At 64.3% G+C, this 55,272-nt stretch carries 56 protein-coding genes; 28 read left to right on the forward strand and 28 right to left on the reverse strand.

Annotated features, from left to right (window positions below; translation table 11 throughout):
* Positions 1 to 175 precede the first annotated feature (175 nt).
* Both JQ592_RS11390 and JQ592_RS11395 read right to left on the reverse strand, forming a co-directional pair.
* Positions 176 to 880: a hypothetical protein gene (locus tag JQ592_RS11390; RefSeq protein WP_211402952.1), complete on the reverse strand. Its 705-nt coding sequence runs from the start codon at positions 878 to 880 to the stop codon at positions 176 to 178.
* Positions 881 to 1,148: 268 nt separating this feature from the next.
* Positions 1,149 to 1,298, reverse strand: coding sequence for a hypothetical protein (locus tag JQ592_RS11395; RefSeq protein ID WP_211402953.1), 150 nt, complete (start codon positions 1,296 to 1,298; stop codon positions 1,149 to 1,151).
* Between the two features lie 97 nt (positions 1,299 to 1,395).
* Here JQ592_RS11395 and JQ592_RS11400 point away from each other — a divergent pair, with 97 nt between their 5' ends.
* Entirely contained in the window at positions 1,396 to 1,854 is a 459-nt protein-coding gene (locus JQ592_RS11400; RefSeq protein ID WP_211402954.1) for a hypothetical protein, read from the forward strand.
* Between the two features lie 46 nt (positions 1,855 to 1,900).
* Here JQ592_RS11400 and JQ592_RS11405 read toward each other — a convergent pair whose 3' ends face one another.
* The 4 genes from JQ592_RS11405 to JQ592_RS11420 all read right to left on the reverse strand — a co-directional run bounded on the left by JQ592_RS11405 (position 1,901) and on the right by JQ592_RS11420 (position 5,394).
* Positions 1,901 to 2,722, reverse strand: a complete 822-nt coding sequence (locus JQ592_RS11405; protein WP_211402955.1) for a tetratricopeptide repeat protein — start codon at positions 2,720 to 2,722, stop codon at positions 1,901 to 1,903.
* 32 nt (positions 2,723 to 2,754) lie between these two features.
* Positions 2,755 to 3,441, reverse strand: a complete 687-nt coding sequence (locus JQ592_RS11410) for a substrate-binding domain-containing protein (RefSeq protein ID WP_211402956.1) — start codon at positions 3,439 to 3,441, stop codon at positions 2,755 to 2,757.
* A gap of 20 nt (positions 3,442 to 3,461) precedes the next feature.
* Positions 3,462 to 4,163 (reverse strand): GrlR family regulatory protein, encoded by a 702-nt coding sequence (locus JQ592_RS11415; protein WP_211402957.1) that lies wholly within the window; start codon positions 4,161 to 4,163, stop codon positions 3,462 to 3,464.
* Positions 4,164 to 4,359: 196 nt separating this feature from the next.
* Positions 4,360 to 5,394, reverse strand: coding sequence for a glutamine synthetase beta-grasp domain-containing protein (locus JQ592_RS11420; RefSeq protein ID WP_211402958.1), 1,035 nt, complete (start codon positions 5,392 to 5,394; stop codon positions 4,360 to 4,362).
* A gap of 538 nt (positions 5,395 to 5,932) precedes the next feature.
* Here JQ592_RS11420 and JQ592_RS11425 point away from each other — a divergent pair.
* Positions 5,933 to 6,136 (forward strand): DUF2735 domain-containing protein, encoded by a 204-nt coding sequence (locus tag JQ592_RS11425; RefSeq protein ID WP_211402959.1) that lies wholly within the window; start codon positions 5,933 to 5,935, stop codon positions 6,134 to 6,136.
* 99 nt (positions 6,137 to 6,235) lie between these two features.
* On the opposite strand, the gene JQ592_RS11430 is transcribed toward JQ592_RS11425, so the two are convergent.
* Positions 6,236 to 6,562, reverse strand: a complete 327-nt coding sequence (locus tag JQ592_RS11430; protein WP_211402960.1) for an MliC family protein — start codon at positions 6,560 to 6,562, stop codon at positions 6,236 to 6,238.
* Positions 6,563 to 6,632: 70 nt separating this feature from the next.
* Between JQ592_RS11430 and JQ592_RS11435 the strand changes: the two genes are divergently transcribed.
* The 4 genes from JQ592_RS11435 (at position 6,633) to JQ592_RS11450 (ending at position 9,286) form a co-directional block, all read left to right on the forward strand.
* A complete protein-coding gene (locus JQ592_RS11435; RefSeq protein ID WP_211402961.1) occupies positions 6,633 to 7,391 on the forward strand; it encodes a tyrosine-protein phosphatase in 759 nt (252 codons plus the stop codon).
* 22 nt (positions 7,392 to 7,413) lie between these two features.
* Positions 7,414 to 8,094 carry an SDR family oxidoreductase gene (locus tag JQ592_RS11440; protein ID WP_211402962.1) on the forward strand — a complete coding sequence of 227 codons (681 nt, stop codon included), beginning with the start codon at positions 7,414 to 7,416 and terminating at the stop codon, positions 8,092 to 8,094.
* Between the two features lie 96 nt (positions 8,095 to 8,190).
* Positions 8,191 to 8,877 carry a DUF2161 domain-containing phosphodiesterase gene (locus JQ592_RS11445; protein WP_211402963.1) on the forward strand — a complete coding sequence of 229 codons (687 nt, stop codon included), beginning with the start codon at positions 8,191 to 8,193 and terminating at the stop codon, positions 8,875 to 8,877.
* 103 nt (positions 8,878 to 8,980) lie between these two features.
* Complete coding sequence (locus JQ592_RS11450; protein WP_063683963.1) at positions 8,981 to 9,286, forward strand: hypothetical protein; 306 nt, start codon at positions 8,981 to 8,983, stop codon at positions 9,284 to 9,286.
* Positions 9,287 to 9,363: 77 nt separating this feature from the next.
* Here JQ592_RS11450 and JQ592_RS11455 read toward each other — a convergent pair whose 3' ends face one another.
* Together JQ592_RS11455 and JQ592_RS11460 are read right to left on the reverse strand one after the other, a co-directional pair.
* Entirely contained in the window at positions 9,364 to 9,969 is a 606-nt protein-coding gene (locus JQ592_RS11455) for a GNAT family N-acetyltransferase (RefSeq protein ID WP_211402964.1), read from the reverse strand.
* Between the two features lie 152 nt (positions 9,970 to 10,121).
* Positions 10,122 to 10,520, reverse strand: a complete 399-nt coding sequence (locus JQ592_RS11460) for a PaaI family thioesterase (protein WP_211402965.1) — start codon at positions 10,518 to 10,520, stop codon at positions 10,122 to 10,124.
* A gap of 118 nt (positions 10,521 to 10,638) precedes the next feature.
* On the opposite strand from JQ592_RS11460, the gene JQ592_RS11465 reads away from it, so the two are divergent.
* From JQ592_RS11465 to JQ592_RS11475, 3 genes are all read left to right on the forward strand, one after another.
* Positions 10,639 to 11,427 (forward strand): cobalamin-binding protein, encoded by a 789-nt coding sequence (locus tag JQ592_RS11465; RefSeq protein WP_211402966.1) that lies wholly within the window; start codon positions 10,639 to 10,641, stop codon positions 11,425 to 11,427.
* A gap of 372 nt (positions 11,428 to 11,799) precedes the next feature.
* Positions 11,800 to 13,218: an NtaA/DmoA family FMN-dependent monooxygenase gene (locus tag JQ592_RS11470; protein WP_211402967.1), complete on the forward strand. Its 1,419-nt coding sequence runs from the start codon at positions 11,800 to 11,802 to the stop codon at positions 13,216 to 13,218.
* Between the two features lie 14 nt (positions 13,219 to 13,232).
* On the forward strand, positions 13,233 to 13,751 hold the full coding sequence (locus JQ592_RS11475; RefSeq protein WP_246820369.1) for a flavin reductase family protein: 519 nt from the start codon (positions 13,233 to 13,235) through the stop codon (positions 13,749 to 13,751).
* A 15-nt stretch (positions 13,752 to 13,766) separates the two neighbouring features.
* Here JQ592_RS11475 and JQ592_RS11480 read toward each other — a convergent pair whose 3' ends face one another.
* Positions 13,767 to 14,717: a helix-turn-helix domain-containing protein gene (locus JQ592_RS11480; protein ID WP_211402969.1), complete on the reverse strand. Its 951-nt coding sequence runs from the start codon at positions 14,715 to 14,717 to the stop codon at positions 13,767 to 13,769.
* A gap of 260 nt (positions 14,718 to 14,977) precedes the next feature.
* On the opposite strand from JQ592_RS11480, the gene JQ592_RS11485 reads away from it, so the two are divergent.
* Entirely contained in the window at positions 14,978 to 16,231 is a 1,254-nt protein-coding gene (locus tag JQ592_RS11485) for an acyl-CoA dehydrogenase family protein (protein WP_211402970.1), read from the forward strand.
* Between the two features lie 39 nt (positions 16,232 to 16,270).
* Here the strand turns inward: JQ592_RS11485 and kynU are convergent, their stop codons facing one another.
* The 5 genes from kynU to JQ592_RS11510 form a co-directional block, all read right to left on the reverse strand.
* Positions 16,271 to 17,473 (reverse strand): kynureninase, encoded by a 1,203-nt coding sequence (gene kynU, locus JQ592_RS11490; protein WP_211402971.1) that lies wholly within the window; start codon positions 17,471 to 17,473, stop codon positions 16,271 to 16,273.
* A 19-nt stretch (positions 17,474 to 17,492) separates the two neighbouring features.
* The gene (kynA, locus tag JQ592_RS11495) at positions 17,493 to 18,332 is read right to left on the reverse strand and encodes a tryptophan 2,3-dioxygenase (RefSeq protein ID WP_211402972.1); all 840 of its coding nucleotides are present in this window, start codon (positions 18,330 to 18,332) and stop codon (positions 17,493 to 17,495) included.
* Positions 18,333 to 18,366: 34 nt separating this feature from the next.
* Entirely contained in the window at positions 18,367 to 19,176 is an 810-nt protein-coding gene (locus JQ592_RS11500; protein WP_211402973.1) for an alpha/beta hydrolase, read from the reverse strand.
* Positions 19,177 to 19,514: 338 nt separating this feature from the next.
* Positions 19,515 to 20,792, reverse strand: a complete 1,278-nt coding sequence (locus JQ592_RS11505; RefSeq protein WP_211402974.1) for an ArgE/DapE family deacylase — start codon at positions 20,790 to 20,792, stop codon at positions 19,515 to 19,517.
* A 53-nt stretch (positions 20,793 to 20,845) separates the two neighbouring features.
* Complete coding sequence (locus tag JQ592_RS11510; RefSeq protein WP_211402975.1) at positions 20,846 to 21,571, reverse strand: pyridoxamine 5'-phosphate oxidase family protein; 726 nt, start codon at positions 21,569 to 21,571, stop codon at positions 20,846 to 20,848.
* Between the two features lie 75 nt (positions 21,572 to 21,646).
* Between JQ592_RS11510 and JQ592_RS11515 the strand changes: the two genes are divergently transcribed.
* Together JQ592_RS11515 and JQ592_RS11520 are read left to right on the forward strand one after the other, a co-directional pair.
* A complete protein-coding gene (locus tag JQ592_RS11515; protein ID WP_211402976.1) occupies positions 21,647 to 23,116 on the forward strand; it encodes a PLP-dependent aminotransferase family protein in 1,470 nt (489 codons plus the stop codon).
* 67 nt (positions 23,117 to 23,183) lie between these two features.
* Positions 23,184 to 23,429: a DUF6719 family protein gene (locus tag JQ592_RS11520; RefSeq protein ID WP_211402977.1), complete on the forward strand. Its 246-nt coding sequence runs from the start codon at positions 23,184 to 23,186 to the stop codon at positions 23,427 to 23,429.
* A gap of 12 nt (positions 23,430 to 23,441) precedes the next feature.
* Here the strand turns inward: JQ592_RS11520 and JQ592_RS11525 are convergent, their stop codons facing one another.
* Together JQ592_RS11525 and JQ592_RS11530 are read right to left on the reverse strand one after the other, a co-directional pair.
* Positions 23,442 to 23,804, reverse strand: a complete 363-nt coding sequence (locus JQ592_RS11525; protein ID WP_211402978.1) for a hypothetical protein — start codon at positions 23,802 to 23,804, stop codon at positions 23,442 to 23,444.
* A gap of 25 nt (positions 23,805 to 23,829) precedes the next feature.
* A complete protein-coding gene (locus JQ592_RS11530; protein WP_211402979.1) occupies positions 23,830 to 23,979 on the reverse strand; it encodes a hypothetical protein in 150 nt (49 codons plus the stop codon).
* 416 nt (positions 23,980 to 24,395) lie between these two features.
* On the opposite strand from JQ592_RS11530, the gene JQ592_RS11535 reads away from it, so the two are divergent.
* Entirely contained in the window at positions 24,396 to 24,605 is a 210-nt protein-coding gene (locus JQ592_RS11535) for a hypothetical protein (RefSeq protein ID WP_211402980.1), read from the forward strand.
* Here the strand turns inward: JQ592_RS11535 and JQ592_RS11540 are convergent.
* The gene (locus tag JQ592_RS11540) at positions 24,595 to 25,143 is read right to left on the reverse strand and encodes a CreA family protein (protein ID WP_211402981.1); all 549 of its coding nucleotides are present in this window, start codon (positions 25,141 to 25,143) and stop codon (positions 24,595 to 24,597) included. The two genes, JQ592_RS11535 and JQ592_RS11540, sit on opposite strands and share 11 nt — an antisense overlap.
* 208 nt (positions 25,144 to 25,351) lie before the next feature.
* Between JQ592_RS11540 and JQ592_RS11545 the strand changes: the two genes are divergently transcribed.
* The 4 genes from JQ592_RS11545 (at position 25,352) to JQ592_RS11560 (ending at position 29,344) form a co-directional block, all read left to right on the forward strand.
* Complete coding sequence (locus JQ592_RS11545; RefSeq protein ID WP_211402982.1) at positions 25,352 to 26,941, forward strand: L,D-transpeptidase family protein; 1,590 nt, start codon at positions 25,352 to 25,354, stop codon at positions 26,939 to 26,941.
* 79 nt (positions 26,942 to 27,020) lie between these two features.
* Positions 27,021 to 27,590: a glutathione peroxidase gene (locus JQ592_RS11550; protein WP_211402983.1), complete on the forward strand. Its 570-nt coding sequence runs from the start codon at positions 27,021 to 27,023 to the stop codon at positions 27,588 to 27,590.
* 166 nt (positions 27,591 to 27,756) lie between these two features.
* A complete protein-coding gene (locus tag JQ592_RS11555; RefSeq protein WP_211402984.1) occupies positions 27,757 to 28,773 on the forward strand; it encodes a polysaccharide deacetylase family protein in 1,017 nt (338 codons plus the stop codon).
* A 7-nt stretch (positions 28,774 to 28,780) separates the two neighbouring features.
* Positions 28,781 to 29,344, forward strand: a complete 564-nt coding sequence (locus tag JQ592_RS11560) for a dihydrofolate reductase (protein ID WP_211402985.1) — start codon at positions 28,781 to 28,783, stop codon at positions 29,342 to 29,344.
* A gap of 87 nt (positions 29,345 to 29,431) precedes the next feature.
* Here JQ592_RS11560 and JQ592_RS11565 read toward each other — a convergent pair whose 3' ends face one another.
* The 3 genes from JQ592_RS11565 to JQ592_RS11575 form a co-directional block, all read right to left on the reverse strand.
* The gene (locus tag JQ592_RS11565; protein WP_211402986.1) at positions 29,432 to 31,423 is read right to left on the reverse strand and encodes a tetratricopeptide repeat protein; all 1,992 of its coding nucleotides are present in this window, start codon (positions 31,421 to 31,423) and stop codon (positions 29,432 to 29,434) included.
* A gap of 222 nt (positions 31,424 to 31,645) precedes the next feature.
* A complete protein-coding gene (locus tag JQ592_RS11570; RefSeq protein ID WP_211402987.1) occupies positions 31,646 to 32,098 on the reverse strand; it encodes a DoxX family membrane protein in 453 nt (150 codons plus the stop codon).
* Between the two features lie 279 nt (positions 32,099 to 32,377).
* A complete protein-coding gene (locus tag JQ592_RS11575) occupies positions 32,378 to 34,690 on the reverse strand; it encodes an NADP-dependent malic enzyme (protein WP_211402988.1) in 2,313 nt (770 codons plus the stop codon).
* A gap of 246 nt (positions 34,691 to 34,936) precedes the next feature.
* Here JQ592_RS11575 and JQ592_RS11580 point away from each other — a divergent pair, with 246 nt between their 5' ends.
* Complete coding sequence (locus JQ592_RS11580; protein WP_211402989.1) at positions 34,937 to 36,910, forward strand: hypothetical protein; 1,974 nt, start codon at positions 34,937 to 34,939, stop codon at positions 36,908 to 36,910.
* A 250-nt stretch (positions 36,911 to 37,160) separates the two neighbouring features.
* Here JQ592_RS11580 and aspS read toward each other — a convergent pair whose 3' ends face one another.
* Complete coding sequence (aspS, locus tag JQ592_RS11585) at positions 37,161 to 38,933, reverse strand: aspartate--tRNA ligase (RefSeq protein ID WP_211402990.1); 1,773 nt, start codon at positions 38,931 to 38,933, stop codon at positions 37,161 to 37,163.
* A 210-nt stretch (positions 38,934 to 39,143) separates the two neighbouring features.
* On the opposite strand from aspS, the gene JQ592_RS11590 reads away from it, so the two are divergent.
* The 8 genes from JQ592_RS11590 to rnd all read left to right on the forward strand — a co-directional run bounded on the left by JQ592_RS11590 (position 39,144) and on the right by rnd (position 48,476).
* Complete coding sequence (locus JQ592_RS11590; protein WP_211402991.1) at positions 39,144 to 40,622, forward strand: protein adenylyltransferase SelO; 1,479 nt, start codon at positions 39,144 to 39,146, stop codon at positions 40,620 to 40,622.
* 206 nt (positions 40,623 to 40,828) lie between these two features.
* Entirely contained in the window at positions 40,829 to 41,680 is an 852-nt protein-coding gene (locus JQ592_RS11595; RefSeq protein WP_211402992.1) for a phosphodiesterase, read from the forward strand.
* 1 nt (position 41,681) lies between these two features.
* Positions 41,682 to 42,632: a carbohydrate ABC transporter permease gene (locus tag JQ592_RS11600; protein WP_211402993.1), complete on the forward strand. Its 951-nt coding sequence runs from the start codon at positions 41,682 to 41,684 to the stop codon at positions 42,630 to 42,632.
* Positions 42,629 to 43,498, forward strand: a complete 870-nt coding sequence (locus JQ592_RS11605; protein ID WP_211402994.1) for a carbohydrate ABC transporter permease — start codon at positions 42,629 to 42,631, stop codon at positions 43,496 to 43,498. Before JQ592_RS11600 ends, JQ592_RS11605 begins: the two co-directional genes overlap by 4 nt.
* Before the next feature lie 11 nt (positions 43,499 to 43,509).
* Positions 43,510 to 44,841 (forward strand): ABC transporter substrate-binding protein, encoded by a 1,332-nt coding sequence (locus JQ592_RS11610; protein WP_211402995.1) that lies wholly within the window; start codon positions 43,510 to 43,512, stop codon positions 44,839 to 44,841.
* A gap of 241 nt (positions 44,842 to 45,082) precedes the next feature.
* Complete coding sequence (locus JQ592_RS11615) at positions 45,083 to 45,388, forward strand: hypothetical protein (protein WP_211402996.1); 306 nt, start codon at positions 45,083 to 45,085, stop codon at positions 45,386 to 45,388.
* Positions 45,315 to 46,883: a hypothetical protein gene (locus JQ592_RS11620; RefSeq protein ID WP_211402997.1), complete on the forward strand. Its 1,569-nt coding sequence runs from the start codon at positions 45,315 to 45,317 to the stop codon at positions 46,881 to 46,883. The genes JQ592_RS11615 and JQ592_RS11620 overlap by 74 nt, the downstream gene beginning before the upstream one ends.
* A 444-nt stretch (positions 46,884 to 47,327) precedes the next feature.
* The gene (gene rnd, locus JQ592_RS11625) at positions 47,328 to 48,476 is read left to right on the forward strand and encodes a ribonuclease D (protein ID WP_211402998.1); all 1,149 of its coding nucleotides are present in this window, start codon (positions 47,328 to 47,330) and stop codon (positions 48,474 to 48,476) included.
* A 216-nt stretch (positions 48,477 to 48,692) separates the two neighbouring features.
* On the opposite strand, the gene JQ592_RS11630 is transcribed toward rnd, so the two are convergent.
* The 5 genes from JQ592_RS11630 to JQ592_RS11650 all read right to left on the reverse strand — a co-directional run bounded on the left by JQ592_RS11630 (position 48,693) and on the right by JQ592_RS11650 (position 52,287).
* Positions 48,693 to 50,075 (reverse strand): aspartate aminotransferase family protein, encoded by a 1,383-nt coding sequence (locus tag JQ592_RS11630; protein ID WP_211402999.1) that lies wholly within the window; start codon positions 50,073 to 50,075, stop codon positions 48,693 to 48,695.
* 203 nt (positions 50,076 to 50,278) lie between these two features.
* Positions 50,279 to 50,449, reverse strand: a complete 171-nt coding sequence (locus tag JQ592_RS11635; protein WP_211403000.1) for a hypothetical protein — start codon at positions 50,447 to 50,449, stop codon at positions 50,279 to 50,281.
* Between the two features lie 30 nt (positions 50,450 to 50,479).
* On the reverse strand, positions 50,480 to 51,043 hold the full coding sequence (locus tag JQ592_RS11640) for an isochorismatase family protein (RefSeq protein WP_211403001.1): 564 nt from the start codon (positions 51,041 to 51,043) through the stop codon (positions 50,480 to 50,482).
* 25 nt (positions 51,044 to 51,068) lie between these two features.
* Positions 51,069 to 51,689: a GNAT family N-acetyltransferase gene (locus tag JQ592_RS11645; RefSeq protein WP_211403002.1), complete on the reverse strand. Its 621-nt coding sequence runs from the start codon at positions 51,687 to 51,689 to the stop codon at positions 51,069 to 51,071.
* Positions 51,676 to 52,287, reverse strand: a complete 612-nt coding sequence (locus tag JQ592_RS11650) for a hypothetical protein (protein ID WP_211403003.1) — start codon at positions 52,285 to 52,287, stop codon at positions 51,676 to 51,678. Before JQ592_RS11650 ends, JQ592_RS11645 begins: the two co-directional genes overlap by 14 nt.
* Before the next feature lie 74 nt (positions 52,288 to 52,361).
* On the opposite strand from JQ592_RS11650, the gene JQ592_RS11655 reads away from it, so the two are divergent.
* A complete protein-coding gene (locus JQ592_RS11655; protein WP_211403004.1) occupies positions 52,362 to 53,402 on the forward strand; it encodes a LysR family transcriptional regulator in 1,041 nt (346 codons plus the stop codon).
* A 1-nt stretch (position 53,403) separates the two neighbouring features.
* Here JQ592_RS11655 and JQ592_RS11660 read toward each other — a convergent pair whose 3' ends face one another.
* Positions 53,404 to 54,651 (reverse strand): autotransporter outer membrane beta-barrel domain-containing protein, encoded by a 1,248-nt coding sequence (locus JQ592_RS11660; RefSeq protein WP_211403005.1) that lies wholly within the window; start codon positions 54,649 to 54,651, stop codon positions 53,404 to 53,406.
* Positions 54,652 to 55,019: 368 nt separating this feature from the next.
* On the opposite strand from JQ592_RS11660, the gene JQ592_RS11665 reads away from it, so the two are divergent.
* Positions 55,020 to 55,226 carry a cold-shock protein gene (locus JQ592_RS11665; RefSeq protein ID WP_008551638.1) on the forward strand — a complete coding sequence of 69 codons (207 nt, stop codon included), beginning with the start codon at positions 55,020 to 55,022 and terminating at the stop codon, positions 55,224 to 55,226.
* Positions 55,227 to 55,272: the final 46 nt, after the last annotated feature.

Raw genomic sequence — 55,272 nt, forward strand, 5'->3', positions numbered from 1 at the left:
GCTCCAATCAAAGGCCGGATACATTGATGCAAGACCGCTTACCGCCAGCTCGGCAAAACCACTTGCAACGCACGGCCGGACCATACATCGGGTCACTTGCCGAGATTGGCTTGGGCGAGGCGTGAGGCCTGCTTCAGCTCACGAAGCGGACACCCTGCGCCAACGAGTGTGCGCGCTACGCCCGCCGCATCAGCTTGAGCGAGGCCGCAAGGCGCAGGCTGCGCTTGCCAGCGAGCGCGATGCCTTCGAGCTCGCCGCTATCTTCCGTGCAGGTCCCGGAGAAGCCGATCCCGACCTCATAGCCGCCGAACACGGGGTTCTCGCCCTTCGCCGGCGTGTGCTCCTGGTTCAGCATCTCGCCCTTCCAGCGGCCGTCCGCCGAGGAATAGGAGCCGAGATAGTAAAAGAACGCATCGCCCCCGAGAATGCGGCCGTCGATCAGCAGCATCACGCCGGACAGCCCGGCATCGACCCCGTCGAGCGCACGCAGGCTCATCCCATAGAGCCCGTTGGCGATGCCGCCCTCCCCGATCGCGCCGCGCGGCGGCAGCGCCCCGTCGTCGAGCCGCGTCATGTTGGCCCAGAAATGGGCGCCCGGCATCGTGTCCGCGCCGCCCTGAAGACGGATCTCGTTGCCGTGCAGCCGGCCGCGCGCCCCGATCTTGGCGACGTCCGCCCCCATCAGCGGCTTGTAGTTGGGATCGAGGTTATGCCGCTCGGTGATGACCTCGGCGCTGATCTCGCCGTCGCGCTCGACATAGGTGCCAAGATGCGCAAAGCCCGAATTGCCGCCCAGCATCTTGCCGTCATGCAGGCACATGATGCTGCGGCCGAACGCATCGTTGACGCCGTATTCAACCTTGTAGAGTCCGTCCAGCAACGCGATAAACCCGTAAAATCAAAAAGGATCGCGGGCTACCTAGCATTGCTGCCGCACCGATGCCATCCGGCTTTTCCGCGCAGGGACCGGGCCCGAACCCTCAGTCGCCATGATGCCATCATGCCCCTGTTTTGCCCGACGGGTCAAATGGATTTCGCAAAATCAGCAATTCGGGATTTCGCTGCGATTTCAATGCCCCCGCTACTGTGCATGGGGTTGTTTTTCGACTTTTTGTTTTGCTCAGGGTCCCACCGGCCCGCATCCTGCGTCACTGGCGCTTGAAATACTGCACCTCGCGCTCGTGCTTCTCGGCCGCCGCACGGCTCCTGAACGTGCCGAGGTTGCGGCGCTTGCCGGTCTTCGGGTTCACCTTGCGTGAATAGAGGCGATATTCGCCGGATGCCAGTTTGCGGATCATGATCGGGCCTCCTGCTGACCGGGGTTCAACGACCGGTGCTGGAGCTTGTTCCTCCCCCTGCTTCGAACCGTCCGGCGCAAGCACGCGACCAAGGGGCATGAAACAGACAGAGCCATCCCCCGAAGAGCAGATCGCCGAATTCGTCGCCAGCGCAGCGAAGCAGCCGCTGCTCGATGCCGCCTTCGAACTCTGGCGCTGGCGCTACCGATTGGATTCGATCGAAGGGCGCCCGACCGCCGAAGAGGTCCGCATCAATCGCACCCTCACGCCGCAACAGATGGCCGCGAAATATCGCTACGATCGCGACCATGCCCACGAAGGGCCGATGTTCGGATACGTGAAGCGGGCCCATCCGCATGCCGACGACGATGCGATCCGGCGGGCCATCATCACCGCCGTCAAGTTCGAGGGCGCAACTGAAGCGCACTTCAAATGGGACGGCGATTTCTGGACCTGCATCGTGCGCGCCGTGGCGCAGGCCGCCGCAGAGTATCCTGACTATCTCGAGACGACCTATCGCGACGCCCGCAACAATCTCGCCTACTACATGAAGTGAGTTGAGCGAGCGGACGCTCGGCCGACCTCTCCCGAGCGGAGACGAGTCAGAAGCACAGCGTGGTGACGAGCTTGCCCTGCTTGTCCTTGATCGCATAGGGACAGCGGATGCGCTCCAGCGCCTTCTTGGCGTCCTCGTCGCCGAGCGCTGCCGCGCGCTCGTAATAGGCCTTGGCGGCGTCCTTGTCCTTCGCGCCGCCGCGGCCCTCCTGGGCGAAGGCGCCCATCCGCTCCAGCGCGCCGGGATGGTTTTGCGCCGCCGCCTTCTCGAACAGCGCGCGCGCCGCGACGTCGTCCTTCGCGCCGCCATCGCCTTCAGACAGCATCAGGCCGAGCTGGTACTGCGCCTCCGCGTTGGTCTCGGCCGCCTTGCCCAGCAGCGCACGGGCCTGCGCAGGATCGGCCGGCGCCACACCACCTGCGCTGCCGAGCGCGGCAAGGTTGCTGACGCCGCGGGGATTGCCGGCCTGCGCCGCCCTCTCGAACAACTTCCGCGCTTGCGCTTCGTCCTTGGTAACACCCGAGCCGTTGCCGTAGGCGACGCCGAGCTCGACCATCGCGGCGCTCGATCCCTTGTCGGCCGCCTTGCGCCAGGCGGCGATCGCCTCCGCCGTCTGCCGATTGGCCGCATAGGCGCGCCCCAGCGCGAACATGGCGCGGCGCGAGGAGCTTGCTGCCTGCTTGCAGAACTTGATGGCGGTCGCGACATCGGAGGCAGCAATCTCCGCAACGCCCCTCACATCGGCCGGCTTGTCGGGATCGCTGGGATCGGCCGCAACCCGGTCGCACAGGACGAGATCAGCCGATTGCGCATGCGCCGCGAGGGGCGCAGCGAGCGCGAAGGTGATGGCAAGAAGATGAGTTCGCATGGATGCCAAATTGCGTCTCCGCCCCGGCAAATTCAAGGCTCGAGTCCGGATTGGCGGAGGACAGGAACGACCTCCGGTGAGGCCAGGTAGCGCAACAGCCGATCGGCCGCGACGGCATTCCTCGCGTTCGCCATACGGCCGGCGGAAAAGACGGCCGGTGTCTGCAAATCATGCGGGACCGGACCGACCACCTCGATGCCGCCGACCTGCTTCAGCTCGCTGATCTGCTGCACGGCGAGATCAGCCTCGCCGCTGACGAGCCGTTCCGCTGTGAATCCCTGCTCCACGATGGTGGCCTTGGCGTTGATCTCGGCCGCGATCCCCATCCGCACGATCAGCTGGGCGAAGTACACGCCGCTCGCACCCAGCCGCGAATAGGCAACGGACCGCGCCGCGAGCAGCGTCTGGCGCAGCGCGGCTTCGCTGTCGATATCAGGATGCGGCTGCCCTGCCCGCACGGCAATGCCGACGAAGGAGCGCGCCAGATCGGCCGCGCTCTCCGCGACCACGCGGCCCTCGCCGATCATCTCGTCGAGCCCCTCGCGCGTGAGGATCACGAGATCGGCGGCCTCGCCGTCGCGCAGCCGTTTGAGCAGCGCCAGGGTTGGTGCAAAGTCCGCATCGACATGAACGCCGCTGGCGGTCTCGAAGGCGGAGGACAGGCTGCGCATCGCGCCCGCAAGGCCGAGCGTCGAGAGCATGCGGATGGTATTTGCCATGTGAATTCCCGGGGTAGCGTTCAGGCGCGGTGCATCAGCTTGAGCGCGGCGGTGAGGCGAAGGCTGCGCTTGCCCGCAAGCGCCGTCGCCTCCAGCACCGCCTCCTCGGCGTCATAGCTGCCGGAGAAGCCGATGCCGACCTCGTGGCCGCCGAAGATCGGATCGTCCTTGGCCGGCGTGTGCTCCTGATTGAGGATCTGGCCCTTCCAGCGGCCCTTCGCGGCGGTGTAGCTGCCGAGATAGTAGAACGCAGCATCGCCGCCGAGGATGCGGCCCTGGTTGAGCAGCATCACGCCGGTGAGGCCGCCGTCGATGCCGTCGAGCATGCGCAGATGCACCGAGTAGAGGCCATCGGCGATGCCGTCCTCGCCGACGCCGCCCGCGATCGGCACCTCGTCCTCAGTGATCGGCGTCATCACCGACTGGAACGGCACGCCGGGCAGCTCCTTCAGCTCGCCCCTGAAGCGATAGAGATCGCCGTCGGCCCAGCCCTTCGCCAGCAAGGTCGCATCATCGGTGCCGGCCATGGCGCGGTAGCTCGGATCGGGATTGTGCCGGACGGTCTTGATCACGATGTCGACGCCCTCATCGGTCTTCTCGTAGGTGCCAATATGGGCGAAGGCCGAATTGCCACCGAGCATCTTGCCATTGCCGGCATGCATGACGCTCCGGCCGACGGCGTCGCCGAGCTGAAACCGCACCTTGTAGAAACCCTCAAACACCAGCCGTGTCCCCGGCCCCAGCGCGCATCCAGGGGCACTTTATCCCGCTTTCGACCGTCGTGGACAAGTTTCACGCGGCGCAGCCCCGCCCGTCATCGGATGGCTGTCATCACAATGCAAAAATCCGCCGGAGCCTTGCAGCTCCGGCGGATTGAATGCCAACCCGGGCCAGCCCCCAGCCCGGGCCGGGAGGATCTTAGGCCGCGGCCTTCTTGTCGGTCGGCACGGACGCGATCGTCTTCAGGATCTGCGAAGCGATCTGGTAGGGGTCGCCTTGCGAGTTCGGACGGCGGTCTTCCAGATAGCCCTTGTAGCCGTTGTTGACGAAGGAGTGCGGAACGCGGATCGAAGCGCCGCGATCGGCGACGCCGTAGCTGAACTTATTCCACGGCGCGGTCTCGTGCTTGCCGGTCAGACGCTTGTCGTTGTCCGGGCCGTAGACGGCGATGTGGTCCATCAGGTTCTTCTCGAAGGCACCCATCAGCGCCTCGAAATACTCCTTGCCGCCGACTTCGCGCATATAGGCGGTCGAGAAGTTGGCGTGCATGCCCGAGCCGTTCCAGTCGGTGTCGCCGAGCGGCTTGCAGTGGAATTCGATGTCGATGCCGTACTTCTCGGTGAGGCGCAGCATCAGGTAGCGGGCCATCCACATCTGGTCGGCAGCGGTCTTGGAGCCCTTGCCGAAGATCTGGAATTCCCACTGGCCCTTGGCGACTTCCGCGTTGATGCCTTCATGGTTGATGCCGGCAGCCAAGCAGAGGTCGAGATGCTCTTCGACGATCTTGCGGGCGACGTCGCCGACGTTCGAGAAGCCGACGCCGGTGTAGTACGGGCCCTGCGGCGCCGGATAGCCGGCGGTCGGGAAGCCGAGCGGACGGCCGTCCTTGTAGAAGAAGTATTCCTGCTCGAAGCCGAACCAGGCGCCGGCGTCGTCGAGGATGGTGGCGCGCTTGTTGGAAGCGTGCGGGGTCTTGCCGTCGGGCATCATGACTTCGCACATCACCAGCACGCCGTTGGTGCGCGCTCCGTCCGGGAACACGGCGACCGGCTTCAGCACGCAATCGGAGCTGTGGCCTTCGGCCTGCTGGGTGGAGGAGCCATCGAAGCCCCAGAGCGGAAGCTGCTCGAGCGTCGGGAACGACGCGAATTCCTTGATCTGAGTTTTGCCGCGCAAGTTCGGAGTCGGCGTGTATCCGTCGAGCCAGATGTACTCGAGCTTGTACTTGGTCATTGAGCCTCTCTGTAGATGATGCGAAAGGTTGGGGGCCCTGGGGCCCCCGCACGTTTGTACCCGGCCACCATCGGCCGGCCGTTTACAAGCATTTAACGTGCCAAAAGGCCGCACTGTGGGGGGTTTTCCACGGTGGCCGGCCTCGCCTTGCCGCCACCCCGCTGTCCACAGCGGCGTGCGTCATAGCGGCGCACCTTCGCGTGAAGCTGCACCGCAAAAATCCCGCGAAAAACGCCTGATTCTGGAGCAGGCCGACCTGTGCCGGAGGTTGCCGATGAAACGCGCATCAACGTCCGGAAATTTTCGTAAAGCCCCGGGCCCCTGCCTAGCAACCTTTGGAATGGCCTAGGCGTTAGCCACTCACACGGTGCCTTTGGGGGTGCAGCCAGCTGCGTGCCCACAAATTGGGCGGAAACTGATTTCCTTTTCAGCACTTTCCAATTCGGGATGCGCAGCCGATATGGGGATTCCAGTAACCACAATCGAACGAGTCGGGCGCACCATGGAGGCCAAGGCGCTTCGACCAAGGAGAATCGCAATGATGAACAATGGTCTGAGTCACGGATCTGCGAAGATCTACCAATTCCCTGTCGGGGGCCGCGCAGCTCTCGCCGGACGCCGCTATGGCGAGACCCGCCTTCCCGCCGATCACGCTTCGCTTCCCGCGAACGTCTCGATCTGCAGCGACAGCTGGTACCACCAGGACGCGGTCGACGAAGCCAAGCCCAAATGGGAACGCTAATGCCAGCTGCTGGTTTGAAAACGCCGGGCTTTCGCAAGCGGCCGGCAGCAGTTTGAAAAGGGTCGAAACAACGGTGTTTCGGCCCTTTTTGATTCCCGGCTAGAGCCCGGGCTTTTCGATCACCGCGCAGGCCGTGACCGGCCGCTTCAGGTGCTTGACCGTGGTCGTTCCGGTCTTGCCGATAACAAGCGTGATCCCCGCCCCCGAATAGCGTGCGCCCGAGACCGACAGCCGCTTGGCGAGTGTGACGGGTTCGCCGTCGATCTGGAGGAAGGCGCGCTTGTCGTAGTCATAAAATCCCACGATGAACTGCGTACCATCGGCGCAGCGGTAGGTTCGGAAGGTCTGTGCATCCGCCTGCGGCGCGTTGAGGATTCCGACCGCCAGCATGGTGATCGCCAAAACAATGGCCTTGTGCCGGCCCATGATCGCCCCCTGTAATGGACTTGAAGGACGCCGTAGTGCGTCCAGTGGAACCATAACCCAAGCTGATCTCATGCAAGACTCTTCCCTAAAAGACTCCCCTGTCCGACATCTCGCCTTGCAAGGCGCCAGCAATTTTCGCGACCTCGGCGGCTATCGGACCGCCGACGGCCGCACCACGCGCTGGCGGCACATCTTTCGCTCCAACCATCTCGGCCAGCTCACCGCAGCCGATGTCGAGATCGTCCGCGCGCTCGGCGTCAGAAGCGCGTTCGATTTTCGCGGTGTCGAGGAGCGTGCGGCCGGCGTCTGCGTGGTCAACGAAATCACGGTGTACTCGCTGCCGATCGAGCCGACCGTCGTGGCCGCGCTGCGCGCCGAGCTCGCGGGAGGGACGCTGACCGCACCCGTCGCGCTCGAGCTGATGCGCGAATCCTATCGCAACTATGTTCGCCACAACACGCATAGCTTTCGCGCGCTGTTCAGCCATCTGCTCGAAGACCGCGCGCCGCTCGTGATCCACTGCACCGCCGGCAAGGATCGCACCGGCTTTGCCAGCGCGCTGATCCTGCATGCGCTGGGCGTCAGCGACGACGTCATTGCCGAGGATTACCTTTTGACCAACCACCACTACAAGCGCGACCCATCGAACGCCGCCGATCTTCCCGCCGACGTTCTCGACGCGATCGGCTCCGTCGAGGCCTCGTACCTGGCGGCCGCCTTCGATGCCGTCGGGCGCGACTATGGCGATCTCGAAACCTACTTGCGCGATGGGCTCAAGCTCGGCACAGCAGAGCGGACCGCACTGAAAGCGCGCTATCTGCAAGCATAGTGGCCGCGCCGGGAGAACGATGATGCAAGGCAAGGTTCTGGTCGTCACCGGCGTGCTTGGCGCGCTTGGCAAAGTGGTTGCGGACATCGCGCAATCGCGCGGCGCGCGCATCGCCGGCATCGATCATGCGCCCTCGCAACTGTCAGCGACGCCCGAGCGTATCGAGATCGGCGGCGTCGACCTGTCCGACGCGGCGCATGCGAAGACGGCGATCGATGCGGCGGCAAAGCATTTCGGCCGGCTCGACGCACTGATCAACATCGCCGGCGGCTTCGCCTTCGAGACTGTCGGCGACGGCGACATCACGACATGGCAACGCATGTATGCGCTGAACGTGCTGACGGCGCTGAACACCTCGCGCGCGGCGCTGCCGCATCTCGCCGCGTCCAGCGCCGGCCGCATCGTCAACATCGGTGCCATGGGCGCGCTCCAGGCCGGCAACGGCATGGGTCCCTATGCCGCGTCGAAAGCCGGCGTGCATCGACTCACCGAGGCACTCGCCAGCGAGTGGAAGGGCAAGGTCACCGTGAACGCGGTGCTGCCCTCGATCATCGACACCAAGGCCAACCGCGCCGACATGCCGAAGGCGGACTTTTCCAAGTGGGTGACGCCGCAGGAGCTCGCAGAGGTGATCCTGTTCCTCGCCAGCGATGCCGCGAGCGGCGTTACCGGCGCGCTGATTCCGGTCGGCGGACGGGTGTAACAGCGTTCAGATCGAAACGTCCGGCTCCGGCTCGGATTCAATCGGAGCCGAGAAGGCTCTAGACTGCACGCAACTGATTCTTCGATCGGACCACCCGTGGAAACCGCGCTCTATCTGCCCGTCAAACGCTTCCTCGAAGAGCTCGGCTTCACGGTCAAGGGCGAGATCGGCGGCTGCGATCTCGTTGGTCTGAGCGCCGGCGACCCGCCTGTCGTGGTGATCGGCGAGCTCAAGCTCGCTTTCAATCTCGAGCTGATCCTGCAGGCGGTCGACCGCGCGCCGGCGGGCGACGAGGTCTGGATCGCCGCAAAAATGTCCGCGCGTGGCAAGGGACGCGAGAGCGACGCACGCTACCGCAATCTTTGCCGCCGCCTCGGCTTCGGCATGCTCGGGGTGACCGACCGCGGCCAGGTCGAGGTGCTGGTGAAGCCGCCGACGGCGGCCCCGCGCCGCGAGCCGAAGATTCGCTCCCGACTCGTGGCCGAGCATCAACGTCGCCAGGGCGATCCGGTGCTCGGCGGCAGCACGCGCGCGCCGATCATGACGGCCTACCGGCAGCAGGCGCTGGCTTGCGCGTCCGAGCTTGCGACAGGCCCGCGGCCCGTACGCGAGCTACGTGTGCGGTGTCCCGATGCCGGCAAGATCTTGCTTAACAATGTGTATGGCTGGTTCGAACGCGCTGAACGGGGAATCTACGGGCTCACCGAGGCTGGACACGCCGCACTGAAGCGCTGGCCGCAGCAAAGGATCGAGGCCGACGCAGGTGCTCCGTCACCGCCGTGACGCCGGATCGATGCAAGCGGTGAATAGCTGAGATGCCACACCAAATTCATATTGCAATGCAACATAGGCAGCACTAGGTATCCCGGATCGAAATGAGGCTACCATGAGCGCAGACTGGAATACCAAATATGGCACGCGGCGCGTGCGTCACGATCCGCCGACCCTGGACGAGGCGATCTTCGCCGCCGTCGGAATTACCGACGACCAGGAGCAGCAGGCCGAGATCGCCGCAGCTCTGATGGGGATGCCGCTCGATGTCGTCCAGGCCGAGGTGAAGAAGCAGGCCCGCACCAATAGCCGCATCACCGCCACCCGCGTGATCGCCGGCGAACAGGGCGCGCAGCGCTCGGTGGTGGTCGAACGCCGCGTCGTTCGCCGCTTCAGCACCGCTACGCGCACCGGTACCTGAGCGTTTCTTTCTCGATCCGACATACAAAAGCGGACCGGTTTTGCCGGTCCGCTTTTTGATTCCAGTCCGCTTCTGAACTAGGCGGCGCGATTGCCGTACATGCTGGAGATGATCTGCCAGCAGGTCGAGTTGAAGCTGAGCAGCGCCCGGCCCGCCGTGAACGGCGCTGCCGCGAGATCCGCCAGTTCCGCCTCGGGCGTCTTGCCGAGATCGATCGTTCCGGTCGATTCGCCGTGACGGAAGGCCAGATGCGCGCCGAACTTCCTGGCGAGCGCCCGCATCGCGTGATTCTCGGCACCCGTGGTGATGCGCAGCTGCTTGTAGCCCTTCCAGCGCGCCTCCGCGATCAGGCGGCGGAACAGCACGGTGCCAACGCCCTGGCGGCGTGCGGAGGCTTCCACGCTGAAGGCGACCTCGGGCAGTGAACCATCTTCCGGCGGATGCAGTTCCGCCGCACCGCGAACCACGCCGTCGACGATATAGGCAACGATGACAGTGCCATCCTCGGCGCAGCGGGCGGCGTAACGCTCGATGAAGCTGTCGTCGAGAAAGCCGTTAAAGCGGTCGTGCCGGCTCTCGGCATCGAGCCGCAGCAGGTGATCGCGCAGAAGCGGCAATTCTTCCTGCTGGATCAGGGTCCGCACATAGCCCGGGGCCGTGCGGACGGTCTCTTGAAGTACCACGTCAAAACTCCTCTTGGTGTCCCTCGAGGAGGCGTTCGAATCCCTAGGCCCCCTATATTGTGCAACGCAACACGCTTTTCAAGCGGGGAACCTGCCCAACTTAGTGGCATCGGGAATGACTATTTCGTTAACAAAATCAACGCCCCGTAGCCTTACAGGACCAGCTGCGTCTGGGTCACCACAGCCACCAGCTTGCCATCCTCTGTCTCCAGCCGGGTGGTCCAGACCTGGGTCCGCCGGCCCCGGTGAACCGGGGTGGCGGTGGCGATCACCGTGGCCCCCTCCTTGGCCCCACCGATGAAATTGGTCTTGCTCTCCAGCGTGGTCGTACCCTTGGCGTCCTCGGGCAGGTTAATCACCGTCGCGGCGGCACCGACGGAATCGGCCAGCGCCATCACCGCGCCGCCATGGATGGTGTGGTGCAGAGTGCAGAGATCAGGCCGGACCGTCATCCGCGCCACCACGCGGTCCTTCCCGGCTTCCACGAACTCGACGCCCTTGAGTTCGGCGAACGGCATCTTCATCGCTTTAAGTTTCTCGAGCGGCGTCATCGGATCTCCTCCCAATTCCTTGTGTTCTCAGGGTGAATTGCTTCGCGCGGTAAAGCAATGACGTCCGAGGTAATGGCCGCCGTGACATCAGGCGCGGCATGAGCGCATATGGTCCACCATGCGCCACTACCCGCCCCGCCGCATCGTCTGCCTGACCGAAGAGACGGTCGAGACACTCTACCTGCTCGGCGAGCAGGACCGCATCGTCGGCGTGTCCGGCTACGCCGTCCGTCCGCCCCAGGTGCGCCGTGAGAAGCCGCGGGTGTCGGCCTTCGTCTCGGCGGACATCCCGAAGATCCTGGCGCTGGAGCCGGATTTGGTGCTGGCCTTCTCCGATCTTCAGGCCGGCATCGTTGCCGATCTCGTCCGCGCGGGCGTCGATGTCCATGTCTTCAACCAGCGCGACGTCGCTGGCATCCTGGCGATGATCCGGACGCTGGGTGCGCTGGTCGGCGCGGTTGAACGCGCGAACCAGCTGGCGCAAGGCTTGGAGCGGCGCCTGGCGACGATCGCGGCAACGCCTCGCCCCTCGCCGCGGCCGAAGGTCTATTTCGAAGAATGGGACGAACCGTTGATCTCGGGCATCGGCTGGGTGTCCGAGTTGATCGAGATCGCCGGCGGCGCGGATGTCTTCCCGGAACTGCGACATCGGCAGGCGGCAAAGGATCGCATCGTTTCGACGGAAGCGGTGCGCGAGGCCGCACCCGACATCATTCTCGCCTCATGGTGCGGCAAGAAGGTCGTGCCAGCCCGCATCCGCGCGCGCGAGAGCTGGAGCGATGTTCCCGCCGTGCGCGACGACCGCATCGTCGAGATCAAGTCGCCGATCATCTTGCAGCCAGGACCGGCGGCACTGACGGATGGACTGGATGCGATCGTGCAGGCGCTGTGGGGGACGCACGAGTGAATTTGCCGACGACTCTCTAGCCCCGTCATCCTGAGGTGCGAGCCGTGCGGCGCAAGGCGGCGCACGGGGGAGCCTCGAAGGATGAACGGCCCCGATGCAGCCGGGCCGTCGCCCTTCGAGGCTCGCTCGCGCTACTGCGCACCGCGGCTCGCGCCTCAGGGTGACGGTGATCCAATTGGGCGCGCTGCTTCAACCTCGTCATTGCGCTCGCAATGACGCTTGTGGAAACACCGAACGCGAATTTCAAGCACCGCACGCTCACCTCGCCTGTTCCCTCCCAGCACAAACGCCGGGCGCGCGTAAGCAAGACGCTCCACCGGCACGTCGCTAGCCTCTGATCCGACGAAACCTTCGCAACCCAGGGGCCTGTTCATGCGCAATCGCCTGATTCTCAACTGCTTCTCGATGAACGTCGTGTCCCACATCTATCACGGGCTCTGGCGCCATCCCGACAGCACGCAGATGCATTTCGACAAGCTCAGCACCTGGATCGAGCTGACCAAGCTGCTCGAGCAAGGCTGCTTCGATGCGCTGTTCCTCGCCGACGTCATCGGCATCGACCCGGCCTACAAGGGATCGTGGGACACTTACATCAAGGAAGGCTTGCAGATCCCCTGCAACGATTCCGCTGCGCTCTCCGCTGTATTGATCGGCGTCACGGAGAATCTCGGCCTCACCTTCACGAGCTCCATCATGTCGGAGCATCCGTTCAGCTTCGCGCGGCGGCTGTCGACGCTGGATCATCTCAGCAACGGCCGCATCGGCTGGAACATCGTCACCAGCGTCAGCCACAACGCCGCGCAGAATTTCGGCTTCGACGAGATCATTCCGCATGACGAGCGCTACCGCCGCGCCGACGAATACATGGAGGTGGTCTACAAGCTCTGGGAAGGCTCGTGGGATGAAGGCGCGGTGCTTGGCGACAGGGAGAACGGCGTCTATGCCGACGCCAGCAAGATCCACCGCATCTACCATTCCGGCGAGCGCTACCGGGTGCTGGGGCCGCATCTCTGCTCGCCCTCCCCGCAGCGCACGCCGGTGCTCTACCAGGCCGGCGCCTCGCCGGTCGGCCAGTCCTTCGCCGCGCGCAATGCGGAGGGCACGTTCGTGCTCTATCCGACCATTGAAGGCCCGCGCAAAGGCATCGCGGCGACCCGCGCCGTTGCGGCAGCGAACGGACGGCGTCCGGAGGACCTGAAATTCATCCAGGGCTTCTCCTTCGTCGTGGGCAGCACCGAGGAAGAGGCCTGGCGCAAGTCCGACGAGATCGACAAGGGCGTCAGCTATGATGGCCTCGCCGCCCATATCAGCCGGGACATGGGCATCGACCTCGGCATGCTCGACCGCGACATGCCGATCGAACAGGCCAACATCGATGGCCTGCGCGGATTCATCAGCATGTTCGAAGCCAGCAACCCCGGCAAGAAGGCGCGCGTCCAGGACCTCGCCTACGCGCTGTCCTACAACAGCCGCATCGTCGGCACGCCCGAGAGCATCGCCGACCAGCTCGAAGCCTGGCAGGATGCTGGCGTCGACGGCATCAACATGATCTGCCAGTATTTTCCCGGCTCCTATCGCGACTTCATCGAACACGTCATCCCGGTGCTGCAGAAACGCGGCCTGGCCCAGCGCGAATACGCCCCGGGCACGTTGCGCGAGAAGATGTTCCCCGGCAGCGGCGGCCGGCTGAACGAGCGGCATCCCGCCGCGCGCTATCGCGGTGCCTTCAAGGGCGGCGGCGAGAAGAGCGCGGGCAGCACCGGCGTCAAGTGGCAGACGGAACGCGCATGAGGAATGAGACTGTCATGGACCGTTCCGAGCCTGCCTTCGACGCGATGTCGAGAGCCAACGCCTTCAAGTCGGGCATGCGAAGATTTGCCTCCGGCGTCGCGCTCATCACGAGCGCCGACGCCGGACAGCGCGCCGGGCTGGTCGCAACCGCGATCAGCTCGGTCAGCACGGCGCCGCCGACCCTGTTGATCTGCATCAACAGGAGCGCCTCGGCGCACGATGTCATCGATCGATCCGGCATCTATGCCGTCAACCTGCTGACCGCCGCCGACCTCGAACTCGTCGACGTCTTCTCGAAATCGGTGCGCCGCGCAGAGCGCTTCACGTCCGGCGATTGGCAGACGCAGATCACGGGCGCGCCCGTGCTGGCTTCGGCGCTCGCCGCGTTCGATTGCAAGGTGGTGCAGCGGCTGGCTTACGAGACCCACACCATCTTCCTGGGCGAGGTCTTGCAGGTCGGGCTCGCCGAGCAGGACGTCGATCCCCTGCTCTACATGGACAGCGCATTCAGGCGCCTGGAGCGGGCCGCCTGACGAGGCGCCGGCGGTTCACGCGCCCTCGCTGCGATATTCCCGCGGCGTCTTTCCGAACCGCTGGCGAAACGTCCGGCTGAAATGCGAGAGGTCGTTGAAGCCCCAGCGCAAGGCGATCTCGGTCACCGTCTCGCTGTCTGCCTTCTGCTTCACGAAATCCCTGGCGCAGCGCTCGAGGCGCTGCTCCAGGACGAGGCGACCGAACGAGCGACCGCCCTCCTCCAGCACCTTGTGCAGATAGCGCACGGAGATGCCGAAATGGGCGGCGACCTTGGCCGGTGCCAGTTCGGGATCGGCGATGTTCGTCTCGATGTGAGTGACCAGCGAGGCACATAGCGCCTGCCGCGCGGAGCCTCGCGCCATCTCCTGGGCGGTCTGCGTCGCACCAAGCGACATGGCCACGAGCTCGACCATGCTGCTGCTCAGCGTTGCGCCGCTCGGCGAAAGTCCCTCGACATTGCGCACGATCGACTTGAGCAGATCGATGGCGACCGTGCCGATGCCGCCATTGTCGGCGACGATCGTGGCCGTCGCCTTGTCGGGATTGCGCAGCAGCGGACGCAGCAGATGCCGCGGAATCCGGAACGAATACTGCTCCCAATCGTCGCTGCAATAGTCGTTGAGATAAGGCTCCGTCGAATCCACGATCGAGAACTCGCCGGGATTGAGCAGCGCGGCGCGACCGCCCTGCTGCATGCAGCATTGCCCCCGGAGCTGGAGATTGAGGAAATAGACTTCCGTCGGCATGCGGCTGATCTCGGAGCGTCCGCGATAGATCTTCTGACGGCCGGACGAGATGGTGGTGACGTTGATCGTCGAAAGCGGATGGGCGGTCACATGCCCGGCAAAGCCGCCCGCCGCGGGCTCGCGCACCGGATTGAGCGCGATATAGGCCTCGCAGAGGACCTCTCTCCAATAGCTGAACTGATCCCGCTCGGGCAGATCGTTCGTGGTCCAGGTCTCCATGGCAAATCCTCGACACAGAGTGACACCGGCATCTGAAAAAGCACTTTCCATGCCAGAACAGCACCAGCATGCAGCACAAACATTCGGCAATCGATGAGTCAGAACGACTGCCCAATACAGCCTGTTCACTGTCAGCACAAAGTCCGGGCGCTGTCGGGCAAGACCGTCGTTGCGCCCGCGCATACCCTTCCTTCCGTCAATCGAGGCGCGCCGTGGGACGGCGGCGCGTCGACACGTCTCGATGTCTTGAGGAGGAAGCCATGCCTATCGATTTCACGCTCAGCCCGGAGCAGGCCGCACTTCGTGAAGGCGCGCGCAGCTTCGCCAACACGGTGCTGAAGGACGTCCGCGCGACGATCCGCCAGTACGGCAAGCCGGACGAGCGCTTCTATGCAACGCGGCCGTTTCACAAGAAGGCGGTCGAAGCCGGTTTCGTCAAGGGACTGTTTCCGAAGGAGGTTGGCGGCACCGACGTTCCCGCACTCGACTTCGCCATCGCCGCCGAAGAGCTGGCCGCGGTCGACGTCAACGTGCCAAGCACGCTGCTGGGGACCGGCCTCTGCGTCAAACCCATCGTGTTCTTCGGCACCGAGGCGCAGAAGAAGCGCTTCCTGCCTGACTTCATCGAGGATGGAACCCGGCTCGGCGCTCTCGCCTTCACCGAGGTGACGGGCGGCGCGAACTTCGATGCCGCCGATCCGCGCTTTGGCGTGAAGACATTTGCCACGCGCGAAGGCGACGAATGGGTGATCAACGGCGAGAAGCACTACACGACGAACGGGACCGGCTGGGACGGCAAGAACTGCCATCTCTATGCCGTGGTGTGCCGGACCGATCCGAGCAAGGGTGCCCAGGAGTCGCTAGCCGTCATCATGGTGCCGGGCAACCTGCCCGGCGTGCAGGTGACGGGAATTCTTGATACGGCAGGCCACCGTGCCACGATCTCGCCGCGGATGAAGTTCGAGAATGTCCGCGTTCCCGCCGACAACATCATCGGCAAGCCCGGCGACGGGATCAAGATCGTCTCCACCAACTTCGCCTGGACCGCCGCGCTGATCGGCGCCGCCTGCGTCGGCGTCATGCGGGCCGCCTTCGATCACGCCCTCGCCTTTGCGAGGAAGGATGCCCGCTCGGGGCCGCATCCCATCATCGACTATCCGACCGTCGGCTACATGCTGGCCGACATCAAGATGAAGATCGAGGCCTGCCGCTACCTGACCTGGAAGTCCTGCCAGCAATACGATCTGTCGGGCGGAAAGGAGCACGAGCTCGCCGTGATGACGAAAGTGTTCTGTTCGGAGACGTGCGTGGACGTCGTCTACGACTGCATGCGCCTGGTCGGGGTCGACAGCTACACCGATATGCACCCGCTCGCAGAGCTCATGAACGATGCGATGTGCTTCCCGCTCTATGACGGCGGCAACATGGGGGCTCGCCGCCGGCAGCTCCACAGCATCATCAAGAGCCCGTCCTACGACCCGCATTTCGCGCCTTACGGCACGCTCAGTGCATGAACGCGGGGAGGATCCGCCTGCGGTGCCGGTCCTCCCCGCTCACGTCACGGCGTTCACGACCTGAAATTCCGGTCGCCGCCACACCTCGCCTGCGATCACGTCCTCGATGATCTCGGCCGCCCTCATGATCTCGCTCTCGCCGATATACAGCGGCGTGAGGCCGAAGCGCATGATGTCGGGCGCGCGGAAATCGCCGATGACACCGCGCGCGATCAGGGCCTGCATGGCGGCGTAGCCGCCCTCGAAGGCGAAGGAGACCTGCGAGCCGCGGCGCTCATGCGCGCGCGGGGTGACCAGCTTCAAGGACGGACCGCGGCGTTCGACCTCGGCGATCAGGAGATCGCCGAGCGCCAGCGAGCGGGCGCGGACCTCGGCGATATCGATGCGGTCCCAGATGTCGAGCGAGGCCTCCAGCGCCGCCATCGCCAGCACCGGTGGGGTGCCGACGCGCATGCGCTCGACGCCGCCGGCGGCGGCATAGGCAAGCTCGAACGCAAACGGCTTGGCATGACCCATCCAGCCCGACAGCGCGGCGCGCGCAGTATCGGCGTGGCGCGGCGCAACGTAGAGGAAGGCCGGCGCGCCGGGGCCGGCGTTGATATATTTGTAGGTGCACCCCGCGGCGAAATCGGCGCCACAGCCGGCGAGATCGACCGGGAGCGCGCCGGCCGAATGCGCGAGATCCCAGACCGTGACGATGCCGAGCGCATGCGCTCTTGCCGTCAGCTTCGCCATGTCGTGGCGGCGGCCGGTGCGGTAGTCGACCTCGGTGATGTAAAGAACCGCGATCTCCTCCGACAACGACGCCTCGATCTCCTCCGGGGCCACCAGGCGCAATCGATGGCCGCGCCCGAGCGTCGCGATCAGACCTTCGGCCATGTAGAGATCGGTCGGGAAATTGCCGGTGTCGGACAAGACGACCTTGCGCGAAGCGTTCATGTCGAGCGCAGCTGCCAGCGCCTGATAGACCTTGAGCGACAGCGTGTCCCCGACCATCACCGAGCCGGCTTCCGCGCCGATCAGCCGGGCGATGCGATCGCCGACATGGCGCGGCTGGGCATACCACCCAGCAGTGTTCCAGGCGCGGATCAGCTCGTTGCCCCATTCGGTCGTGATGACGCGATTGACGCGCTCGGCGACGCCCAGCGGCAGCGCGCCGAGCGAGTTGCCGTCGAGATAGATCACGCCGTCAGGCAGATGGAACAGAGCCTTGGTGTCGTCATAGACGCGATATCTGGTCATAGACATGTCTTGGCCATTTCTACAGAATGGTGCGGACGCGCCAGAGTTCGGGAAACAGCTCGATCTCGAGCATGCGCTTGAGATAGCTGACGCCGCCGGTGCCACCGGTGCCGCGCTTGAAGCCGATGACGCGCTCGACCGTGGTCACGTGATTGAAGCGCCAGCGCCGGAAATAGTCCTCGAAATCGACCAGCTTCTCGGCAAGCTCATACAGCATCCAGTGCGTCTCCGGCGCCTCGTAGACGATACGCCAGGCCTGCAGCACGCCCTCGTTGAAGCTGTGGGTCTCGCGGACGTCGCGCGCCAATACCGCCGCCGGCATTTTCAGCCCGTTGCGGTCGGCAAGCCTGAGCACCTCGTCATAGAGGCTGGGCGTCGCCAGCTCGGCTTCGAGCAGCTTGATCGTCTCGGCATCGTGGGCGTGCGGCTTGAGCATGGCGTGGTTGCGGTTGCCGAGCAGGAATTCGATCAGCCGGTACTGGCGCGACTGGAAGCCCGAGGACTGGCCGAGCTGCGAGCGGAAGCGCGTGTATTCGCTGGGTGTCATGGTGCGCAGCACGTCCCAGGCGCTGTTGAGCTGCTCGAAGATCCGCGACATTCGCGCCAGCATCTTCATCGCGGGTGCAACCTCGTCCTTGGCGATGGCGCGGCGCGCAGCGCTGAGCTCGTGGATGGCGAGCCGCATCCACAGCTCGGTGGTCTGATGCTGGATGATGAACAGCATCTCGTCATGCGCCTCCGACAGCGGATGCTGCGCGCCGAGGATCGCGTCGAGCGCGAGATAGTTGCCATAGGACATGCGCTTTGCGAAATCGGTCTCGGCGCCTTCGCTTGCGGGATCGTATTCGCTGGACGTCATGACTGGTCCTCCCGATCGATCATTCCCGGCCTCGTCAATCGAGGCCGATCAGGCGCGCGGTGATCTGCGACGCCGGATCCTTCAGCCCGTCGATCACAGTGAAATGGTTCAGCGCGGGCTCGACCACGAGGCGTGTCGGCACGTCGAAACCGCTCCAGACATTGGCCAGCAGGTCGGCTTGGCGGATGAATTCGGGGCGCTCGCCACCACCGACCCAGGCGGTCACGGGCGAGTGGCCGCGCGGCAGATGCAGCGCCGCGCTTTCGAGGCTCGCCTCCTCCATGGTCATGCGCAGCGTCTCGTTCATCTTCGTTTTGAGCAGCGGACGCAGATCGTGCAGGCCGCTGATCGAGAGCGTGCCGGCGATGCGGTCGAAGACGGCAGGTTCGAGCCGGCTGTCGTCGCACAGCATGCGGGTGACGAGATGGCCGCCGGCCGAATGCCCGGCGAGCCGGATCTGGCCAGTGACGAGCGAGGCGGCCTTGGCGATCGCTGCGGTGATTTCGGCTGTCATGTCGGAGATGCGCGCGGCTGGCGCCAGCGTGTAGCTCGGCAGCGCCACAGTCCAGCCATGATGCCGCGCGCCTTCGGCCAGATCCGTCCACGTCGACTTGTCGAAGCGCATCCAGTAGCCGCCATGGACGAACACGACGAGGCCCTTGCTGTCGCCGTCAGGCAGGATCAGGTCGAGCGTCTGGCGCTCACCGGAGCCATAGGCGATGTCGGCGCGAAAATCCTTCAACCCGGCGCGGTAGGCCGCCGCCCGCTCCGCCCACAGCGCCGGCATCTTGTCCGAGCCCGGGATATGGGCCGAATTGGCGTAAGCATCATCCCAATCGCGCATCGTTGCTCCCGAGGACTCGTCCAGCGAACCGGGCGCCAGTCTGCCACCGGCGCGGCCGGCATCCTAGTCTTTATTTTAAGCTTAAAGGATTTGGATGCGCCCCTGTTTCGGGCAGCGGTCGCTCCAGCCGGCGATGCCGTAGGGTGGGCAAAGCGAAAGCGTGCCCACCTTCTCCTTCGAGATTGAGGAAAGATGGTGGGCACGGCGCAAGGGCGCCTGCCCAACCTACAGGACTATCATCCGTCATTGCGAGCGCAGCGAAGCAATCCAGTCTGCCTCCGCGGCAACAGCCTGGATTGCTTCGTCGCAAGGGCTCCTCGCGATGACGGCGGAGAGGCCTACGCCTTCTCCACCCCACACCATTCCGCGATGAACAGCGCCATCGCCCTGGTGGTCTTCTTCAGCGAGTCCAGGTCGACGTACTCGTTGAAGCCGTGCATCTCGCCGCCGCTGGCGCCAAAGCAGAGGCTGGGGATGCCATGGTTCAGGCCGTAGAAGCGGGTGTCGGTCAGCGCCGTGAAGACGAGATCCTCCGGCATGCCGCCATAGACCTTGTTGAAGGCCTTGCCGAACGCAGCCTCCGGCTCTGCCGCGTTGGTCAGCTCATAGCCTTCCGACAGGAAGCCCGACCATTCGATCTGCGGCGGGTTGTTGGCGAGGAAGCGGTGATTGCGCGAGGCGGCGGCGACGCAGGCTGCGATCTCCTTCTGGTGATCGGCGACCGACCAGCCCGGCAGGATCGCGATGCGGCAGTCGACGTCGCACCAGGCCGGCACGCTGGAGGCCCAGTCGCCGCCCTTGATGATGCCGGGGTTGAAGTTGATGGGATGGTTCAGCGTCTTGAAATGGCGATCGGCCTTGGCCCGCTCGTTCCATTCGATCTCGAGCTTTTGCAGGGCATGGACGAGATGATAGGCCGCCATGATCGCATTGGACCCCGATCCAGCAAAGGCGACGTGGGTCGGATGGCCCTCGACGCGCAGGCGAAACCAGATCACGCCGACCTGCGAGCGCACCATCTTGCCGCCGGTCGGCTCCGGGATGAAGCAGGCATCCGCACGATAGCCGCGCTGCAGCGTCGAGAGCGCGCCGACGCCGGTGCTCTCCTCCTCGATGACGGACTGGAAATGAATCCGCGCGGTCGGCTTCAAGCCCGCCGCCTTGATCGCATCGAGCGCATAGAGCGCACCAATGGTGCCCGATTTCATGTCGCAGGCGCCGCGGCCGAACATCTTGCCATCCTTGATGACAGGCGAGAACGGCGGCGTGTCCCACAATTCCAGCGGCCCCGCCGGCACCACGTCGCAGTGGCCCTGGAGGATCAGCGATTTGCCGCCATTCGTTTGCGGACGGTAGGTGCCCACCACCGAGCGCGCCTTCGAGAAATCGTGCTCGATCGGGCCGAAGCCCCGCAAATCCTTGAGATCGTCGACATTGATGTGCCAGTCGTCGACCTCGTAGCCGCGTTCACGCAGGAGGTCGCCGATCATGTCCTGGCACGGTCCCTCGGCTCCGCGAGTCGAGGGGATCGCGACGAAATCGCGTGTGGTCGCAAGCTGGGCTTCGAAACCGGCATCGACGGCGTCGAGAATCCTTTGCTGCGTTTCGGCATTCATCAGGCAACTCCGGGCATTCAAGTGATCCTTGGGAGCGCGCAAGCTAGCCGATTTCAGCCGTTCGGGTACTCCACAAAATATGCATCCCGCAATGCATCTTCGAGCAGTCGGCCTTCCGAATAGCCATTGAGCGTCGCAGGCCGGCTCACGCCCTCAAGTAGGCGCGGGCAAGGTTCCGGCGCGCCGAGTACGGTGCGCACGGGAATGCGCTCGGCATAGATCGGCAACGCATAATCTTCGTCATCATCGGCCACGCCCTTGGCGCGGACTTTTGCCGATGCCTCCTCGATCTCCATGGCGATAAAGGAGGTCGCCTTGATCTCCTGCGTGCTGCTCGCCCGCAGGCTCGCGGTGCGATCGGGGAAGAAGCGGTCGACCATGGCGATCACCGCGCGCTCCTTCTCGTCCGCGTCGGTGACGAGATAGGCGGTGCCGAACGCCATGACCGCACGGTAATCGGCGGAATGGTTGAAGCCGCAACGCGCCAGCACGAGGCTGTCGAGATGGGCAACCGTCAGGCAGACGCGCTCGCCCTTGGTCTGGTTGCGCAGCATGCGGCTCGCGCTCGAGCCGTGCCAATAGAGCTTCGTCCCCTCGCGCCAGAAGAAGGTCGGCGTGCAATAGGGCTGGCCGTCGATCACATAAGAGACGTGGCAGAGCATCGAGGAATCCAGGATGCGATGAACCGTGTCGTGATCATAGAAGCCGCGGTCGTGACGGCGCTTCACCTGGTTGCGCGCTGAGGTCGGATAGGAATTCAAGGTGTCGGTCTGGCTCACGGCCGCTCCTGTCGGGCTTGGAACAATTCCAGAGCAGTTGTAGCGGTGGATTTGGTCTGCGATAGTGCCAATTCCATGCAAAAAATTCCGACCAATTCTCTCTCGCCCGCCAAGGCGGAGCTGCCCCTCGACCTTACCGGCCCGCACATCACGGCTGGCGCCTCCGCCGCGCACCGGCTTTACCAGGCGCTGTGCGACATGATCGTCGCCGGCCTCGTCAAGCCCGGCGAGCCGCTGCCGCCGTCGCGGACGCTGGCGAAGCAAACGGGCTTTCGGCGCAACGCCGTCGTCACTGCCTATGAGCGGCTGATCGCAGATGGCTTTGCCGACGCAACCGTCGGCTCCGGCACCTTCGTCGCCGCGCGGATTCCGGCGCGCGCGACTGAGCCGAAGAAGCCGAAGGTGAAAGTGGAAACGCCAGGGCAAGGCGCGTTCGCGCTCGGCTGCACCCACATCGACGAACGCGCCGTGCAGCGTTTTCGCGCTTTCGTCGGCCGCCGCATGCGCGCATTCGGATCCGAGCACCTGCACTATGGCGATCCCCGCGGCAGCCGCGAGCTGCGCGCGGCCATTGCCGACCATCTGCTGTCGGCGCGCGGGCTGCGCTGCGACCCCGACCAGATCATGCTGACGTCAGGTACGCTGCACGCGCTCCGCATCGTGCTGAGTGCGATCCTGAAGTCGAACGATCAAGTGTGGTGCGAGGACCCTGGCTACCCCGCCGCGCGAAAAACCATCGTGCATTGTGGCTATCGCGCCGTGGCCGTCCCCGTCGACGAGCACGGCATGCGTGTCGCCAAAGGCCGCACCACAGCGCCCTCCGCGCGCGCGGCCTATGTGACGCCGTCGCACCAGTTTCCGCTGGGCGTGCAGATGTCGATGCCGCGGCGGCTGGAACTGCTGGACTGGGCGAGGCAAGCCGGCGCCTTCGTGCTGGAGGACGATTACGACAGCGAGTTCCGCTACGACGGCGCGCCGCTGATGTCGCTCGCCGGCATCGATCATCTCCAGCGCGTGATCTACATGGGCACATTCGCCAAGACCCTGTTTCCCGGCCTGCGCATCGGCTATTGCGCCCTGCCCGAGCGCCTGATCGGCGACGTGACAGCCGCGCGCGCCGCGCTCGACCGCTTTCCCGGCACGCTGATGGAAGGCGCGGTGGCCGACATGCTCAATTCCGGCGCCTTTGCCGCGAACCTGAAACGGGTGCGAAAACTCTATCGCGCGGCGCGCGATGCACTGGCCGGGACGCTGGAAGCCAGATCCGACGGTGTTCTGTCGGTGCCGGTGCCGTCACAAGGCCTGCATCTTGTCGCCCGGTTCGATCCATCGGTCGAACTGGCGGTTGCAGCCGAGGCGAAGCAGGCCGCCGGCGCGGAGGGCTGGCTGCTCGCCGACACCTATTCGCGCGCACGGCCCCTGCCCGGCTTCGTGCTGGGATTTTCCGGGCATGCGATTCCACAGCTCGTGGCATCCGCCGAGCGGCTCGCACGGGAATCGCGCGCGGCCTTGCGCGCAAAGGGCAAGTCGGCTCGCCGGGCGTGACGAAGCTTCACTATGAGAATCGCCGGCCGCTCCCTAAATTGCGGCATCGATGCCGGGACCTCACATCATGCTGCTGCGCCACGCGACCTGCCTCTCGCTCCTGATCTCCATGGCGCTTGCCTCAACAGCACGCGCAGCCACCATCGGACGCGAGCAGGACATCGGCGATCTCAAGCTCGGCCAGCGCGTGCTCGTGGATGACGGAACCTGCCCCGCCGGACAGGTCAAGGAAGTGCGCGGCGCGAAGATGACCGACAAGGGCGTCTCGCGCACGAGCTCCTGCGTGCCGCGGCACGGCCCGAAATCGAAATGATGATCTGAGAAGCTACTTCGCCGGGTCGAACATGCACTGAAGCGTCGGCTTGGCGATCTTGGTGAAGGTCGGGCCGATCTCGCTTTGTTTCGACGTCGGCACCCAATCGGTCTCGATCGTCGGCACGCCCGTCTCGCTGATGCCGCGCAGCAGCGCTTCGCGCAAATCGCGGTCCTCGACGACAGCGGCGGCATGGTCGTGCAGGCAGCCGCAGACTTCTTCCGGATGCTCCCAGCGTCCAAGCATGCGCGGCGCACACTGACGCACGAATTCGCTGCGTGGATCCGGCAGCCGCGAGGGCGCGCGCACCTGCGCCTGCCCGGAATTGATCGTCAGAAGGGAGATGAACGCTGCGGCGCAGAAACGAAGCAACATGATTGCGTTTGCCGGCTGACTGCGATCAGAAGCGCGCGGCGACGACGATCGGCTGCGGCGCCGTGCCGCTGTACTGGAAGGTGCCGATGCCCGGGAGATTGCCGTCGGGCATGCCTGCGAACGAGGAACCGGCGAGCACGAAGCCGAACGCAAGGATAAAGCTGAGCGCGCGCATGGTCTTGTCCCTCAATTCCGCGGCCGGCGGTGGGCCGTCGTCGTTGTGAAGCTGATAATCACGGGCGGTTTCGCGCGTGATGCGCCAAAAGCCGAAAATGGTTTCATCCGCATACGAATTGTTTCGTCCGGTTCGGCGCGACGAAACAATTCTCAGAAAATGCCAATCATTTCAGTCAGGTCGCACGGCGGCTCAAAGCGGCCCCGCAACTCGCTGTCGCGGCGCACAACTGTGCTGGACTCAGGCATCGTCATGCGCCCGCCTTGCGCGCTTCACATGCGTTTTACGTTTTTCTGCTGAAGAGAAGCCAAACGAAGGCTGGGTCCCGTCGAACCGGGGACGCTTCGGCCGCGACCCAAGCCATCGAAACCGAGACGCCGGGATCACCGGGCGCATCCACGTGAGGAATGGCCATCATGATGGCGCAAGATCGCGCAACGCCGCGCGAGGCGGACCAACAGACGGACCGCGGAGATCAACGACCTGTTCGCAGCCGCGCCACTTCGGCGAACGAAATGGCGCTGCAATCGAGCCGCGGCTTCGAAGCCGCGCCGCAGATGTTCGTGCGGCTGACCGGCTCGCATCTCGCAAAACCGCGCGTCAGCCGCGAACGCCTCACTGAGTGAAGAATTCACCGCACTTCTGGACGCTGGCGTCAGCCAGTCCCCACGGCATGATCGGCACGGTCGAGGTCGAGTTCTTCGGCGAGCCCTCGATCAGCTTGTCCGAATAGACCATGTAGACCAGCACGTTGCGCTTGGCGTCACAGCCGCGCACGATCTGCATCTTCTTGAAGAACAATGAGCGGCGCTGGCGGAACATATCGTCGCCCTGCTCCATCTTGCCCTTGAACTTGATCGGACCGACCTGGCGACAGGCGAGCGAGATGTCCGAGACCTCCTCGGCAAGGCCGAGCCAGCCCTTGAAACCGCCCTTCTCCGGCACCGTGAAGTGACAGGCGACGCCCTCGACTTCGGGGTCGTCGAGGCCATAGGTCGCGAGCTTGTCGTTCGGGCTCATCCATTTGAACACGGTGGAGCGGCGGAAGATCAGATCGGGCTCATCAGCGGCGGATGCGGAAGCCAGCGGCACGACCAGGGCGAGGAGGAATAAAGCGAGGCCTTTCAAGCGGATGCCGGAAAGACCGGGGAAACGAGATGACATGAAGTTCTCCGGTAACAAGTCCCCGCAATGTAGGCATCGGCTGGCCGGTCAGGAAGACGACGGCAAGCCGGGCGCGGCCGCCGTTTACCGCTCCGTGAGGCTTTTTTGCTACGTCTTGGACAAAAGCAGCTGATGGCAGAACCGCCTTGCTGGTGAACGCGTATCCTCTCTGCGAGACTAATGTCTGATTGGGATTATGGATTCGAGGATGAATAGCGTGAACGGGTCCGGTTTTGCTGCCAAGCCAGCGCGGATTTGGCAGGTCGCCATCTTGACGGCGGCGGGTGCGATCGGAACGGCAAGCCAGGCTGACGCAGCGTTTTATTATTGGACGGATTATTCCGACGGGTCCTATTACGCTCGGCAGGATCGGCATCCCGAAATACCGCGCCAGAAGCCGCAGAAGCGCGGCACGGCCGGCAAGAAGGAGATCGTCGCCGAGAAGGAGGCCGGCAGCAAGCCGCAAGGACCGCTCGTCATCGTCGTCTCGATCGAGCGGCAGAAGGTGACGATCTACGACACCAACGGCATGTTCGCGGAATCTCCGGTGTCGACCGGCATGAAGGGCCATTCGACGCCGATGGGTGTGTTCAGCGTCATCCAGAAGCACAAATTCCACCATTCCAACATCTACAGCGGCGCGCCGATGCCGTACATGCAGCGGATCACCTGGTCCGGCGTCGCCATGCATGCCGGCGTGCTGCCGGGCTATCCGGCCTCGCACGGCTGCATCCGCATGCCGATGGCGTTCGCGGTGAAGATGTGGAATTGGACCAAGATGGGCGCGCGCGTCATCGTCGCGCCCGGCGAGATGACGCCGCATAGCTTCCAGCATCCGTTGCTCGCCTCCGTCCGCGTGCCGCCGCAGCCCGCGGCCAGCCTGGAACCGCAGACCAATGTCGCCGACAAGGCCGACAAGGGCGCGGCCGCCAAGGTCACTGAGGCCAAGCCGCTCGAGACCAGGACCGCCAGCGCCGATTCGGTGCTGGAGCTGCGCTCTTCGGTCGGCCACACTGTCATGTCGGACATCACAACGGGCAATGCACCTGCCCGCACGGAAGCGGCCGCGACGACTGACAAGGCCGAGGCGACATCCGAGACGAAGACCGCCGAGACTGCGGAAGCGCCCAAGGCTCCGGCGGCGACCGACGACAAGGTCGAGGCTGCCAAGAGCGACACACCAAAGTCTGACGCGGCAAAGTCCGAGACGGCGAAGACTGAGGCTGATTCTTCCAAGAAGCCCGATGCAGCCGTCACGGCCACGTCTCCTGCACCGGATGCGAAGAAGGACGAGACCCGCCTTGCCGATCCCGCGCCGACGGCAAAGCCGGACGCGCCGAAGCGGGCCGGCCAGATCGCCGTTTTCATCAGCCGCAAGGATTCCAAGCTCTACGTGCGGCAGAATTTTGCGCCGCTGTTCGAAACGCCCGTGACGATCGCCGCGAGCGACCGGCCGCTCGGCACGCATGTCTTCACCGCCGAAATCGACAAGGCCGATGCCAATGCGCTGCATTGGTCGGTGGTGTCGCTGCCCGTCACCGCTCGCTCCGCCGCACGCGAGGATGACGGCCGCGTTGCGCGCCGCAAGGGTGGCGCCGCCGTGATCCCCGTCACCGTAAAACCGGTGGCGACGCCGGACAGCCCGGCCGAGGCGCTCGACCGCATCTCGGTCCCCGCCGACACCATGACGAAGATCAACGAGATGCTGACCTCCGGCGGCTCGATCATCGTCTCCGACCAGGGCATCAACCAGGGCGAGACCGGCGAAGGCACCGACTTCATAGTTCGACTGTACTAGCGCGCGATAACGCGGTGTTGAGCGACCCGGTCACGCCGCCGGAGTAACATCGGTCCCAGATCATTTCGGGGACGCCGTCATGATGAACCGCAGGACACTGCTCATCGCGGCGCTTGCAGGCGCAGCCGCGCCGATGACGCGTGCCTACGCCGATGCCGGCATGAGCCGAATCTCGGCCTACGCCTTCACCTTCCCTGCACTGTCTGGCGACGACATCCGCCTCGCCGCCTTCACGGGCAAACCGCTGCTGGTGGTCAACACCGCCTCGCTCTGCGGCTACACCCCGCAATATGCGGGCCTGCAAGAGCTCTGGGGCGAGTTTCGCGAGCGCGGGCTCACCGTGATCGGCGTGCCCTCCAACGATTTCGGCAGCCAGGAGCCCGGCGGCACCAGCGAGATCACGGAGACCGCGCACCACCAATACGGCGTTACCTTCCCGATCACAGCCAAAGCTGTGGTGGTCGGCGCAAAGGCGCATCCATTCTACAAATGGGCCGCCGAGTCGCGTCCCCGCGAAGTTCCGCGCTGGAACTTCCACAAGTATCTGATCGGCCGTGACGGCTACATCGCCGGGGTGTTTCCCTCCGCGGTCGAGCCGACCGACACGCGAATCAAAACGGCCGTCGCCAAGGCGCTGGCGGACAGCTGACACGACGCTGGGCCCAATCGGGTTGGGCACAATTGTGGCGGGATGCCAAACAGCCGTTGCAATGGCGATGGCCCACCATCTAGGCTAGGATCGTTTGGGGCGGGAAGGTTTGGCCGGAGGCGAAAAGCCACGGCGGAACAACGGGATCAATCTCGAGGACAACACCATGCGCGTGGCGGCAGGACTGATTTTGGCAAGCGCGATGTCTCTAGCGATGACGGGTGCGGCATGGTCGCAGACGCCGGCCGCCAAACCCGCCGCCTCCACTCAAGTCGCACCGGCGGCGGCGCCGGCCGCCACAGCGCCCGCTGCGGCTCCGGCAGCTGCAGCAGCCGCGCCGGCAGGCTTCGTCAATCCACCCCCGCCGAAACAGGCGCCGCAGCCGGCGCGCGCGGCCTGCAACACGCAAGGCGCGCTCGGTGTCGCCCGCACCGTCGAGATCGACACCACGGGCGGTCCGGGCTTCGGGTTCGAGCATTTCAAGGAGCTCGACTTCCTGCGCGACAAGGAGGTGGTGCTGACCTTCGACGACGGCCCCTGGCCGAAGAACACACCCGCGGTGCTGAAGGCGCTTGCCGATGAATGCACCACCGGCATCTTCTTCTCGATCGGCAAGCATGCGACCTATGAGCCGGAGATCCTGAAGCAGGTCTATGCGGCCGGCCACACGGTCGGCACCCATACCTGGTCGCACGCCAACCTCAACAACAAGAAGCTCACCGAAGCACAGCGCAAGGAAGAGATCGAGAAGGGCCTTTCCGCGGTGAAGTGGGCGCTCGGCGGCATCTCGCCCTCGCCGTTCTTCCGCTTCCCGGCGCTCCAGCATCCGCCGGAGATGGTCACCTATCTCGGCAACCGCAACACCGCGATCTTCTCCTGCGACATCGACTCCTTCGACTTCAAGGCCTCGAAGCCCGAGAAGGTGATCGAGACCGTGATGAAGAAGCTCGACGCCAAGGGCAAGGGCATCGTCCTGATGCACGACTTCCAGAAGCACACCGCCGAAGCCCTGCCCGAGCTGCTCAAGCGCCTGAAGGCCGGCGGCTACAAGGTGGTGGCGATGCGCGCAAAATTCCCGGCATCGACGCTGCCCGAATACGACCAGGAGCTGCTCAAGGACGTCAAGCTGCCGACGGTGAGCCAGCGCCCGGTCAATTCCGTGGTGACGACCGTTTCCGAATAGCCGGCACTTGTCTTTCCGCATCGAAGGCTACGTCATCGTCTCCGCGGACGGCATGCTCGCCGATCCGTCGCACATCATGCCTGAGACGTTGAAATTCGAGGGCGACAAGCTGTTCTTCGAGCAGGCGCTCGATCGCGCCGCGCTGATCGTGCACGGCCGACGCTCGCACGAGCAGCAGCCGAATTCGCCGAAGCGCAAGCGCCTGATCCTGACCCGCAAGATCGGGCCGCTCACCGTCGATCCGGAGATGCCCAACGCGACATTGTGGAATCCGGAGCACGCGAGCTTCGAGGAGGCCTGTGCCTTCGCCGACGTCGCATCCGGCACCGTCGCCATCATCGGCGGCCCCGTCGTGTTCGACATGTTCATGGACCGCTACGACACGTTCTGGCTGTCGGAAGCCCCCCATGTGCGGCTGCCCGGCGGCGAAGGCTGCTTTGTCGGCGTGCCCGAGCGGACGCCGCATGAGGTGCTGGCCTCCCACGGGATGAGGCCGGGAGCGCCCTACCTGCTCGATGCGGCGCACGATGTCACGGTGACGCCGTGGCGGCCGGCGAGAGCTTCCAACTAAAACTCGAAAAACAACCCCATGCACAGTACCGGTGTTTTGATACCCGCGTACAACGCATCCATTTGCCAAGCAAAACCAACGACACCCTTAGCGGTCCAAGCGCGCGCGATGTTCGAGAGCGGACTTCTCGAGTTCAATGCGCACGTCCGTGAGGACGCTTGACCAGTCGCCGGGCTGAGGTTGCCGGAATTGCCGCAAGCTCGGATACCAGGGGCTGTCGTCGCGGTTCAGCAACCACCGCCAGCACCGATCGAAGCGATTGAGCAGCCAGACCGGGCGGCCAAGCGCTCCCGCAAGATGCGCGGCCGCGGTATCGACGCTGATGACCAGATCCAGTGCCTCGATCAGCGCGGCGGTTTCACCGAAATCGTGAAGATCTTCGGTCCAATCGTGCAAGGACAGGCCGGGCGGCGGCGACTGGCTGGCCGCCGCTCCCTTCTGCAACGAGACGAAACTCACCCCCGGCAGGTCCGCCAGCTCTGAAAATTGCCCGAGCGGAATGGATCGGCGCCGGTCGCCGCTCATCGCCTGATTGCCGGCCCAGACGACGCCGACCCGCAGGCCGTCGAGCTGCCCGACCCGCTGGCGCCAGGCCGCCGCGCGTTGCGGATCGGCCCGGAGATAGGATTCTTGTTGCGGGATCGTTTCGAGGGTGATGCCAAGGACCCGCGGCAGGCTCATCAGTGAACAATACAGATCGAATGACGGCAGCGGATCGCCAAGGGCGACGATGCTCTCGATTCCCGGCAGTCCCGTCAGGAGCGGCACCAGTGGCCGCTGAACCTCGAGAACGACCCGCCGCCCCGCCGCAATGGCCGGCACGAAGCGACAGAACTGGAGCGTGTCGCCGAGGCCCTGCTCAGCATGCAGCAGCAGGACCCGATCACCGGTATCTCCGCCATCCCAGAGCGGCTGGCGGAAGCCGCGAAGCTGCGACTTCTTCCTGTCCTGCTTCCACCGCCACTCATATTCCCGCCAGCCTTCGTCGAACTGGCCGTCCAGCAACAGCGCGACCCCAAGGTTGAAATGCGCGTCGGCATAGTCCGGCGTCTGCGACACTGCCATTCGCAAACTCCGAATGGCTTCATCAGGCCGCCCAAGATCGAGCAGCAAGGCGCCGAGATTATTGAGCGCCTTGGGCTGAGCCGCGCTGTGATCGAGAGCCGCGCGAAAGCAGGATTCCGCTTCGTGGAAATGACCTTGTTCGCGAAGGGCATTGCCGAGGTTCACTTGCGCCTGCACATCGTCCGGCCTCAGACGCAAAGCTTCCCTGCAGCATGCTTCCGCCTCTTCCGGCCGCTCCCGGAGCCGCAGCAATTCACTGAGATTGTTCAAGGCCTCGGGGAAAGATGAATTGAGTTTGCAGGCTTCGCGAAGATTGACCTCCGCCTCGTCGAGGCGCCCCAATTTGGTGAGAAGACCACCAAGATTACAGTAGGCCTCCGCATATGTCGGATCGAGGCGCAGGGCCTCACGATAGCAACGCTCGCATTCCTCGAAAGCGGTCAGCTCGAACAGCACCGCCCCAAGGTTCAAATGAGCCTCCGCAAAATTCGGCCTATGCCGCAGCACCTGCCGAAACTCGCCGATCGCATCATCGAATTGTTTCCGTCTCACCAGCAGATTGGCGAGCTTGAAGCGGGCATCGGCGTGATCAGGAGCGTATCGCAGCGCGAGCCGGTAGTGGGCCTCCTCACCCGCGACGTCCCCACACTCACTCATCAGGATCGCAAGCTGAAGGTGCACATCCAGATTGTCGGGCTTATGCAGCAGCGCTTCCTGATAGCTCGCGATGGCCTCGTCCGTTCGTCCGAGACCGTGCAGAGCGGCAGCCTTGCTACTGTGATAGAAGCTGTTGCGAGGTTGGAGATTGACGGCACGGATGAAGAGATCGAGCGCCCTGTCGTGGTGACCAACCTGGAGCGAAGCAATCCCCAGAAGGAAAATACAGTCCGCACGATCCGGCTCGGATGCCAGTATCTGCCGATAGATCGCCTCCGCTTGCGGCAGGCGGCCAGCGCGATGGTACGCGAGACCGGCCTCGACTGAGACGGAACCTGGCGACTCTTCAGCGGACATTACGTTGGGTCCATCATCGATGCGAACACGCAAGGCACGAGACAGATGCCCGCTTGAACGCCGAGCGACTCTCGAACTTGCCTCACGCCTCGCCCCGGTCACTCTGCAGCAACGACCTTGCGCGAAGCTGGACACACCGCGAGCGTCGACGCGTCAGCAGTCGCCAAGGCGAGATTTCGGCTTCGTTGGATGCCAGCCAAGCTGACGGGCGTGATACGTCAGCTATACGTCCCCGTAGGCCGCCTCGGCCGGACGCGTGGTTCGGCCGTAGCCGATGATCATGCAGAGCGCGCCGATGATCGAGAGGTTCTTGAGCGCATCCACCAGCATCTTGGCGTTGTCGGGCGGCACCTGGTTCCAGAAGTCGTAGAACAGGACAGTTGCGACCGCGACGTAGATGATCAGCAGCATCGCAAAGAAGCGCGCACCGAAGTTCAGCGCGATCATCAGGCCTGCGATGATCTCGAGCCCACCCACCGCGATCGCCAGCAGCTGCGGTGTGGTCATGGCGGTCGCCGTCTCGACCTGCTTGGCGTAGGGTGCAATCACGTCAGGCACCACGACCTTGGTGGCGATGAAATCCGCCGTCGCCTGGACGGCGAACAGTTTTGTCGCGCCCGTGTAGATGAACAGCACGGCGAACAGGATCCGCCCGAAAGTCACGAACGCTGGCATGATCGGCCTCTTGGCTCAGGCTTTTTGAAATCGGAACTCGGACGAAAGCGCGGTGATTATGATGAGTCGTTCGCCCGTTTACAAACGGGGAAATGGCGAGCTGAAGGTAATTCAAAGGCGCCACACAGGCGGCACCCCTTCTCCCCTTGTGGGAGAAGGTGGCGCGAAGCGCCGGATGAGGGGTATCTCTCCGCGAACACAATCGTGAGAGGGGTACGCGTGGAGAGATACCCCTCACCCGTCTCGCCGCTACGCGGCGAGCGAGGGTAAGAAAACGCCTTACGTAAACAACGTCGGCTGCTGGCGTGCCGCGCGCTCCTGGGCTTCCACCACCGCCACCGCCGTCATGTTCAGGATGCCGCGCGCGGTCACCGAGGGGGTGAGGATGTGCGCCGGGCGCGCCGGGCCGATAAGGATCGGGCCGACGGGCAGCGCGTCCGCCAGTGACTTGATCATCTGATAGGCGACATTGGCGGTGTCGAGGGTCGGCATGATCATGATGTTGGCCTCGCCCTCGAGCTTGGAGTGCGGCAACACCATGCGGCGGGCGGCGGCGGAGAGCGCTGTGTCGCCCTGCATCTCGCCGTCGGCCTCGATCTCCGGATGCTTCTCCTTCAAGAGTTGCGTCGCCCGGCGCATCTTGCGCGAGGACTCGGTGTCGTAGCTGCCGAAATCCGAATGCGAGACGAAGGCGATCTTCGGCTTGATGTTGAAGCGCTGGACGTGGACCGCGGCGAGCGAGGCGATCTCGGCAAGCTCCTCCGCGCTCGGATTGGGGCGGACCTGCGTGTCGGCGATGAAGAAGGCGCCCTTGCTGGTGATCAGCAGCGCCAGCGCGGCGTAATCGCTGATCCCCGGCGAGAAGCCGACGATCTCGCGGACATGGCGCAGATGGCTCATGTAGCGGCCCTCGACGCCGCAGAGCATCGCATCCGCCTCCCCGCGCGTCACTGCGAGCGCGGCGATGACCGTGTTGTTGGTGCGCACCACCGTGCGGGCCGCATCCGGCGTCACGCCGCGGCGGCCGGCGACCTCGACATAGGACTGCACATAGGAGCGGTAGCGCGGATCGTCCTCGGGATTGACGAGGTCGAAGTCCTTGCCGGCCTTGATCGACAGGCCGAAGCGCTTGATGCGCGCCTCCACCACCGAGGGACGTCCGACCAGGATCGGCGTCGCCAGCTTCTCCTCCAGCACCACCTGCGTGGCGCGCAGCACGCGCTCGTCCTCGCCTTCGGCGTAGATCACGCGGACCGGCTGGGTCTTGGCCTTGGCGAACATCGGCTTCATCACGAGGCCGGAGCGGAAGGCGAAGCGCTCGAGCAGCGCGCGATACTCGTCGAAATTGGTGATGGGGCGCGTCGCGACGCCGGACTCCATCGCCGCCTTCGCTACCGCCGGCGCAATACGTAGAATTAACCGTGGATCAAAGGGGCTGGGGATCAGCGAACCGGGACCGAAGCCGCCCGTCTCGCCGGTGTCGAGGCTGCTCTGGGAGACGGCATCGGACGGCGCCTCGCGCGCGAGCTGCGCGATGGCCTCGACCGCGGCGTGCTTCATCTCTTCATTGATGGCGTTGGCGCCGACGTCGAGCGCGCCGCGGAAGATGAAGGGAAAGCACAGGACGTTGTTGACCTGGTTCGGAAAGTCGGAGCGGCCGGTGCAGATCATGGCGTCGGGTCGCACCTTGCGCGCCTCCTCCGGCATGATCTCCGGGGTCGGATTGGCGAGCGCCATGATCAGCGGCTTGTCGCCCATCGCCTGGGCCATCTCCGGCTTGAGCACGCCCGGTGCCGAGAGCCCGATGAAGATGTCGGCGCCACCGATGACGTCGCCCAGCGTGCGCTTGTCGGTCTTCTGCGCATAGACCGCCTTCCAGCGGTCCATCGAGGTGTTGCGGCCCTCATGCACGAGGCCGTCGATGTCGCAGACCCAGATGTTCTTGCGCTGCGCGCCCATCGACACCAGCAGATTGAGCGTCGCGATCGCGGCCGCCCCTGCCCCCGATGCCACGATCTTCACCTCGGACAGCTTCTTGCCGTTCAGCCTGAGGCCGTTGGTGATGGCGGCGGCGACGATGATCGCGGTGCCGTGCTGATCGTCATGGAAGACCGGGATCTTCATGCGCTCCTTCAGCCGCGCCTCGATCTCAAAGCATTCCGGTCCGCGGATGTCTTCCAGATTGATGCCGCCAAAGGTCGGCTCGAGCGCCGCCACCGTCTCGACCACGCGGTCGATGGTGTCGGCGGCGATCTCGATGTCGAACACGTCGATGCCGGCGAATTTCTTGAACAGGACGGCCTTGCCCTCCATCACCGGCTTGGACGCCAGCGGACCGATATTGCCGAGGCCGAGCACCGCGGTGCCGTTCGAGACCACGGCGACCAGATTGGCGCGGGTGGTCAGCGTGGCGGCCTCGGCCGGGTTCTTGGCGATCTCGGTGCAGGCGGCGGCGACGCCCGGAGAATAGGCCAGCGCGAGGTCGCGCTGGTTGGCAAGGGGCTTGCTTGCCTGGATCTCGAGCTTTCCGGGGCGCGGCAGACGATGGTAGGCGAGCGCCGCCTGGTGGAGATCATCAGAATAGGACGACATGCGGTGTCTCGCCTCGCGTTACCGGCCTCAAAATGCACGATCCGGAGCGATCGTCCAAGCGGAGGGTATTTCCGGGTCGTGGAAACGGGATGAAGCACGGCGGGCGCCCCGGTGGCAACATCGGATTGCGCCCCCATCAACAGGGCGCGCGCTCAAATATTTGAAAATCATAGCTTTCCCTGGACCGGACGGCGTTTCGCGAATATGGCAGGTTGCGCGGTGCAAAACGAGCAACTGGAGCTGGGAATGAAGCGAATCCTGATCGGCCTGATCGTGGCAGCCGTGCTCGCCGCGGGCGGATGGTTCGGCTTCAATTTCTACGCCCAGCATCGCGCCGCCGCGGAGGTCGAGGCGGCCTTCGAGCAGATCCGCAAGCAGGGCGGCAAGGCGAGCCACGGCAAGGTGGCGTTCGAGCTGGCGAGCCGGACGCTGACGGTCGAGGATATCGTCGTCACGCCTGGGGGCGAGTCACAGGCGCAGATCAAGATCGCAGGTATCAAGGGCACGGGCGTCCGCCTCGTCGACGAGAACCGCTTTTCGGCCGATAGCATCGACCTCGCGGGTCTCGAACTTGCGCTGGGCGAAATCGGCCCGGCGAAGGTGAAAGGCTCCTACAGGGTCCCGCAGCTGACCATGCGGGACTATGCCGGTCCCCTCCACGCCCCCAATGTGCCGGCAGGCGGCTCCCCGATCGAGATGTATCGCTATGCGCTCGAACAATATGCGAGCGTGACGGCATCTTCGGTCGCGATCCCGACGCTGACCTTCGCATTCGATGGCGGCAGCGCTGGGGCCGGCAGCGGCGAGTTCTCCTATTCCGGGCTGGCGATCCAGAACCTGAAGCAAGGCCGGATCGGCGCCATGAAGGCGGACCGCGCCAACTTCACCATCAACGTGCAGCAGGCGCCCAGGGCGGACAAGCTGACCGGCGAACTCTCCACCATCGCCATCAACGACATCGACGTGACCGCGCTCACTGCCGCGCTCGATCCGCAGAAGGCGGGCGACGACAGCTATCATCGAATCTACGGACAAATCTCGACCGGACCATATGTGGCGACGTCGACGCTGGGCATACGGATGCAGGTCGATGGGATCTCCATCGACGAGATCGCGCTCCAGCCGTCGAAATTCCGGATTGCCGACGTCCTCGCCGCGCTGCCGGCCAGCGATCGTTCGTCACTTCCGACACCGGCGCAATCGCGCGAGATGATGGAGAAGCTCGCCGGGCTCTATGAAGGCATTCGCGTCGGCAGGATCGAGATCGGCGGCCTGTCGATGACGACCCCGCAAGGCTCGCCGAAGCTGAAGGCGATCCGATACCAGCAGGGCGAGTTCGCTCTCGAAGGCCTCGATGCGCCGACGCCGCAGGGCCAGCTCAAGATGGACCGCTTCGCGCTGAAGTCCTTCAGCGTGGCGAACCTGCTGCGCTGGGCCGCAGGCCTCACCAATCCCGGACAAGCCCCCTCGCCCGATCAGATGCTGGGCCTGTTCCGGGTGCTGGAAGGCGCCGAGATCAAGGGCGTGGTCTCGCCCTACAAGACCACACGGCAGCTCGTCACCATCGACACGATTAGCCTGAACTGGGGGCAGTTGGTCGGATCGATCCCGAGCAAGGCCAATCTGGTCGTGAAGATGGTCACCCCCACCGATCCCGCCAATCCGGCGCAGCGGCCGCTGATCATGGCGGGCGTCGACAAGCTCGCGATCGACCTCGATCTCGGCGCGGCCTGGACGGAATCCTCGGGCGCCTTCGCGCTCGCGCCGGCCACCATCGATCTCGGCAATCTCGCCAGGGCGCAGGCCCGCTTCGCGCTCGCCAACGTGCCGCGCGGCCTGTTCACGACCGATCCGGTGCAGGCCATGAGCCAGGCCGAGCAGATCGAAACCGGCGCGATCGAGCTCTCCTTGCGCGACAGCGGCGTCGTCGATCTCGTCGTGGCGCAGTTCTCGCGGATGCAGAACCTCAGCCGCGATGCCGCGCGCAGCGCCATCGTCGAGATGATCCGCGCGCAGGGCGAGAAGATCGCGGCCTCCAATCTCGACGCCAGGGTCGCGGTGGACGCGCTCGCCGGCTTCGTCGAGACCTCGGGGCAGACGCTGACCATCAAGCTGACGCCGCTCGGCAAGGTGCCGGTGGTTCAGCTGATGGACGCCCTGAACCACGAGCCGATCGTTGCGCTGGCGCAGTTCCGGATCGAGGCGTCGACGGGGTTGTAGCGCGCAACGATAGAGTTCCCTCGTAGCCCGGATGGAGCGTAAATCCCTCCCCGTCATTGCGAGCGCAGCGAAGCAATCCAGAGTCCCTCCGCGGAAAGATTCTGGATTGCTTCGCTGCGCTCGCAATGACGACGTGGAGAGAGCTGGCCCAATATCAGCCAGATCGACTCGCGGAGAGTCCCCCTCACCCGGATCGCATCTTCGATGCGATCCGGCCTCTCCCCGCACGCGGGGAGAGGCAAAAGAGCGCTCACTTCTGCGGCAAGTTCACCCGCACATGCAGCTCGCGGAGCTGCTTTGTCGTGGCTTCCGACGGCGCGCCCATCAACAGGTCCATGGCCTGCTGGTTCATCGGGAACAGCGAGATCTCGCGCAGATTCGTGGTGCCGCAGAGCAGCATCACGATGCGGTCGACACCCGCGGCCATGCCGCCATGCGGCGGCGCGCCGTACTGGAAGGCGCGGTACATGCCGCCGAAGCGCTCGACCACTTCCTGCTCGCCGTAACCTGCGATCTCGAACGCCTTCACCATGGCTTCCGGCACGTGGTTGCGGATGCCGCCCGAGGCGATCTCGTAGCCGTTGCAGGTGATGTCGTACTGGAACGCCTTGATGGTCAGCGGGTCCTGGCCCTTCAGCGCCTCGAGGCCGCCCTGCGGCATCGAGAACGGGTTGTGCGAGAAGTCGACCTTCTTGTCGTCCTCGTTGTACTCGTACATCGGGAAGTCGACGATCCAGGCGAGCTCGAACCGCTCCTTGTCGGTCAGGTTCAGCTCCTCGCCGACCTTGTTGCGGGCAAGGCCAGAGAACTTCCAGAACTTGTCGGGATCACCCGCGACGAAGAAGGCGGCATCGCCTTCCTTGGTGCCGATCTGCGCGCGGATCGCAGCGGTGCGCTCAGGTCCGATGTTGTTCGCAAGGGGACCTGCGCCCTCGCCGCCCTCGCGCCACATGATGTAGCCGAGGCCGGGCTGGCCCTCCCCTTGGGCCCATGAATTCATGCGGTCACAGAAGGCGCGGCTGCCGCCACCCGCGGCCGGGATCGCCCAGACCTGGTTCTTGGGGTCCTCGAGCATGCGCGCAAAGACCTTGAAGCCGCTTCCGCGAAAATGCTCGGAGACGTCCTGCATCTCGATGGGGTTGCGCAGGTCCGGCTTGTCGCTGCCGTATTTGCGCAGCGCTTCGGCGAACGGGATGCGGCGCCAGTTCTTGCTCACCGGCTTGCCCTTGGCGAATTCTTCAAAGACGCCGGTGATCACCGGCTCCATCGCCGCGAACACGTCTTCCTGCGTCACAAAGCTCATCTCGACGTCGAGCTGGTAGAATTCGCCCGGCAGACGGTCGGCGCGCGGGTCCTCGTCGCGGAAGCAGGGCGCGATCTGGAAGTAGCGGTCGAAGCCGGACATCATCAGCAGCTGCTTGTACTGCTGCGGCGCCTGCGGCAGCGCGTAGAACTTGCCGGGATGGATGCGCGAGGGCACCAGGAAGTCGCGCGCGCCTTCCGGCGAGGACGCGGTCAGGATCGGGGTGTTGAACTCGAAGAAGCCCTGCCCCTCCATGCGCCGGCGCATCGACTTGATGATCTCGACGCGCGTCATGATGTTCTGGTGCAACTTCTCGCGACGCAAATCGAGGAAGCGGTACTTCAGGCGGATGTCTTCGGGATATTCCTGGTCGCCGAACACCGGCAGTGGCAGGTCGCCGGCCGGGCCCAGCACCTCGATCTCGCTGACATAGACCTCGACCTTGCCGGTCGGCAGGTCGTCATTGTCGGTGCCTTCGGGGCGGCGGCGGACCTTGCCGTCCATCTTGACCACGAATTCCGAGCGCAGCTTTTCGGCCAGCGAGAACGCAGGCGAGTCCGGGTCGACCACGCACTGGGTCAGGCCGTAATGGTCGCGCAGGTCGATGAACAGCACGCCGCCATGGTCGCGAACGCGATGGACCCAGCCCGAGAGGCGGATGGTCTCGCCGATGTTGCCCTCGCGGAGCGCGCCGCATGTATGTGACCGGTAGCGATGCATGGTCGTCCCAAAATCAATGTCGGAGGAAGCGAATCGGACGGCCTGAAACGACCGGTCCGAAGTTGCGGCAGGGTTTACCCGACGAGGCCCAAAGCGGCAACCCAAGGCGGCAACCCAAGGGAACGGCCTGATTTGGGCTCGAAGCGCCCATGTTTGGCTTATCGGGTCCGGAGCCTTTGCCGATGGCCGTTCCAGCCCTATCTTGAGGCCATGACGGTCCATTTCCCCTTCCAGAACTCCTATTCGGCGCTGCCGGACAGCTTCTTTGCCCGCGTCGCGCCGACCCCTGTCGCCGCCCCCCGGCTGATCAAGCTGAACCGGCCGCTGGCGGTCCAGCTCGGGCTCGATCCGGACCTGCTTGAGACCCCCGAAGGCGCCGAGATACTGGCCGGCAAGACGGTTCCCGCCGGGGCCGATCCCATCGCCATGGCCTATGCCGGCCACCAGTTCGGGCAATTCGTGCCCCAGCTCGGCGACGGCCGGGCGATCCTGCTCGGCGAGGTCATCGACAGGGACGGCGTCCGCCGCGACATCCAGCTCAAGGGAAGCGGCCCCACCCCGTTCTCCCGCCGCGGCGACGGCCGCGCCGCGCTCGGCCCCGTCTTGCGCGAATACATCGTCAGCGAAGCCATGTTTGCCTTGGGCATCCCGACCACGCGCTCGCTCGCCGCGGTCGTCACCGGCGAGCATGTCATCCGCGAGACCGCGCTGCCCGGGGCGGTGCTGACCCGCATCGCCTCCAGCCATATCCGCGTCGGCACCTTCCAGTTCTTTGCCGTCCGCCGCGACACCGAGGCGATCCGCCGGCTCGCCGACCACGTCATCGTCAGGCACTACCCGGACCTGCTCCATGCGGAGCGGCCCTATCACGACCTGCTCGCCGCCGTCGTCGCGCGCCAGGCCGAGCTTATCGCGCGCTGGCTGCTGGTCGGCTTCATCCATGGCGTGATGAACACCGACAACTCATCGATCTCGGGCGAGACCATCGATTACGGCCCGTGTGCCTTCATGGACGCCTACAATCCCGCGCAGGTCTTCTCCTCGATCGACGAGATGGGCCGCTACGCCTACGCCAACCAGCCGCGCATCGGCTTGTGGAATCTGACACGTCTCGCCGAATGCCTGTTGCCGCTGTTCGGAGGCGATCAGGAGAAGGCGGTCGCCGAGGCCCAGGACATTCTCGGCGCCTTCGCCGAAACATTCAGCGCGGCCTATCAGGCCGGCCTGCGCAAGAAAGTCGGGCTATTCACGGAGCGCGATGGCGACGAAGCGCTGATCCAGGACCTGCTCGACGCCATGGCCAAGAACCAGGCCGACTTCACCCTCACCTTCCGCAGGCTCGGTGACGCCGCAGGCGACGAGACCGGCGCCGCCGACGTCCGCGCCCAGTTCATGGACCCCTCAGCCTTCGACGAGTGGGCCGGACGCTGGCGCGCGCGCGTCGCGCTGGAGCCGCAGAGCGCGGCCGAGCGGCAGGCGGCGATGCACGCCGTCAACCCGATCTTCATCCCGCGCAACCACCGCGTCGAGGCCGTGATCCAGGCCGCGGTGAACAACGACGACTACGCGCCGTTCGAGGAACTGGTGAAGGTGCTGGAAAAGCCATACGAGGACCAGCCGGACTACGCGGCCTACGCCGATCCGCCGCTGCCGGACCAGCGGGTGCTGCAGACGTTCTGCGGGACGTGATCCCAGCGTCGTTCAATCACACAACTTGAAGTGGGTTCACGGAGATGGGCCAGCCTTTGGCTGGTCCACCATTCCTTGCGCGCGCTGTGGACACGCACCGCCCACGGGAACCGCTGTCATCAAACTGAAACACACGCGCTCTAACCGGCTGGCAGGGCCGTCTTGCCGGAGGCGCCCATCCTCCAACCGTCCCGACAAAGCGCGCCATGCCCTTCAAATTCATCCATATCACCGACACGCATCTCGCGAATCCGGGGCTGAAGCTCTACGGGCTCGATCCGCGCGCCCGGCTGGATGCCGCGATTGCCGACATCAACAAGCACCAGTCCGACGCGGCGTTTGCAGTGGTGACCGGCGACCTCACCCATTGGGGCGAGCCTGAATCCTACGCCAATTTCGCCGACGCCATGGCCGCGCTGAAAATTCCCTACATCGCCATGGTCGGCAATCACGACAAGCGCATCGCCTGCCTCGACGGTCTTCGGTCCGCGCCGCGCGATGCCAACGGCTTCGTGCAGGGCACGCGCACCACCGAGCATGGCCTGTTCGTGTTCCTGGACACGCTGGACGAGACCAGCCATGCCGGCGAGATGTGCGAGAGACGCCTCGGCTGGCTGGCGAGCACGCTGGCTGCAGCGCCCGCCGACCAGCAATTCGTCGTGTTCATGCATCACCCGCCCTTCCCGGTCGGCGTCCACGCGATGGACGAGATCGCATTGGCGCAGAGCGCCGAATTCGCGGAGGTCATCGCGCCCTACCGCTCGCGCATCCGCCACCTCTTCTTCGGCCATGTGCACCGGCCGATCTTCGGCAGCTACGGCAAGATCCCGTTCTCGACGCTGCGCGGCACCAATCACCAGGTCTGGTTCGAGCTCGACGCTGCCGCCGCCGAGCATCTCGCCAGCCACGAACCGCCGGCCTATGGCGTGGTGCTGATCGACCAGGAGAACCTGGTCGTGCACAGCCACGATTTCCTCGACCAAAGTCTGCGCTTCCCCTTCGAGCCACCGGCAGGAGTGGATGGCCGCGACTATGCGCTCAATTTCCCGGCGCGATGAGATGAGCCTCGCTGAACCCGCGGCTCTCCCGGTCGCGACGTCGGCGGCACCGCGTCTGCACGTCCTGAAGCGGTTCCTAGACCGATTCAAAGCCTCGCTGCCGGCCTATCTGCTGCTGTTGCCTTCGCTGGTCTTCCTCGCGCTGTTCACCTATGGCGCGATGGGACGCGTCCTCATCGACGCGCTTTACCAGCGTGCCACGCCCAAGGCGCCCGTGCGTTTCGTCGGCCTCGACAATGTCAGCGCGGTGCTCGCCGATCCCGCCTTCACCGGCGCCGTCGTCAACAATTTGATCTACGCCGTCGGCACGGCGGTGCCGAGCATCGGACTTGCGCTGCTGTTTGCGCTGGCGCTGTCACGCACCCATGCCGTGAACAGCGCGCTGCGCGCCGCGCTGTTCCTGCCGGTGCTGATCCCGATGGTCGCGGCCTCCGCGCTGTTCCTGTTCGTCTTCCTGCCCAATGTCGGCCTACTCGATTATTACATCGGCCGGCTGCTGCCGGTGCTGCCGAACTGGCTCGGCGACCCCGATATCGCGCTCTACGCGATCATGATCATCACGGTCTGGAAGAACGCCGGCTATTACATGCTGTTCTTCCTCGCCGGCCTGCAGGCCGTGCCTGAGGACGTGATGGAGGCGGCGCATCTCGACGGCGCGGGGCCTTATCAGCGGCTTCGCCATATCATCCTGCCGGAGCTCAAGCCCACCTTCCTGTTCGTCACCGTCATCGCAATCCTCAACGCGGTGACGCAGGTCGACCACGTCTTCGTCATGACCCAGGGCGGGCCGTCCAACTCGACCAATCTCGTGCTGTTCTACATCTACCAGCAGGCGGTCGAGCATTACGACATCGGCAAGGCCTCGGCAGCGACGCTGCTGACCCTCGCCGCGCTGATGGGGGTCACCGCACTGTCCTTCCGCACCATGGCGAACCGCGAGGGCGGGCCATGAAGCTGATCGATGCGCTGTGGAAGGACGCACCGCTCGCCACCCGCGGCGAGATCACGCCCAAGCTCGGCTTCCTGCTGACCGTGCTGCTCGCGATCGTCTGGCTGATCCCGTTCCTGTGGATGGGCGTGGCGACGCTGCGTCCCGCCTCCGACGGCATCAACGCGATGGCCGAGCTGATGCCGAGCCTCAAACCCACGCTCGACAATGTCAGGGACGCCTGGGAGATCGGCGATTTCCCGCGCTACACCCTCAACACCACGATCATCTGCACCGGCATCCTCTTGGTGCAGTTCGTCACCATCACCCTGGCAGGCTTTGCCTTCGCGCGGCTCGCCTTCGCCGGCAAGACGCTGATCTTCTACCTGTTCCTGATGCAGCTGATGTTGGTGCCGGTACTCCTGATCGTGCCGAACCTGAAGCTCGTGGCGCAGCTCGGCCTCTACGACACGCTCGCCGGCGTGATGATGCCGTTCTTCGCCTCGGCCTTCGGCACCTTCCTGATGCGCCAGGCGTTCGAGGCGATCCCGACCGAGCTGGAGGACGCCGCCCTGATCGACGGTGCCAGCCTGTTCCAGCGCATCCGCCACATCTACGTGCCGCTGTCGATGCCGAGCTTCTCGGCGTTCGCCATCATCTCCGTGACCAGCCACTGGAACGACTTCCTGTGGCCGCTGATGGTGATCAATTCGCCCGACAAACGGCCGCTCACGGTCGGTCTCTCGGTGTTCACCAAGACCGCCGAAGGCACGCAAGCCTGGGGCACCATCGCCGCGGGCACGCTCATGGTGATCGCGCCGCTGCTCGTCACCTTCCTGATCTTCCAGAAGCGCTTCATCAGCTCTTTCGTCACCTCAGGCATCAAATAGGAGATTTTCCGATGCTGTTTACCCGCAGGCTCATGCTTGGCCTTGCCATGGCAGGCTCTATGGCCAGCGCCCTCGCCGTCCCGGCGATGGCCGAAGGTCCGACCGAGATCGACCTGTTCTTCCCGGTCCCCGTTGACGGCAAGCTCGCCCGCGACATGGGCACCTTGATCAAGGAGTTCAACGAGACCCATCCAGCGATCAAGGCGACTGCCGTCTACACCGGCTCCTATGACGACACGCTGATCAAGACGCGCGCGTCGATCAAGGCCGGCAAGCCGCCGGCCGCCGTGATCATGTCGGCGAACTTCCTGCTGGACATGCAGATCGAGAACGAGCTCACCAATCTCGATCCCCTGATCGCCGCCGACGGCACCACCAAGGACCAGTTCCTGGGCCAGTTCTTCCCGGCGCTGCAGGGCAACGCGGTGATCAACCGCTCGGTCTACGGCGTGCCGTTCCACAATTCGACGCCGCTGCTCTACATCAATGCCGACAAGGCCAAGGAAGCCGGTCTTGATCCGAGCAAGCCGCCGCAGACCTGGGCCGAGCTCACCGACTGGGCCAAGAAGCTCACCAAGCGCGAGGGCGACAAGGTGACCCAATGGGGCATCGCGATCCCCTGCGCCTACGACTATTGCGGCTGGATGATGGAAACGCTCACCATGAGCAATGGCGGGCGCTACTACAACGAGGAGTTCGGCGGCGAGGTCTATTACGACACGCCCTCGATGCTGGGCGCGCTGACCTGGTGGAATGACCTCGTCACCAAGCACAAGGTGCATCCGCCCGGCGCCACGCCCGGCCCGGCCGTCAGCACCTCCTTCATCTCCGGCAATGCCGCGATGATGATGCTGTCGACGGGCTCGCTGACCTATGTGCGTGACAACGCCAAGTTCAACTACAAGGTCGCCTTCATCCCGCGCAACGTCCGCAACGCCGTGCCGATCGGCGGCGCCTCGCTGATCGTTCCGGCTGGTCTCGAAGCCGACAAGCAGAAGGCCGCCTGGACGCTGATCAAGTGGATGACCTCGCCCGAGAAGAGCGCCTGGTGGAGCCGCGCGACCGGCTATTTCGCGCCCAACATGGCCGCCTACAAGACGCCTGAGATGGTCGACTTCCTGAACAAGAACCCGGATGCCAAGACCGCCGTCGAGCAGCTCGACGTCGCAAAGCCCTGGTTCGCCACCTACAAGACGGTGCCGGTCCGCAAGAACCTCGAGGACGAGGTGATGCTGGTCCTCAACGGCAAGAAGCAGCCAAAGGAAGCCCTCGCCGCCGCCCAGAAGGCCGCCGACGAGACGCTGAAGCCGTACAATGCGGAGACGTCGCTGAAGCTGCCGTAAGCGCCCTGCTTGCCTGACGCCGGCGCCCCGAACAGAGGCGCCGGCAGAATTGCAGACCTCCTCGGCCCGGATCGCGTTTCGCGACCAGAGGCCGCACACATTCTGGTTGCATCTAGCCGATCGCTCGCCTAGCCTGCCACAGGGGAAACACCCGTCATCGCCGGGACGGGCGCGGGCGATCATGCGTGAGCATTGTTGTTCTCATTTTCACACTCGTATCGATCGGCGAGCCACGCCGTTCTTGATCGCCGTCGTTCTGATTGCTCACACGACGAACGGCATTGCCGGGTTTGGCATCGATACATCCGTATACGGCAAGGCCCATGTGACCGTTTCGCCGGTATTCGTTGAGCTTGCCTTCCAAGAACGCTCGCATTCCCCGTGGGACGACGCAAAGGCCATCACGGCGCATGCGTTCGATCCCAATTTAGCGCCGCCGGCCACGACATTTTATTGCACCGAGGAAATGCATCATGAGAGCATTCAAATCGTCGATTTTTCTTTCCGTCCTGTTTTGTCTTTTCTCGACCTCGCTGCTGGCGGATAACTGCGCTCCTCCGCCCAAAGCAGCCGGCCCCATCACAACGGTCTCGGCTGCAAAAGGCCCAGGGCAAGAGGAAACTGACAAAAAAATCGTCGCCCTGGGTAGCTGGGTCGCGGTCAAAGGCGACGATGTCGACGTCCTGCAGCGCGAGGCGAAGTGCTCGAACAAGAAGATCGTCGTGTACTTGAACGGCCGAGTGGCGGCCGGTTTGGTAGCAGAGGCTCACTCAAATCATCCGAAGACTCTCTATTTCCGGCTGTCGCGCACTGCCGAGGCACGTGCTGTATGGGACGAGATACTCAGCGCACCAGACTTCAACGATAGAGACTTGGACGTCACCGTCGGGATCGAGGGACAGCCGCCCCTGCCCGGGCCGCAGGCCGGTCTGAAGTTGAAACCACTCGACGGATGGTCGTTCGGCATTGCTTTGATTGGATTCATCGGTCTGCTCGGTCTTTTCTTCTCCCTGGCAATGAAGACGAATGTGCTCCGGGACAGCTTACCATCAGACGACGCTGTTCCGGTGATAGCCGGCCGGCTTGATCCGTCCAGATCTGCTGGCAATCACGGCACCTACAGCCTGTCGAGACTTCAAGGGGCCTGGTGGCTGTTCATCATTCTTGGCGCCTATCTGCTGATTGGTATCGTGACGTGGGATTTTTATACGTCGCTGAGTTCAACCGCCCTCATTCTGCTCGGCCTCAGTGCCGGAACGGTCGTCGGCGGAGCCATCATCGACGCATCCAAGGCAACGCCAGAACAAAAAGCCGCCGAAGCGAGCAAGGCTGCGGAATTGAGGCGCCAGATAGAGCAACTTGCGGACGCGGAAGAATACGCGACGCTTGAAGCCAAACGCCTCGATGAATTGTTTGGGCCGAAGACTTTGAGCGTAGAGGATATTGCAAGATACAACGCTCTCATCGCTCACTACGGTGATATCGATAAGTGGCTGAGATCCGCAGGCGGCCTGTTTGCAGACATCGCCAACATCTTCGAACTGGTAGCGCTGGGGCGGCCAGCCGCCGGGAGTCCGCAAGATGCAAGAAAGAAGGAACTGAACGCCAAACTGCCCAACAAGCTCAACGACCTCTGTGAACTCGCCGTGCTCATCGGGTTGAAGCCAGCCCCGGGAACGCAGGACGAGGCAGATATGAACGCGCTAAAAGCCAAAGTCGGGGGACAACCCAAGCCTTTCCTCGATCTTGTTCCGAAGCATTCCGACGTCAAGGCTCAATGCACTCTGGCCATATCGCGTTACAGGAAGCTGACCGGACAGTCCGAAGCTTGGTTCACTGACATCCTCAGCGATGCCAATGGCGTCAGCCTGCACCGATTTCAACTCTTTGCCTGGACGGCGATCCTCGGAATCATCTTCATTGGGGCGTCGTACCGCAACCTTGCGATGCCGGTTTTCGACACTACGCTGATGGGCTTGCTCGGCCTGAGTGCCGGGACCTATCTGGGTCTCAAAATTCCCGAGGCCACGGTGCCGAAGTAAGGCCGCCGTCGCCTCAGGTGGAACAGCCTGCGGCTGCGCTTCAGGCCCAATCCGCTGGGTCTTCCAGCTCTTCTGCGTTCTCGACAGCGACGGGGGCCGATTGCGCCCATTAACCCCCCGTCCACCATCCGGCCCGCCCTGCCGCCGGTAACCATTGCAATTAACAGACCCTCAACGCACCCCCGACAAATCTACCAATGTTTCTGGAGATTTCGCCGTGGATCTGTTGGTTTTCGAGTTCCTGGGACTGGCCCTGGTCGCCATGTGCGTCGTCGTGGTGGCGCTGCCCTGCGCCCGCAAATCCTCGCACCGGATCCGTTACGAATAGGAATTTCGTCGGAAAGAGACGATTCCGGCCCGATGCAAGGCTTGAATTCGCTCCAAAGCCCTTGACATCACGGCACTTTCGGCAGAACGGCTGATATCAAGTGTCATGGGCCGTTCATGGATTTGATTACCACCACCGCTGACCTCGCGGCTGCCTGCAGCCGGCTGGGCAAGCACCCCGTCATTACCGTCGATACCGAGTTTCTGCGCGAAACCACCTATTACCCGCTGCTATGCGTGGTGCAGATGGCCAGCGCCGAGGAAGCCGTCGTCATCGACGCCCTCGCCCCGGGTATCGACCTCAAGCCGTTCTTCGAGCTGATGGCCAACGAGGGCGTGCTGAAGGTCTTCCACGCCGCCCGCCAGGACATCGAGATCATCTGGCATCAGGCCAACATCATCCCGCACCCGGTGTTCGACACCCAGGTCGCCGCGATGGTGCTCGGCTACGGCGACAGCATCGCCTACGACCAGCTGGTCGAGAAGGTCACCGGCCACCGCCCGGACAAGACCCACCGCTTCACCGACTGGTCGCGCCGGCCGCTGACCAAGGAACAGATGCACTATGCGGTCTCCGACGTCACCCATCTGCGCGACGTCTTCGCCGCGCTCGATGCCGACCTGAAGAAGCGCCGCCGCAGCGAATGGGTCTCGATCGAGATGGAGATCCTGACCTCGCCGAGGACCTACGACTTCCACCCCGAGCGCGCCTGGGAGCGGCTGAAGACGCGCGTACGCAAGCCGAAGGACCTCGCCGTCCTGATGGAGGTCGCCGCCTGGCGCGAGCAGGAGGCACAGAGCCGTGACGTGCCGCGCGGCCGCGTGCTGCGCGACGAGGCGATCACCGACATCGCCACCCACGCGCCGAACACGCTGGAGAAGCTTGCGCATCTGCGCTCGGTCCCGAAGGGGTTCGAGAAATCCAAATGGGGCGCGGATATCGTCGCCGCGGTCGAGCGCGGACTGGCGCGGGATTTCTCGACGCTGCCGAAGCTGGAGAAGCCGCGCAACAATTCCAACGGCGCAGCCATCGTCGAACTGTTGAAGGTCTTGCTGCGCATGACCGCCGAGCGCCATGCGGTGGCGAGCAAGGTGATCGCTACCGTCGACGACCTCGAAGAGATCGCGGCCAGTGACGAAGCCGATGTGCCCGCCTTGCGCGGCTGGCGCCGCGAGCTGTTCGGCGAGGCCGCCTTGAAGCTCAAGCGCGGCGAAATGGCCCTCGCCATCGAGAAGGGCCGCGTGATCGGGGTGCAGCGGGCGTAGGCGACCTCGGTCCCTCCCCGCGGTCGTCCCGGCGTAGGCCGGGACCCATTACCCCAGGAACGGGTTTGGCGAAGACTCGTCGTTCGGTACTCCTACTACGCTCAATCGATAGATCACGCGGTATGGGTCCCGGCCCCCCGTGCGCACTTGCGCACTAGGCCGGGACGACACCGAATTTGTGGCGTACCGCTTCGTCCAAAGCTGACGCGATTTGCCCTACGCCGGCGTCAGCTTCGCCACTTCCGCCTTCATGTCGTTGAGCACGCCCGCGATTGCAGCGACCAGATCGTCGATCTGGGCCTTGGTCGCGATCAGCGGCGGACAGATGGCAATCGCATCCAGCATGTTGCGGGAGATCACGCCGCGCTCCTGCAGCATGCGGCTGGCGATGCCTCCGACCGCGCCGGGCGTCGCCGCCGCAGTCTTGCGGCCCTTGTCGAGCACCAGTTCGAGCGCTGCGATCATGCCGACGCCGCGGACCTCGCCGACCAGCGGGTGGCTCGTGAGCTCACGCAGCTTGCCCTGCATGTAAGCGCCGAGCTCGGCGGCATGCGCGACCAGGCCGCGCTCCTCGATGATCTTGAGGTTCTCGAGCGCGATCGCCGAGCCGACGGGATGGCCGCCCGCGGTGAAACCGTGGCCGAGCACGCCGATCTTGTTGCTCTCGTCCGCGATCGGCTCGAACATGCGCTCGTTCATCATGATCGCCGAGAGCGGGAAATAGCTCGAGGTGATCTGCTTGGAGACCACCATCGCGTCGGGCTTGATGCCATAGGTCTCGCAGCCGAACATCTTGCCGGTGCGACCGAAGCCGCAGATCACCTCGTCGGCGACCAGCAGGATGTCGTACTTCTTGAGGACCGCCTGGATCTTGTCCCAATAGGTCGCCGGCGGCACGATGACGCCGCCCGCCCCCATCACCGGTTCGCCGAAAAAGGCCGCGATCGTGTCCGGCCCTTCCTTCTGGATCAGCGCATCGAGCTCCTCGGCCCGGCGCGTCGCGAACGCCTCCTCGCTCTCGCCGGGCGCGCCGTCCTTGTAGAAATGCGGCGATCCCGTGTGCAGGATGTTCGGCAGCGGCAGGTCGAACGAGCGGTGGTTGTTCGGCAGGCCCGTGAGGCTGGCCGAGGCAATGGTGACGCCGTGATAGGCGCGCAGGCGGCTGATCACCTTCTTGCGCTGGGGCTGGCCGAGCGCGTTGGAACGATAGGCGATCAGCTTCAAAACGGTGTCGTTGGCTTCCGAGCCGGAATTGGTGAAGAACACCTTGCTCATCGGCACCGGCGCGAGCGCCACCAGCTTCTCGGCGAGATCGATCGAGGGTCCGTGCGATTTGGCGGAGAACGTGTGATAGAACGGCAGCGCCTGCATCTGCTTGTGCGCGGCCTCGACCAGCCGCTTCTCGTTGAAGCCGAGCCCGACGCTCCAGAGGCCCGCCATCGCCTCGAAATAGCGTTTGCCCGCCGCATCGAACACGTAAGGCCCCTCGCCGCGCTCGATCACCAGGGGACCGGCCTGCTGATGGGTGCGCGCGTTGGTGTAGGGATGGAGCTGGTAGGCCACATCCCGGGCCTCTTGCGAATTGGGCAGCATGGACATTTGCGAAATCCTTCGAATAGTCGCGGGGCCGGCGCGGCCAGCTTCGTCACTTGATGATCGAGTTACTTGAGGTTACTTGGCTCAAGTTACTTGGCTATTGCGACGAGGCAAAACTTGCAACGCCAATTCGTCGGCAGCAAGCGCTCAGCAGCGTTGCAGAAAGCCGCACACAAGTAGCTTGTAGCTTGCAGACTTGGCAGTTTTCAGGCCGCGCTGTCGTCATCGCCATCATCGGCGGCGGCAGCGGCCTCCTTCACCTCGACGAGCGCCATCGAAAGCAGATAGACCGTCGTGGGCAAGCCGATGCGGCGCGCCCTCTCGGCTGCGCGCGACAGCTCGCTCACCAGCTCCTTGAGCTCTTCTCCCCGTGACAATCTCCCACCCCATCCGCCGATCGCGGCCGCCTACACCGCAACGGCGCCGCTGGTTTTGATCAGTTCGGCGCTGGATTGGATTGTAGCAAAATTTCCGACAACATTCACCACCGCTTGCTTGTAGGCGGCGGCATCGCCCATCCCCGGCTGCCGGCAGGCCACGGCATCGGCAACCATCTGGTAGCGATGGCTGCGGTGAAACCCGTCGACGGCGGTGGCCAGGATGGTTTCGTCCAGCGAGAACCCGATCAGCACGCAACGGCCGTTGCGGATATTGGACATGTAGTCCACGAACCGCGACGAGCTGTAGGCCGAGGGCAGCGGATGCTCGAACGTCATCTCGCCAGGCCGCGGCTTCGCCTCGGCGATCCAATCGGTCAGCCTCGATGCCGGATTGAACCAGGCGGCCTGGGCGATGCGCTTCAAATGCATCACTGGCCAGAGCTTGTCGCGCCATAGCGTCAGGAGTTCCAGGCAGCGCATGGTGGCCACCTCGCCGTCGAGGATGACGTGGCGCCGCCCGGGGGTCAGATATTCGACCTGGAGATCAGCACAGACCAGGATCGGCGGGTCATCGGTGATGGAAGCCAGCATTGTCTTGCGTTTGATTGCACCAGTTTCAGCGATCGGCGAGTGCGAGGTCCCGCAGCGGCGAGGTCACCGCCCGCCCCGCCGAGGCGTCGAGCACGCCCGGCCGGTCCCAATCCCCCTCGGGACGGATGATCACGTAAGGATCGCTGTCCAACGTGATGGCGTCCGGCCCCGGCTCGATCTCCAGCAGCATCTCCGTGTAGGAGAAATCCGAGAAGGTGATCTTGCGGTTGTGGCCGAGCGGCTTGGCGCCGAAATGGGCCCAGAAATCGACCAGCCGGTCCTGCGCCTGGCCGTAGATCTTGCGAAAGCCCTTGCGCTTCACATAGTCGACGCTCGCCTGCACCAGCTTGAAGGAGACGCGCGAGCGCCGGTATTGGTGCCGCACCGCGAGCCGCTCGACCTTGGCGAAATCGCCGAAGAAGCGCACCCGCAGGCACCCCGCAGGCTCGTTGCCGACATAGCCGATGAAATGCGCGGCGACCATGTCGTTGCCGTCGAACTCCTCCTCGAACGGACAATCCTGCTCGGCAAGATAGACTGCCGAGCGAATGGCGGTGACCAGCATGAGATCGCCGGGATCGCGCGCGAGGCGGATGGTGATGGCGCGGGAGTCGGGCTTGGCGAGAGGAATCCTAGTGCCGTGCATCTGCAAAACTCCTTGCTTGGATGATGTCGCCCGGCATGCGCATCGACTGCCGATGCCAGGGGCGTTCGTAGCACCACAGGTCGGGTTGAAAGCTCGGGATCGGTTCGAAGCCGGTCGCTCTCATGATGTCGCGTCCGGCCACGGTTGATGGTTGCGCATAGCAATCCGCGCCGCGAAATCTTAGCTGTCGCAGATGAGCCGCGGCCTTACCGAGACCCGCGATGCCGCGCCCCGTCGCGGCAATCGCCCAGATATAGATGGCAGCAACGTCTTCCCTTGCGGACGCGAGATAGTGCGTTTCGGGCGCGGTGAGGCAGATCTCGTCGAGCAGCAGCGCATCGTGTCCGCGGTCGTTGAGAAACAGGAAGGCCATGCCGCCGAGCAGACGGCCCTTCCGGCTGAATGTCAGGATGCTCTGGGGATCGAACGTGTAATATTTCGCAAGCTCCGCCGTCCCGATCTGCACGCCCGGCACCAGCCGGAGCGCCATCTCCGAAAGCGCCGCAATTTCGGAAAATTGCGCGCAACGGACGTCGACCTCGGGACTGAGCGGCAGTGCGTCGAAATCATGCCTTGCGGCAAACGAGCCCCTTTCCATACCGAGATCGCCCCTCTATCGTTTGCGACTTTCATGCCCCGCTATGACGAGCTTAGCGGTTGGGGATCAGGAGTATGCAGCAGTTATTGCACCGGGGTGCTGCGATGATGCAGCACCGTGAAGAAGCCCTGGGCGCGTCCTGGGATGATTTGAAACTGTTTTTAGCGTGCGCAAAATATAAAAGTTTCCGCAACGCCGCCGAGGAGCTCGGCCTCACCTCCACGACGCTGATGCGCCGGATCGATCGCCTCGAAGAGAGCATCGGCTGCAAGCTGTTCCTGCGCGACCAGAGCGGGCTCACGCTCAGCGACGAAGGCACCGCAATGATTGCCGACGTCGCGCACATGGAGCGTCACGCCTTCAACGTCTTCCGCCGCGCCTCGCGCTCGTCGAATGATACGTCAGGCACCGTCCGCGTCGCGGTGACGGAAGGTCCCGGAAATTTCTGGATCCTGCCGCGGCTGATCGATTTCCAGAAGACCTATCGCAAGATCACCGTCGACCTGCGCTGCGCGATGGAGCAGGCCGACGTCGCGCGGCTCGAATCCGATATCGCAATCCAGCTCGAGCCGCCGACCAATCCCGATCTGATCGTCGCCAAGCTCGGCCGCCTGCACATCTATCCCTTCGTCTCCAAGGAGTACGAGAACCTGTACGGCCTGCCGGCAACGCTGGCCGATCTGCAGGACCATCGCATCATCAAGCAGAATGCGCCGCAGGTCGACGATGGCGCCTATGCCCGCGTGCTCGGGCTGAAATCGCTCGAGGGCATCGTCGGCATCAAGACCAATTCCTCCGTCGGGGTACTCTATGCGGTGGAGCGCGGCGCCGGCATCGGCTTCCTGCCGACCGTGTCGATCGCGCTCGGCGCACCGCTCGTTGCGGTGGATCTCGGCGTGAGCCACCATGCCGATCTCTGGCTCACCTATCACAGGGAGTTTCGCGCCTCCGAGCGCCACAAAATCGTGGTCGACTGGTTGAAGAAGATCTTCGATCCCAGGACCCATCCCTGCTTCCGCGACGAGTTCATCCATCCGAACGCGCTGGTGCCGATGATGACGGCCGCGCGCGAGGGCTTTGGATTGACCGGTTACGTTGCGGCAACGCCGACGTGAATCACCACCGATATTCGAAGCCCACCGTGCCCTGGTGCAAGGTGAGTTCGTTGCGGAACTTGCCATCGTAGTTGATGTAGAGCCGCGCCGTGTTGGTCAAGCTGAGCGAGGCCGAGCCGCCGGCATCCATGCCGTAACGGCTCTCGCCGATGCCGGGAACGACGATGCTCTGGGTCCCGAGGCTGACCTGCACCGATCCCAGGTTCTGGTAGAAATTGTCGACGAACTTGCCGTAGGCCGACAGGTCCAGGATCTTCTGGTCGAAGATGAAGTAGCGCCCGATCTCCGCCCCGATCATGACGCGTGCGCGCGAGAGCGCCGTCGAGCCCACATTGAGCGGATCGAGCCCGCCGGCCTCCTGGAACGCTGCGCTGGTGGCGCGTACATATTCAAGCGCCCCCTTGGGCACGATGCGCATCTGGTCCTTGGTCCAATAATAACTGACCTCGGTCAGCGCGCCGTCGACCGCGGCGCGATAGCCGGCGGTGGCAAGGCCGAAGCCGGTATCCCGGCTGGAATGAACCTTGCCGAATCCATGAACCACCGCGAAGGCCCAGGTCCATGGGCCCTTGTCGACCGAGCCGTTGAAGCCGAGCTGGGTCAGGTCGAGCGTCGCCGACTGCAGCGCGAGCGGCACGTCGATGTCGGTGTGGCTCTGGTCGATGGAGAAACCGAGATTGACACCCGGCGCAATCCGCGCACCGAAGCCGGCGACCCCGCCAAAGGTCTTGCGCTTGTCGCCGACGAAGTCGCCCTGGGCATCGGTCCGGACCGAGATGCCGTAGCCCTCGAACCAGGTGCGGTAGCGGGGATCTTCCGTGCTCGCGGACGCACCGCCCCCGCCGGGATTGGTCCGGAACGAGCGGTCGAAACCATTGGAGGCCTGGTTGCCGAGCCGCTCCAGAAATCCCGAGCCGAAATTGAGCATGCTGTTGCCGGCCGACTGGTTGTAGTTGGTCGAGGTGGGCATCGGAACCGGGGTCGGCGACGGCGTGGGCGTCGGGGTCGGCGTGGGTGTCGGACTTTGCGCGAGGACGGGCGTCGCCGCCGACATCGTCACGACCAGCACAAGCGCCATGACTGCAAGGATCTTGGCCCCAAGGACCTTGGCTGCAAGGGTCTTGGCTGCAAGGGTCTTGGCTGCAAGGGCCTTGGCTGCAAGGGTCTTGGCGACCGCTGCCGCGATCCGGCGAACGCGGTTCAGCCCGATCGTCTGCCGTGTTCCTGTTGGCTGCGAGGTGCAGCGCATGACGATTAATCCTGAAGCAAATGGCGTTCCGCAAAAATGCAACAGGAGCGGCACGCGCGTGCGGCGATTTGTGCCGAACTGCCACGGAGGGTCAACCGGTTGGTACGCTGCCACCGAGCCTATTGCCCTCGATTGTGGTTCCGCGGCCACAGGTCGCAAATAGCAGACGATGGCACCCGCCCCGGTCTTGAAATTCGCGCGCGGCTTGCTAACGCGCGATTTTCATGTTGCAATATCCGACACAATCGGAATTGGCCGCTGTGCGTTTCGCGACGATGAGACTCGAACAGACTTCCGGAAGCCCGTTTGTGGCGTGGCACGCGAAAAAGCGGCCGCGTCTTTTTTCTATCTAGTGGAGGAGACTAGCGATGCCGCAAAAGGGCACCGTCAAATGGTTCAACCCGACCAAGGGCTATGGGTTCATCAAGCCGAATGGTGGCGACAAGGACGTGTTCGTCCACATCTCCGCCGTCGAGCGTGCCGGACTCTCCACCCTCAACGAGAACCAGGTGGTTGAATACGACCTCGTGGAGAACCGCGGCAAGTCGTCCGCGGAAAACCTCAAGGTTTCCTGATTTCTCTCAAAGCCACGCGCGAGAGATCATGACGTTGCCCCCGGCT

Source organism: Bradyrhizobium iriomotense, from assembly GCF_018129405.1.
GTDB lineage: Bacteria > Pseudomonadota > Alphaproteobacteria > Rhizobiales > Xanthobacteraceae > Bradyrhizobium > Bradyrhizobium iriomotense_B.

Excerpts from the sequence above, each read along its gene's own strand:
- JQ592_RS11630 (WP_211402999.1), bottom strand. The coding sequence starts at position 50,075 with ATGTCCATGCTGCCCAATTCGCAAGAGGCCCGGGATGTGGCCTACCAG.
- JQ592_RS11425 (WP_211402959.1), top strand. The coding sequence starts at position 5,933 with ATGATGAACAATGGTCTGAGTCACGGATCTGCGAAGATCTACCAATTC.
- JQ592_RS11655 (WP_211403004.1), top strand. The coding sequence starts at position 52,362 with ATGCAGCAGTTATTGCACCGGGGTGCTGCGATGATGCAGCACCGTGAA.
- JQ592_RS11430 (WP_211402960.1), bottom strand. The coding sequence starts at position 6,562 with ATGGGCCGGCACAAGGCCATTGTTTTGGCGATCACCATGCTGGCGGTC.
- JQ592_RS11640 (WP_211403001.1), bottom strand. The coding sequence starts at position 51,043 with ATGCTGGCTTCCATCACCGATGACCCGCCGATCCTGGTCTGTGCTGAT.
- JQ592_RS11475 (WP_246820369.1), top strand. The coding sequence starts at position 13,233 with ATGGACCGTTCCGAGCCTGCCTTCGACGCGATGTCGAGAGCCAACGCC.
- JQ592_RS11520 (WP_211402977.1), top strand. The coding sequence starts at position 23,184 with ATGCTGCTGCGCCACGCGACCTGCCTCTCGCTCCTGATCTCCATGGCG.
- JQ592_RS11465 (WP_211402966.1), top strand. The coding sequence starts at position 10,639 with ATGCGCCACTACCCGCCCCGCCGCATCGTCTGCCTGACCGAAGAGACG.
- JQ592_RS11450 (WP_063683963.1), top strand. The coding sequence starts at position 8,981 with ATGAGCGCAGACTGGAATACCAAATATGGCACGCGGCGCGTGCGTCAC.
- JQ592_RS11435 (WP_211402961.1), top strand. The coding sequence starts at position 6,633 with ATGCAAGACTCTTCCCTAAAAGACTCCCCTGTCCGACATCTCGCCTTG.
- JQ592_RS11500 (WP_211402973.1), bottom strand. The coding sequence starts at position 19,176 with ATGCGCGATTGGGATGATGCTTACGCCAATTCGGCCCATATCCCGGGC.
- JQ592_RS11570 (WP_211402987.1), bottom strand. The coding sequence starts at position 32,098 with ATGCCAGCGTTCGTGACTTTCGGGCGGATCCTGTTCGCCGTGCTGTTC.
- JQ592_RS11595 (WP_211402992.1), top strand. The coding sequence starts at position 40,829 with ATGCCCTTCAAATTCATCCATATCACCGACACGCATCTCGCGAATCCG.
- rnd (WP_211402998.1), top strand. The coding sequence starts at position 47,328 with ATGGATTTGATTACCACCACCGCTGACCTCGCGGCTGCCTGCAGCCGG.
- kynU (WP_211402971.1), bottom strand. The coding sequence starts at position 17,473 with ATGACCAGATATCGCGTCTATGACGACACCAAGGCTCTGTTCCATCTG.
- JQ592_RS11620 (WP_211402997.1), top strand. The coding sequence starts at position 45,315 with ATGAGAGCATTCAAATCGTCGATTTTTCTTTCCGTCCTGTTTTGTCTT.
- JQ592_RS11505 (WP_211402974.1), bottom strand. The coding sequence starts at position 20,792 with ATGAATGCCGAAACGCAGCAAAGGATTCTCGACGCCGTCGATGCCGGT.
- JQ592_RS11395 (WP_211402953.1), bottom strand. The coding sequence starts at position 1,298 with ATGATCCGCAAACTGGCATCCGGCGAATATCGCCTCTATTCACGCAAG.
- kynA (WP_211402972.1), bottom strand. The coding sequence starts at position 18,332 with ATGACGTCCAGCGAATACGATCCCGCAAGCGAAGGCGCCGAGACCGAT.
- JQ592_RS11540 (WP_211402981.1), bottom strand. The coding sequence starts at position 25,143 with ATGTCATCTCGTTTCCCCGGTCTTTCCGGCATCCGCTTGAAAGGCCTC.
- JQ592_RS11645 (WP_211403002.1), bottom strand. The coding sequence starts at position 51,689 with ATGCACGGCACTAGGATTCCTCTCGCCAAGCCCGACTCCCGCGCCATC.
- JQ592_RS11515 (WP_211402976.1), top strand. The coding sequence starts at position 21,647 with ATGCAAAAAATTCCGACCAATTCTCTCTCGCCCGCCAAGGCGGAGCTG.
- JQ592_RS11485 (WP_211402970.1), top strand. The coding sequence starts at position 14,978 with ATGCCTATCGATTTCACGCTCAGCCCGGAGCAGGCCGCACTTCGTGAA.
- JQ592_RS11565 (WP_211402986.1), bottom strand. The coding sequence starts at position 31,423 with ATGTCCGCTGAAGAGTCGCCAGGTTCCGTCTCAGTCGAGGCCGGTCTC.
- JQ592_RS11605 (WP_211402994.1), top strand. The coding sequence starts at position 42,629 with ATGAAGCTGATCGATGCGCTGTGGAAGGACGCACCGCTCGCCACCCGC.
- JQ592_RS11650 (WP_211403003.1), bottom strand. The coding sequence starts at position 52,287 with ATGGAAAGGGGCTCGTTTGCCGCAAGGCATGATTTCGACGCACTGCCG.
- JQ592_RS11460 (WP_211402965.1), bottom strand. The coding sequence starts at position 10,520 with ATGACGCCGCTCGAGAAACTTAAAGCGATGAAGATGCCGTTCGCCGAA.
- aspS (WP_211402990.1), bottom strand. The coding sequence starts at position 38,933 with ATGCATCGCTACCGGTCACATACATGCGGCGCGCTCCGCGAGGGCAAC.
- JQ592_RS11410 (WP_211402956.1), bottom strand. The coding sequence starts at position 3,441 with ATGGCAAATACCATCCGCATGCTCTCGACGCTCGGCCTTGCGGGCGCG.
- JQ592_RS11530 (WP_211402979.1), bottom strand. The coding sequence starts at position 23,979 with ATGCGCGCGCTCAGCTTTATCCTTGCGTTCGGCTTCGTGCTCGCCGGT.
- JQ592_RS11545 (WP_211402982.1), top strand. The coding sequence starts at position 25,352 with ATGAATAGCGTGAACGGGTCCGGTTTTGCTGCCAAGCCAGCGCGGATT.
- JQ592_RS11535 (WP_211402980.1), top strand. The coding sequence starts at position 24,396 with ATGATGGCGCAAGATCGCGCAACGCCGCGCGAGGCGGACCAACAGACG.
- JQ592_RS11665 (WP_008551638.1), top strand. The coding sequence starts at position 55,020 with ATGCCGCAAAAGGGCACCGTCAAATGGTTCAACCCGACCAAGGGCTAT.
- JQ592_RS11405 (WP_211402955.1), bottom strand. The coding sequence starts at position 2,722 with ATGCGAACTCATCTTCTTGCCATCACCTTCGCGCTCGCTGCGCCCCTC.
- JQ592_RS11440 (WP_211402962.1), top strand. The coding sequence starts at position 7,414 with ATGCAAGGCAAGGTTCTGGTCGTCACCGGCGTGCTTGGCGCGCTTGGC.
- JQ592_RS11575 (WP_211402988.1), bottom strand. The coding sequence starts at position 34,690 with ATGTCGTCCTATTCTGATGATCTCCACCAGGCGGCGCTCGCCTACCAT.
- JQ592_RS11525 (WP_211402978.1), bottom strand. The coding sequence starts at position 23,804 with ATGTTGCTTCGTTTCTGCGCCGCAGCGTTCATCTCCCTTCTGACGATC.
- JQ592_RS11480 (WP_211402969.1), bottom strand. The coding sequence starts at position 14,717 with ATGGAGACCTGGACCACGAACGATCTGCCCGAGCGGGATCAGTTCAGC.
- JQ592_RS11555 (WP_211402984.1), top strand. The coding sequence starts at position 27,757 with ATGCGCGTGGCGGCAGGACTGATTTTGGCAAGCGCGATGTCTCTAGCG.
- JQ592_RS11610 (WP_211402995.1), top strand. The coding sequence starts at position 43,510 with ATGCTGTTTACCCGCAGGCTCATGCTTGGCCTTGCCATGGCAGGCTCT.
- JQ592_RS11470 (WP_211402967.1), top strand. The coding sequence starts at position 11,800 with ATGCGCAATCGCCTGATTCTCAACTGCTTCTCGATGAACGTCGTGTCC.
- JQ592_RS11400 (WP_211402954.1), top strand. The coding sequence starts at position 1,396 with ATGAAACAGACAGAGCCATCCCCCGAAGAGCAGATCGCCGAATTCGTC.
- JQ592_RS11580 (WP_211402989.1), top strand. The coding sequence starts at position 34,937 with ATGAAGCGAATCCTGATCGGCCTGATCGTGGCAGCCGTGCTCGCCGCG.
- JQ592_RS11420 (WP_211402958.1), bottom strand. The coding sequence starts at position 5,394 with ATGACCAAGTACAAGCTCGAGTACATCTGGCTCGACGGATACACGCCG.
- JQ592_RS11590 (WP_211402991.1), top strand. The coding sequence starts at position 39,144 with ATGACGGTCCATTTCCCCTTCCAGAACTCCTATTCGGCGCTGCCGGAC.
- JQ592_RS11660 (WP_211403005.1), bottom strand. The coding sequence starts at position 54,651 with ATGCGCTGCACCTCGCAGCCAACAGGAACACGGCAGACGATCGGGCTG.
- JQ592_RS11600 (WP_211402993.1), top strand. The coding sequence starts at position 41,682 with ATGAGCCTCGCTGAACCCGCGGCTCTCCCGGTCGCGACGTCGGCGGCA.
- JQ592_RS11550 (WP_211402983.1), top strand. The coding sequence starts at position 27,021 with ATGATGAACCGCAGGACACTGCTCATCGCGGCGCTTGCAGGCGCAGCC.